Origin of the sequence: Nguyenibacter vanlangensis (assembly GCF_038719015.1) — a bacterium.
Classification (GTDB): Bacteria; Pseudomonadota; Alphaproteobacteria; order Acetobacterales; family Acetobacteraceae; genus Gluconacetobacter; species Gluconacetobacter vanlangensis.
On the sequence record NZ_CP152276.1, the window covers coordinates 1 to 53,772 of the forward strand.

General features: G+C 64.7%; 56 protein-coding genes and 2 pseudogenes (1 of these 58 only partly in view). 14 read left to right on the plus strand and 44 right to left on the minus strand.

All coding sequences use genetic code 11. From position 1 onward, the window contains the following. Positions 1–58: 58 nt before the first annotated feature. Positions 59–1,245 (minus strand): IS3 family transposase gene (locus AAC691_RS00005; RefSeq protein WP_342628462.1). Its coding sequence is split into 2 segments (ribosomal slippage): positions 59–975 and positions 975–1,245, totalling 1,188 coding nucleotides; the frame shifts between segments, so codons are not numbered across the junction. A 112-nt stretch (positions 1,246–1,357) separates the two neighbouring features. Between AAC691_RS00005 and AAC691_RS00010 the strand changes: the two genes are divergently transcribed. Next, on the plus strand, positions 1,358–2,242 hold the full coding sequence (locus tag AAC691_RS00010; RefSeq protein WP_342628524.1) for a LysR substrate-binding domain-containing protein: 885 nt from the start codon (positions 1,358–1,360) through the stop codon (positions 2,240–2,242). Positions 2,243–2,265: 23 nt separating this feature from the next. On the opposite strand, the pseudogene AAC691_RS00015 reads toward AAC691_RS00010, so the two are convergent. Beyond that, positions 2,266–3,051: pseudogene (locus AAC691_RS00015) on the minus strand (IS5 family transposase). A 79-nt stretch (positions 3,052–3,130) separates the two neighbouring features. After that, the gene (locus AAC691_RS00020; protein WP_342628526.1) at positions 3,131–3,760 is read right to left on the minus strand and encodes a TetR/AcrR family transcriptional regulator; all 630 of its coding nucleotides are present in this window, start codon (positions 3,758–3,760) and stop codon (positions 3,131–3,133) included. 33 nt (positions 3,761–3,793) lie between these two features. Between AAC691_RS00020 and AAC691_RS00025 the strand changes: the two genes are divergently transcribed. Together AAC691_RS00025 and AAC691_RS00030 are read left to right on the plus strand one after the other, a co-directional pair. After that, positions 3,794–5,098 (plus strand): alpha/beta hydrolase, encoded by a 1,305-nt coding sequence (locus AAC691_RS00025; protein WP_342628527.1) that lies wholly within the window; start codon positions 3,794–3,796, stop codon positions 5,096–5,098. Positions 5,099–5,269: 171 nt separating this feature from the next. After that, on the plus strand, positions 5,270–6,190 hold the full coding sequence (locus AAC691_RS00030) for a DMT family transporter (RefSeq protein WP_342628528.1): 921 nt from the start codon (positions 5,270–5,272) through the stop codon (positions 6,188–6,190). Between the two features lie 56 nt (positions 6,191–6,246). Here AAC691_RS00030 and AAC691_RS00035 read toward each other — a convergent pair whose 3' ends face one another. Next, positions 6,247–6,921, minus strand: coding sequence for a TetR family transcriptional regulator (locus AAC691_RS00035; RefSeq protein WP_342628529.1), 675 nt, complete (start codon positions 6,919–6,921; stop codon positions 6,247–6,249). Between the two features lie 127 nt (positions 6,922–7,048). On the opposite strand from AAC691_RS00035, the gene AAC691_RS00040 reads away from it, so the two are divergent. From AAC691_RS00040 to AAC691_RS00050, 3 genes are all read left to right on the plus strand, one after another. Beyond that, a complete protein-coding gene (locus AAC691_RS00040) occupies positions 7,049–8,152 on the plus strand; it encodes a Gfo/Idh/MocA family oxidoreductase (RefSeq protein ID WP_342628530.1) in 1,104 nt (367 codons plus the stop codon). Positions 8,153–8,214: 62 nt separating this feature from the next. After that, complete coding sequence (locus AAC691_RS00045; RefSeq protein WP_342628531.1) at positions 8,215–9,417, plus strand: GDSL-type esterase/lipase family protein; 1,203 nt, start codon at positions 8,215–8,217, stop codon at positions 9,415–9,417. Next, positions 9,414–10,550, plus strand: coding sequence for an NAD(P)/FAD-dependent oxidoreductase (locus AAC691_RS00050; protein WP_342628532.1), 1,137 nt, complete (start codon positions 9,414–9,416; stop codon positions 10,548–10,550). Before AAC691_RS00045 ends, AAC691_RS00050 begins: the two co-directional genes overlap by 4 nt. Positions 10,551–10,689: 139 nt before the next feature. Here AAC691_RS00050 and istB read toward each other — a convergent pair whose 3' ends face one another. After that, positions 10,690–11,490: an IS21-like element helper ATPase IstB gene (istB, locus tag AAC691_RS00055; RefSeq protein ID WP_342626975.1), complete on the minus strand. Its 801-nt coding sequence runs from the start codon at positions 11,488–11,490 to the stop codon at positions 10,690–10,692. Next, positions 11,490–12,782, minus strand: a complete 1,293-nt coding sequence (gene istA / locus AAC691_RS00060) for an IS21 family transposase (RefSeq protein ID WP_342628533.1) — start codon at positions 12,780–12,782, stop codon at positions 11,490–11,492. Before istA ends, istB begins: the two co-directional genes overlap by 1 nt. Between istA and AAC691_RS00065 the strand changes: the two genes are divergently transcribed. Further along, positions 12,684–13,811, plus strand: coding sequence for a LysR family transcriptional regulator (locus AAC691_RS00065; RefSeq protein WP_342628534.1), 1,128 nt, complete (start codon positions 12,684–12,686; stop codon positions 13,809–13,811). The two genes, istA and AAC691_RS00065, sit on opposite strands and share 99 nt — an antisense overlap. Here AAC691_RS00065 and AAC691_RS00070 read toward each other — a convergent pair. Genes AAC691_RS00070 through trbB form a run of 11 tightly spaced genes read right to left on the minus strand, consistent with a single transcriptional unit; the run spans position 13,796 to position 23,494 of the window. Next, entirely contained in the window at positions 13,796–14,029 is a 234-nt protein-coding gene (locus AAC691_RS00070; protein ID WP_207879520.1) for a DUF2274 domain-containing protein, read from the minus strand. The genes AAC691_RS00065 and AAC691_RS00070 overlap by 16 nt on opposite strands. Beyond that, a complete protein-coding gene (locus AAC691_RS00075; protein ID WP_342628535.1) occupies positions 14,026–15,228 on the minus strand; it encodes a TrbI/VirB10 family protein in 1,203 nt (400 codons plus the stop codon). The genes AAC691_RS00070 and AAC691_RS00075 overlap by 4 nt, the downstream gene beginning before the upstream one ends. Beyond that, positions 15,225–16,298, minus strand: coding sequence for a P-type conjugative transfer protein TrbG (gene trbG, locus AAC691_RS00080; protein WP_342628536.1), 1,074 nt, complete (start codon positions 16,296–16,298; stop codon positions 15,225–15,227). Before trbG ends, AAC691_RS00075 begins: the two co-directional genes overlap by 4 nt. Continuing rightward, positions 16,295–16,984 (minus strand): conjugal transfer protein TrbF, encoded by a 690-nt coding sequence (trbF, locus tag AAC691_RS00085; RefSeq protein WP_207879527.1) that lies wholly within the window; start codon positions 16,982–16,984, stop codon positions 16,295–16,297. The genes trbG and trbF overlap by 4 nt, the downstream gene beginning before the upstream one ends. A 3-nt stretch (positions 16,985–16,987) precedes the next feature. After that, positions 16,988–18,349: a P-type conjugative transfer protein TrbL gene (trbL, locus tag AAC691_RS00090; RefSeq protein WP_342628537.1), complete on the minus strand. Its 1,362-nt coding sequence runs from the start codon at positions 18,347–18,349 to the stop codon at positions 16,988–16,990. After that, positions 18,346–18,687 (minus strand): putative entry exclusion protein TrbK-alt, encoded by a 342-nt coding sequence (trbK-alt, locus tag AAC691_RS00095; RefSeq protein ID WP_342628538.1) that lies wholly within the window; start codon positions 18,685–18,687, stop codon positions 18,346–18,348. The genes trbL and trbK-alt overlap by 4 nt, the downstream gene beginning before the upstream one ends. A gap of 9 nt (positions 18,688–18,696) precedes the next feature. After that, positions 18,697–19,434 (minus strand): P-type conjugative transfer protein TrbJ, encoded by a 738-nt coding sequence (gene trbJ / locus AAC691_RS00100; RefSeq protein WP_342628539.1) that lies wholly within the window; start codon positions 19,432–19,434, stop codon positions 18,697–18,699. After that, positions 19,431–21,869, minus strand: a complete 2,439-nt coding sequence (trbE, locus tag AAC691_RS00105) for a conjugal transfer protein TrbE (protein WP_342628540.1) — start codon at positions 21,867–21,869, stop codon at positions 19,431–19,433. Before trbE ends, trbJ begins: the two co-directional genes overlap by 4 nt. A gap of 7 nt (positions 21,870–21,876) precedes the next feature. Beyond that, on the minus strand, positions 21,877–22,152 hold the full coding sequence (locus AAC691_RS00110) for a VirB3 family type IV secretion system protein (protein WP_211959352.1): 276 nt from the start codon (positions 22,150–22,152) through the stop codon (positions 21,877–21,879). Beyond that, complete coding sequence (locus tag AAC691_RS00115; RefSeq protein ID WP_342630309.1) at positions 22,152–22,463, minus strand: TrbC/VirB2 family protein; 312 nt, start codon at positions 22,461–22,463, stop codon at positions 22,152–22,154. The genes AAC691_RS00110 and AAC691_RS00115 overlap by 1 nt, the downstream gene beginning before the upstream one ends. Positions 22,464–22,489: 26 nt before the next feature. Then, the gene (trbB, locus tag AAC691_RS00120; RefSeq protein WP_342628541.1) at positions 22,490–23,494 is read right to left on the minus strand and encodes a P-type conjugative transfer ATPase TrbB; all 1,005 of its coding nucleotides are present in this window, start codon (positions 23,492–23,494) and stop codon (positions 22,490–22,492) included. Positions 23,495–23,874: 380 nt separating this feature from the next. Here trbB and AAC691_RS00125 point away from each other — a divergent pair, with 380 nt between their 5' ends. After that, the gene (locus AAC691_RS00125) at positions 23,875–26,904 is read left to right on the plus strand and encodes a TrlF family AAA-like ATPase (RefSeq protein WP_342628542.1); all 3,030 of its coding nucleotides are present in this window, start codon (positions 23,875–23,877) and stop codon (positions 26,902–26,904) included. Between the two features lie 99 nt (positions 26,905–27,003). On the opposite strand, the gene AAC691_RS00130 is transcribed toward AAC691_RS00125, so the two are convergent. The 6 genes from AAC691_RS00130 to AAC691_RS00155 form a co-directional block, all read right to left on the minus strand. Next, entirely contained in the window at positions 27,004–27,438 is a 435-nt protein-coding gene (locus AAC691_RS00130; RefSeq protein ID WP_207879541.1) for a CopG family transcriptional regulator, read from the minus strand. A 7-nt stretch (positions 27,439–27,445) separates the two neighbouring features. Beyond that, a complete protein-coding gene (locus AAC691_RS00135) occupies positions 27,446–29,428 on the minus strand; it encodes a conjugal transfer protein TraG (RefSeq protein ID WP_342628543.1) in 1,983 nt (660 codons plus the stop codon). Between the two features lie 137 nt (positions 29,429–29,565). Further along, positions 29,566–30,480, minus strand: a complete 915-nt coding sequence (locus AAC691_RS00140; protein ID WP_342628544.1) for an alpha/beta hydrolase — start codon at positions 30,478–30,480, stop codon at positions 29,566–29,568. Beyond that, positions 30,477–30,938, minus strand: a complete 462-nt coding sequence (locus AAC691_RS00145) for a DUF1330 domain-containing protein (RefSeq protein WP_342628545.1) — start codon at positions 30,936–30,938, stop codon at positions 30,477–30,479. Before AAC691_RS00145 ends, AAC691_RS00140 begins: the two co-directional genes overlap by 4 nt. A gap of 12 nt (positions 30,939–30,950) precedes the next feature. Further along, on the minus strand, positions 30,951–31,592 hold the full coding sequence (locus AAC691_RS00150) for a DUF2239 family protein (RefSeq protein ID WP_342628546.1): 642 nt from the start codon (positions 31,590–31,592) through the stop codon (positions 30,951–30,953). Positions 31,593–31,850: 258 nt separating this feature from the next. Beyond that, entirely contained in the window at positions 31,851–32,756 is a 906-nt protein-coding gene (locus AAC691_RS00155; protein WP_342628547.1) for an AraC family transcriptional regulator, read from the minus strand. Positions 32,757–32,855: 99 nt separating this feature from the next. Between AAC691_RS00155 and AAC691_RS00160 the strand changes: the two genes are divergently transcribed. The 3 genes and pseudogenes from AAC691_RS00160 (at position 32,856) to AAC691_RS00170 (ending at position 36,384) form a co-directional block, all read left to right on the plus strand. Then, entirely contained in the window at positions 32,856–33,605 is a 750-nt protein-coding gene (locus AAC691_RS00160) for an SDR family oxidoreductase (protein ID WP_342628548.1), read from the plus strand. 161 nt (positions 33,606–33,766) lie between these two features. Further along, positions 33,767–34,516 (plus strand): annotated as a pseudogene (locus tag AAC691_RS00165) (IS5 family transposase); the annotation flags it as partial. Between the two features lie 317 nt (positions 34,517–34,833). Beyond that, complete coding sequence (locus AAC691_RS00170) at positions 34,834–36,384, plus strand: FAD-dependent monooxygenase (protein ID WP_342628549.1); 1,551 nt, start codon at positions 34,834–34,836, stop codon at positions 36,382–36,384. 234 nt (positions 36,385–36,618) lie between these two features. Here AAC691_RS00170 and AAC691_RS00175 read toward each other — a convergent pair whose 3' ends face one another. Next, complete coding sequence (locus AAC691_RS00175; RefSeq protein ID WP_342628550.1) at positions 36,619–37,698, minus strand: zinc-binding alcohol dehydrogenase family protein; 1,080 nt, start codon at positions 37,696–37,698, stop codon at positions 36,619–36,621. A 103-nt stretch (positions 37,699–37,801) separates the two neighbouring features. Between AAC691_RS00175 and AAC691_RS00180 the strand changes: the two genes are divergently transcribed. Beyond that, positions 37,802–38,578, plus strand: coding sequence for a helix-turn-helix transcriptional regulator (locus AAC691_RS00180; RefSeq protein WP_342628551.1), 777 nt, complete (start codon positions 37,802–37,804; stop codon positions 38,576–38,578). Positions 38,579–38,737: 159 nt separating this feature from the next. Here AAC691_RS00180 and AAC691_RS00185 read toward each other — a convergent pair whose 3' ends face one another. From AAC691_RS00185 to AAC691_RS00245, 13 genes are all read right to left on the minus strand, one after another. Next, entirely contained in the window at positions 38,738–40,477 is a 1,740-nt protein-coding gene (locus AAC691_RS00185; protein WP_342628552.1) for a DUF3363 domain-containing protein, read from the minus strand. Then, positions 40,470–40,835, minus strand: a complete 366-nt coding sequence (locus AAC691_RS00190; protein WP_342628553.1) for a hypothetical protein — start codon at positions 40,833–40,835, stop codon at positions 40,470–40,472. The genes AAC691_RS00185 and AAC691_RS00190 overlap by 8 nt, the downstream gene beginning before the upstream one ends. Beyond that, complete coding sequence (locus tag AAC691_RS00195; RefSeq protein ID WP_342628554.1) at positions 40,832–41,548, minus strand: lytic transglycosylase domain-containing protein; 717 nt, start codon at positions 41,546–41,548, stop codon at positions 40,832–40,834. The genes AAC691_RS00190 and AAC691_RS00195 overlap by 4 nt, the downstream gene beginning before the upstream one ends. 4 nt (positions 41,549–41,552) lie before the next feature. Next, entirely contained in the window at positions 41,553–41,888 is a 336-nt protein-coding gene (locus AAC691_RS00200; protein ID WP_342628555.1) for a DUF736 domain-containing protein, read from the minus strand. Between the two features lie 34 nt (positions 41,889–41,922). Then, positions 41,923–42,468 carry a S26 family signal peptidase gene (locus AAC691_RS00205; protein ID WP_342628556.1) on the minus strand — a complete coding sequence of 182 codons (546 nt, stop codon included), beginning with the start codon at positions 42,466–42,468 and terminating at the stop codon, positions 41,923–41,925. Beyond that, on the minus strand, positions 42,465–42,983 hold the full coding sequence (locus AAC691_RS00210; protein WP_408906034.1) for a DUF2840 domain-containing protein: 519 nt from the start codon (positions 42,981–42,983) through the stop codon (positions 42,465–42,467). Before AAC691_RS00210 ends, AAC691_RS00205 begins: the two co-directional genes overlap by 4 nt. Then, positions 42,980–43,234 (minus strand): hypothetical protein, encoded by a 255-nt coding sequence (locus tag AAC691_RS00215; RefSeq protein ID WP_342628557.1) that lies wholly within the window; start codon positions 43,232–43,234, stop codon positions 42,980–42,982. Before AAC691_RS00215 ends, AAC691_RS00210 begins: the two co-directional genes overlap by 4 nt. Next, the gene (parA, locus tag AAC691_RS00220; RefSeq protein ID WP_342628558.1) at positions 43,231–43,869 is read right to left on the minus strand and encodes a ParA family partition ATPase; all 639 of its coding nucleotides are present in this window, start codon (positions 43,867–43,869) and stop codon (positions 43,231–43,233) included. Before parA ends, AAC691_RS00215 begins: the two co-directional genes overlap by 4 nt. Then, on the minus strand, positions 43,866–44,981 hold the full coding sequence (locus AAC691_RS00225; RefSeq protein WP_342628559.1) for a replication initiator protein A: 1,116 nt from the start codon (positions 44,979–44,981) through the stop codon (positions 43,866–43,868). The genes parA and AAC691_RS00225 overlap by 4 nt, the downstream gene beginning before the upstream one ends. An 11-nt stretch (positions 44,982–44,992) precedes the next feature. Next, complete coding sequence (locus AAC691_RS00230; RefSeq protein ID WP_040843644.1) at positions 44,993–45,244, minus strand: AlpA family transcriptional regulator; 252 nt, start codon at positions 45,242–45,244, stop codon at positions 44,993–44,995. Positions 45,245–45,456: 212 nt separating this feature from the next. Continuing rightward, positions 45,457–46,002 (minus strand): DUF2285 domain-containing protein, encoded by a 546-nt coding sequence (locus AAC691_RS00235; RefSeq protein ID WP_342628560.1) that lies wholly within the window; start codon positions 46,000–46,002, stop codon positions 45,457–45,459. A 31-nt stretch (positions 46,003–46,033) separates the two neighbouring features. Further along, on the minus strand, positions 46,034–46,243 hold the full coding sequence (locus tag AAC691_RS00240) for a transcriptional regulator domain-containing protein (protein WP_342628561.1): 210 nt from the start codon (positions 46,241–46,243) through the stop codon (positions 46,034–46,036). A gap of 126 nt (positions 46,244–46,369) precedes the next feature. After that, positions 46,370–46,633, minus strand: a complete 264-nt coding sequence (locus tag AAC691_RS00245) for a DNA -binding domain-containing protein (protein ID WP_338829727.1) — start codon at positions 46,631–46,633, stop codon at positions 46,370–46,372. 245 nt (positions 46,634–46,878) lie between these two features. On the opposite strand from AAC691_RS00245, the gene AAC691_RS00250 reads away from it, so the two are divergent. Beyond that, positions 46,879–47,106 carry a helix-turn-helix transcriptional regulator gene (locus tag AAC691_RS00250; protein ID WP_342628562.1) on the plus strand — a complete coding sequence of 76 codons (228 nt, stop codon included), beginning with the start codon at positions 46,879–46,881 and terminating at the stop codon, positions 47,104–47,106. A 19-nt stretch (positions 47,107–47,125) separates the two neighbouring features. Here the strand turns inward: AAC691_RS00250 and AAC691_RS00255 are convergent, their stop codons facing one another. The 4 genes from AAC691_RS00255 to AAC691_RS00270 form a co-directional block, all read right to left on the minus strand. Beyond that, positions 47,126–47,338, minus strand: coding sequence for a helix-turn-helix domain-containing protein (locus tag AAC691_RS00255; RefSeq protein ID WP_067732649.1), 213 nt, complete (start codon positions 47,336–47,338; stop codon positions 47,126–47,128). Positions 47,339–47,475: 137 nt separating this feature from the next. Beyond that, a complete protein-coding gene (locus tag AAC691_RS00260; RefSeq protein WP_040843650.1) occupies positions 47,476–47,802 on the minus strand; it encodes a DUF736 domain-containing protein in 327 nt (108 codons plus the stop codon). Positions 47,803–48,380: 578 nt separating this feature from the next. Further along, positions 48,381–48,821 (minus strand): hypothetical protein, encoded by a 441-nt coding sequence (locus tag AAC691_RS00265; protein ID WP_342628563.1) that lies wholly within the window; start codon positions 48,819–48,821, stop codon positions 48,381–48,383. Positions 48,822–48,967: 146 nt separating this feature from the next. After that, entirely contained in the window at positions 48,968–49,135 is a 168-nt protein-coding gene (locus AAC691_RS00270) for a hypothetical protein (protein ID WP_183116448.1), read from the minus strand. A 259-nt stretch (positions 49,136–49,394) separates the two neighbouring features. On the opposite strand from AAC691_RS00270, the gene AAC691_RS00275 reads away from it, so the two are divergent. Beyond that, on the plus strand, positions 49,395–49,766 hold the full coding sequence (locus AAC691_RS00275) for a hypothetical protein (RefSeq protein ID WP_342628564.1): 372 nt from the start codon (positions 49,395–49,397) through the stop codon (positions 49,764–49,766). A gap of 140 nt (positions 49,767–49,906) precedes the next feature. Here the strand turns inward: AAC691_RS00275 and AAC691_RS00280 are convergent, their stop codons facing one another. From AAC691_RS00280 to AAC691_RS00290, 3 genes are all read right to left on the minus strand, one after another. Beyond that, a complete protein-coding gene (locus AAC691_RS00280; protein WP_342628565.1) occupies positions 49,907–50,836 on the minus strand; it encodes a DUF2493 domain-containing protein in 930 nt (309 codons plus the stop codon). Positions 50,837–51,164: 328 nt separating this feature from the next. Continuing rightward, positions 51,165–52,217, minus strand: coding sequence for a toprim domain-containing protein (locus AAC691_RS00285; protein WP_342628566.1), 1,053 nt, complete (start codon positions 52,215–52,217; stop codon positions 51,165–51,167). Positions 52,218–52,309: 92 nt separating this feature from the next. Further along, positions 52,310–53,772: the 3' portion of a ParB/RepB/Spo0J family partition protein gene (locus AAC691_RS00290; RefSeq protein WP_342628567.1), read on the minus strand. The gene runs 628 nt beyond the window's last position; 1,463 of the gene's 2,091 nt are visible here — the last part of the coding sequence; its start codon lies beyond the right edge, outside the window; it ends in the stop codon at positions 52,310–52,312.

The window sequence follows — 53,772 nt, forward strand, 5'->3', positions numbered from 1 at the left end:
AGGTGGCCCCATTCGTTCGGACAGATTGTGAGGTAAAATAAGCTATTGCCCGTTGTTGCTATGCTGCCAATTTCTCGCTGTTGCTGACCGACACCATTGCCGGGGTTAACCCCGGCAACGGTGTCGGAGCGGATCCATGATACGCCTCATCGGGCGTGCATCCAGTGAGCGCCGAGTGTGGGCGCTGGGCATTATAATGACCAATCCATTTCGCCAGGCCGGCCCGGAGTTCCGAGCCGGTCTCGAAAGCGTGGAGATACACGCATTCATATTTCAATGACCGCCAGAGCCGTTCGATGAAGACGTTGTCCATCCAGCGGCCGCGCCCGTCCATGCTGATGCGGATCTGCCGCTCCTGCAGCACTTCAGTGAAGCGCGGCGTGGTGAATTGGCTGCCCTGATCCGTGTTGAAAATCTCCGGCTTTCCGTAGCGGGCCAACGCCTCCTTCAGGGCCTCAACGCAGAAGTCCGCATCCATGGTATTGGACAGGCGCCAGGCCAGAACCTTGCGCGTCGTCCAGTCCATGATCGCCGTCAGATACAGAAAACCCCGGCGCATCGGAATGTAGGTGATATCCGAACACCAGACCTGATTGGGTCGGTCGATCGTCAGGTCCCGTAGGAGATAGGGATACGTGCGATGCTCCGGGTGGGGCACCGTCGTGCGCGGTTTCTGGTAGATCGCAACCAGCCCCATCCGGGCCATCAGCCGTCCGATCCGCTTGCGACCCACCTCATGGCCCAAACGACGAACGTGCCGCGCCATCTGCCGGGTGCCATAATACGGCGTTTCCATGAACTGCTCGTCGATCAGCCGCATCAGCATCAGGTTGAACGCGCTTTCTGGCGCAGACTGATAATACACGCCCGATCGATTGAGCCTCAGAAGGGCACATTGCCGGACGACCGACAGGCGAGGAAGCTGCGGGTCGATCATTTCCCGCCTCTGGTCACGCCCAAGCGAACAGAGGCATCCCGCAAAAAATCCCGTTCCACCAAAAGCTGGCCGATCTTCGCATGAAGCTTTTCGACCTCGGCTGCACTCGTCGCAGGCTCCGCAACGGCCTTGCCCGAAAAGGTCGCGGCCATGCCCTCGATCGCCTGGCGCTTCCACTGGGCGATCATCGTCTGATGCACACCGTGCTTCGACGCCAGTTCCCCCAGCGTCTGCTCGCCACGGATCGCCTCAAGAGCCACCCGCGACTTGAACTCGCCCGAATACCGTTTCCTCGTAACCTTGCCCATCAGTCCCTGTCCCTATCCAGGTCCGGGATAGCCTATCATCCTGTCCGATTTTCCGGGGCCACCTCTGATATCAATCAATTTATGCGGCGGACGAGTAATGGAAACGGCTTGGTTGGAGGATTTCATCAAGCTAGCCGAGGAAGGCAATTTCTCGCGGGCCGCCCAGGCGCGTAACCTCAGCCAGCCCGCCTTCAGCCGCAGGATCAAGGCACTGGAGGAATGGGTCGATGCCACGTTGATCGACAGGGATACACATCGTATCGCCCTAACGCCCGCCGGCGCTGCTTTCCGAAGCGTCGCAGAAGAACTGCTGCGCCGGTTGGCGCTTGGCAGGGACGAAGCGCGGGCACTCGGCGCCGCGCAGACGAGCACGTTGCGCTTCGCATCGACCCATGCGTTGTCGGTGACTTTTTTCCCGGATTGGCTGCGCGGTTTCGAGGAAGAAAGCGAGCTAGGGCCCGTCAGTCTCATTGCCGACCACATGGCGGCCTGCGAGCGCATCATGCTCGAGGGCACTGCCGACATGCTGCTTTGTCACCACCACCCTTCAGCGCGGCACAGGCTCGATGAAGGCAACTTTCGGTCTGTCTCGCTGGGCGATGACCAGCTGATCCCGGTCTGCGTGCCGGACAGCTGCGGTACGCCTCTTTTCCCGCTTCCGGGAAAGGACGGCGAATTTCTTCCCTATCTTGAATTCGACGAGCATTCCGGGATGGGGCGAATCCTTGCGGCGTGCCAAGTGATCGAACGTGGCGGTGCTCAGCTTCGCCCGGTGTTCCGCTCGCATCTCGCCAGCGTCCTTCTAAGGATGGCGCGAGATGGCAAGGGCATAGCCTGGGCGCCGATGAGCCTCTGTGCGGGCGACCTGGCATCCGGCCGCCTGATGAAAGCCGCCGAGGGCTGGGACGTGCCGATCGAGATCCGCATCTTCCGCCCCCGACAGCGTCGTAGCACTGCCGTCGAGGCCTTCTGGAGACGTCTTCCAGCAGCAGAGTAACGCGCTCACATGCCGGCCGCATACTAGCGTTCGTGGACAAAGGTGGTCCAGAGGAAGGCTGAGGCGATGGAGACGAAGCCGAGATAAGATTGTGCGGTCTTGTCGTATCGAGTGGCGACACGCCGCCAGTTCTTGAGCTTGTTGAACATGCGCTCGATGCGGTTTCTTAGCTTATAAGCATGCCGATCATGGCTGGCGGGGTTTCGTCTCCCGCGTTTGGCGGGGATCACGGGCCGCGCGCCGGTGTATGAGATGTCGGCCCGGATCTGGTCGGCGTCATAGCCACGATCCGCCAGAAGCCTATCGAGACGACCGCCGATGGCACGGAACAACGGTTCAAAGCCTTGCTGATCGTGCGCCTGTCCAGGCGTCAAGACGAAGGCGAGCGGGAGGCCGCGTGCATCGCAGCGGGCGTGGAGCTTGGTCGAGAAGCCGCCGCGCGATCGGCCGAGCGCCTCGGCCGGGCCAGCGCCTTTTTTATCCCGGCAGCGCAGTGATGGGCGCGCACGACCGTGCTGTCGATCATGTCGGCCGACCGGTCGCGGCCGACCAGTTCAGCCAAGGTTTCCAGCAGGGCCTCGAACACGCCCTGTTCGACCCAGCGGCGATAGCGCCGGAACACGCTGTTCCACTTGCCGTAGCAGGGCGGAAGATGACGCCATTGCGCTCCCGTCCGCGCCATCCACATCATGCCGTCGAAAAAGCGGCGATTATCCCCCGCAGGCCGACAGCCCCCGGCCTGCCTCAGCCGGAAGTAGCGGGCCAATCAACGCCCACTCCGCATCCGTCGCCCCGATCGTCCCGTCCAACGCCGCCTCCAAATGGCAGCGTTGAATCAATCCCACTCAGCCCCGTCAAGCTTTGTCCACGAGCGCTAATGGACCCGGATCACCCGTCCGCGGTAGCCCATTTCCGGGCACTGACATCCGCTAGCGCCTCGAATATGGCCGGCGTGCGTTCCAGACGGGCGATCGTTCGCGCGCCTTCGAGGGCTGCGACCAGTGCGGCGGCGGTAGCGGATGCGCGCGCGGGAGCAAGGCCGCCCCCCCTGAAATGCTCGGCAATGATCTCGGTCGATTCGACGAATCCGCGCGCAACCCGCTTGGTGAGCTCGGCATCGATCGCGGGCAACTCGTTCGCCAGATTTTGCATGAGGCATCCATACTGGAAATCGGCGGCGACCATTTCGGCAGCGAATGCGCTGAAAAGCCGTCGAACAAAACTCACAGCATCTCCCGTCGTATCCGCGGAGATATTCCGCAAAACCGCAATTCTGCCTGCGATGTAATGATCGATTGCCTCTTCGGCGAGCTGGGCCTTGCCGCGTGGAAAGTGGAAGTAGAACGACCCTTTAGGCGAGCCGCTTTCTTCCAGGATCTGGGTCAATCCAGTCGCGGTATAGCCTTGGATGCGGAACAGCCGTTCGGCCGCGGCGATCGCACGAGCGCGCGCGTCAGTCTTACGTGTCATCCCGGCAATATAACACGCCTCGCTTGACGCATCTATGGTGATCACCATACTATGGCGATTGCCATATTTCGGAGCCTGGCGATGCCCCTCTATCAATCCAAGCCATCGCCGTCCCGACGCACCGTCCTGGCCATGGGGGCGGCCAGCCTGGTTGCGGCGTCGCTTCGGCCCGCCCGCGCAAACCCTATGGGAGGAACTGATTTGACGACGCAGCCATATGGCGGGGGAACGCTTCCCAAAGAGATCCGCTCGCGCATGATCCGTGGGGTCAACGGCCTCGACGTCCATATTCTCGAAGCCGGTCACGAACGCCCTGGCCGGCCGCTCGCGCTGCTTCTGCACGGCTTTCCGGATCTGGCTTACGGCTGGCGACACGTGATGCCGATCCTGGCCGATGCCGGGTACCATGTCGTGGCGCCCGACCAGCGGGGCTATGGCCGCACGACCGGATGGGTCGACGGCTATGACGCTCCGTTGGAGCCCTTCAGCTTGTTGAACATGACGCGTGATGTCCTCGGACTGGTTTCGGCCTTGGGGTATCGACGGATAGCGATGCTGGTCGGGCACGATTTCGGCTCGCCCGTCGCGGCCTATTGCGCGCTCGCCCGACCGGATGTCTTTCCCTCGGTGGTGCTGATGAGCGCTCCGTTTCCCGGTCCGCCGACATTTCCGTTCGATACTGCGGAGCAGGAAGAACCCTCAGCTCGACCGAACACCGACAATCAAAAGCTGGCGGCCGCGCTGGCGGCGCTCGATCCGCCGAGAGAGTATTATCAGCAATATCTGAGCGCACGGCAGGCAAACGATGACCTATGGCACCCGCCTCAAGGTCTGCACGGGTTTCTTCGAGCGTTTTTCTACGTCAAAAGCGCCGACTGGCCGGGAAACAAGCCCTATCCGTTGAAGGGCCGAACCGCCGCAGACCTCGCGCAAATGCCAACCTATTACGTCATGGAGCTCGGTAAGACGATGCCCGAGACGGTGGCCCCATTTGAACCGTCCGCCGCCGAGGTCCAGGCCTGCAAATGGCTCACCGAGCCGGAACTGGGCGTCTACACGGACGAGTATGGCCGCACCGGGTTTCAGGGCGCCCTGCAGGCTTATCGCGTCGTCTCCGATCCTGGCCTGAATGCTGAGTTGCGGCTGTTTTCGGGCAAGAAGATCGATGTCCCGTCGCTCTTCATCGGAGGCAGGAGCGACTGGGGCACCTATGCGGCGCCGGCCGCGCTCGATCTAATGAGGACGAAGGCGACGACGAAGATGGGGGAAATTGAGCTGATCGATGGTGCGGGTCACTGGATTCAACAGGAGCAGCCAGCTCGGCTCGGCATGCTCCTGCTCGCCTTCGCCAAGGAGGTTGGCGCGGTGGATCGCGCCAGCCGTTAGGCGTTCGCCACGAGGGTCTCGTGTACAAGGAGGTCCACAATGGAGATGGACCGACGCGACTGAACTCCGCGGCCTACTGGCGCCAAGCGAATGGCAATCCGACGTTAGCGCCCTTCTGGCTGTCCTCCGTCAGCGCTACCCAGACCTCTCGAACAGTAGCTAGGTGGCGAGATGTCCATCGGTATCAGCTTGATCGTCCTGCTAGCCGCGCTCTTGCATGCGAGCTGGAATGCATTGTTGCGCGCCGGTTCTGACCGTCTCTGGTCAATGACGATAATGTGTGTGGCGATCGCGATCGTTTGCGCGGGGTTGGCTCCCTTCGTTCCAGCTCCGGCAAAAGCCAGCTGGGAATATGCGCTCCTCTCGGCGCTGCTCCATGTCGGCTACAATCTATTTTTGGTGCGAACTTACCGGAGCGGAGATCTCGGGCAAACCTACCCGATCTCGCGCGGCTCCTCGCCAGTTCTCGTATCGATCGGAGCGATGCTGTTCGCGGGCGAATTCCCCGATCCAATCGGCGCTTTCGGCGTAATGCTCGTTTCCGGAGGGATCGTATCGCTCGCTTTACAGGGGCGAACAATCGGATGGGGCAGCCTTCCCTACGCGTTTGGAACGGGATGCTTCATCGCTGCCTATAGTGTGACCGACGGCATCGGCGTCCGTCTGTCCGGCTCGCCGATCGGTTATACGGTCTGGATGTGCCTGCTGTGGGGCGTGATGGCGCCGCCCGTCTATGCGGTCTTGCGCGACTGGCGCAGCCTCATGCGCGATCGACGAGAGACGGCGATCGCCGCCGGTGGCGGGATCGTATCGCTCGTTGCCTATGGTATTGTGATCTTTGCCATGTCGTGGGGGCCAATGGCATCGGTATCGGCGCTCCGTGAAACCAGCGTCGTATTCGCCGCGCTGATCGGCCGTATCTTTCTGAGCGAGCGGCTAACGACCTGGCGCATTGTTGCCTGCTGTGTGGTGGCGCTCGGCGCGATTCTGATCAGCCATGACGGTACCGCCGGGTCCGCTGCCCCGGTTGCTCACAGGTCTGATTTGCACTGGATGGGGACCGGCATGCAATCTGACCCCGTAGCGAAATAGATGCTCGCGAACACGGCGGCTGCGCATCGCACTGTCCAGGCGCGCGCTCACGCGGACTAGGTGGACGAGCGAAGGCCACTGAGAAGGAGCTTAATACCCGCAAGAAAGTCTGCGCGGTCATCATGATCTGGTAACTGATCAGCAACATCACACGTAAATGGATAATCTTTCCGATCGAGTTGAGACCATGTGATCGCCAGAGACTCTAGGAGAGTAGACCTGTAGAGACCGCGCGCGCGCGTGAACTGCGCATTGGCAGCATTCTGACGACTGACGCCCACGATGTAGTTGAGCAGGGCACATACCGCCTGCCACTCGTCTCCATCCCTGACGTGAAGAGCGCGAACTTGCTGGCCAATGCGTTCAAGAATGCGAACCACGGGCATTTGCCCCGGAGCGTGTGTGAGCGCCGCTCCAACCCACGGATGGGCGTCGATTGCATCGAACAAGCTCAGCGAGAGCGTGCAGATGGCGTCTTCCGGCGGCATCCCGAGCACTGGCGCATCAACCGCATGGGCGACGATAGCGTCACAGGCAGCGGTTAGCAGTTCGCTCTTGCTGTCGATGTGCCAGTAGATTGCTCCTGGGCCAGTGGCTAGGCGGCCGGACAGGGCGCGGAATGTGAGGCCCTCCTCGCCGTCGCTGTCGAGGATTTCGATAGACGCCTCGATGATACGCTCGCGAGAGAGCGATTCCTGCCGCCGTTTGGCGGTGCGCGTTGTCTTGCCCATCCCCCCTTTATGGCAGACATGGAATGCCGTTCCAAGTTGACAGAAATGGAATTCTGTTCCATCGTGGAATGGCGTTCCACATCTGTCGCCGCCGTTCGAATGCGCCGGTTCATGAAGGATCAAAGCAATGACTGCGAGCCGTTTCCGTATCGGCATTGCAGGCCTCGAGCCGGGCAGGAGTTGGGCCGCGCGCGCTCACGTGCCGGCTCTTAGAGCGTTATCTGACAGCTTCGAGATTGCGGGCGCCGCCAACACCAGCTTGGAAAGCGCCCAGCGTGCCGCTGCTGAGATCGGTCTGCCGAAAGCATATACGAATGTTGCCGAATTGGTGGCGGATGCCGAGGTGGACATCGTCGCCGTCACGGTGAAGGTGTCGCATCACTTCGAAATAGCCAAAGCGGCAATCGAGGCAGGCAAGCACGTCTACTGCGAATGGCCGCTCGGTAACGGCCTTGCCGAGGCGGAGGAGATTGCAGCGCTCGCCAAGGCAAAAGGCGTGCTGGGCGTTGTCGGCACGCAGGCCCGTGTCGCGCCCGAGATCCAGTATCTGAAGCAATTGATCGTTGATGGTTTCGTCGGGGAGGTGCTGTCGACGACGTTGGTAGCTCGCGGTGGCGGCTGGGGGGGTATCGTGCCGGACAAGAAAAATGGCGCCTACCTTCTCGACAATGCCAGTGGCGCAACCATGCTCACAATTCCGGTCGGGCATACACTTGCCGGATTAACAGAAGTGCTGGGCCCAATCGCACAGTTGTCGTCGGTATTGGCGACCCGTCGCACGGCCGCGGTCGTCGCAGGAACCGGCGAGACGCTGCCCGTCACCACCGCTGACCAGGTGCTGGTTAGCGGCGTCCTTGTCAGCGGCGCGCCCATTTCCGTCCACTACGTCGGCGGTATGCCGCGAGACGGCGCGGGCCTGTTGTGGGAGATCAACGGCACGCAGGGAGATATCCGGGTGAAGGGTCCGTTTGGACACGCCCAGCTCGTGCCCCTCACGATTGAGGCGGCACGCGGTGACGAGAAAGCCTTTCAGCGGCTTGAGGTTCCCGCTTCATATCTCGGTGGCCTGCCGTCGGACCCCGCGCATGGAAACGTCGCGCGCAACTATGCGCGTATGGCACGTGATCTGCGCGACGGCACCCGTACAGCGCCGACGTTCGACGATGCTGTTTTGCTCCACCGCGTCATCGCAGCAATCGAGACAGCGGCGACACACTCGATAGAGCCGTGATTACGAGCGAACCAAAACGTCCCTTCGGCCTCGGCGAACGCCTCGGAAGAAAGGATAAATCCATGACTGAAGCGACACCGTGGTACGCAACATGGACGCAAGCCGTCACCGACTTTCGGGGCGAGGCGGACGAGCGAGGCTTCACCAATGTCACGGTTCGCCTGACCGTGCCGGCGAGCCTCGGCGGCAGCCGCGTTCGCGTGGAACTGAGCAATCGTTTCGGCGATGGGCCTGTTCGGATCGGACGAGGTGCGATCGGGATCGGCGACCGTTTCTCCAAAGTCGCGTTTGACGGGCTCTCCTCAACTGAGATCCCGCCCGGCGCGTCCCGGTGGACCGATCCCATCGGCTTGACCGTCCGCCACAGTGACGAGATCGTCGTCGATCTCTACCTCCCCGAGCCGACACCCTATACTACGGTGGCGGGATTCAGGTTTAGCCGATCTTCACCCGGGGACTTCGTGGGCGCGTGCCCGTTCCCGCTTGAAGGCGGGTCGCCGGAAACCATCAATGAATCCCGAGAATTTCCGGCCGCGAATACCGGGGCGGAGGACGAGCCTGATGGAACAGGCTGGTCGCTGCCTCCGGGAGGTCCATTTCTGCGGACGATCGAGGTCGCCGGGGTTGAGGCCAAGGCGGTGATTGTGGCCCTCGGGGGTTCGAGCACAGCCATGGGGTGGCCGCAGTACACGGCGGCCTTCCTTCCGGCCGACGCAAAAATCGCCGTCGTAAATCGGGGTATTGCGGGCAACCGCATTCGTCTGGATGCACCACCGTCGACGCCTTCGTGGGGGCGGTCGGGATTGTCTCGTTTCGATGAGGATGTGCTCGGAACCGCCGGCGCCACGCATCTGGTAATCGCCTATAACAGCAACGATTGGGGCCTTCCGGGTCGAATTACGCCCATGGCTGAAATGCCTTCAGTCGATCAATTGATCGCGGGATATCAGGAACTCATCGGCCGCGCCCAGGCAGCAGGACTGCAGGTCATCCTCGCAACCGTGACGCCACTCGCACCCGAACTGCTGGCTGAACCCGAACGAGAAGACATGCGCCTCGCATTGAACGCGTGGATTCGGGCGTCGGGCCACGTAGTCGTCGACTTTGATGCTGCGGTTCGCTCTGAATCAGATCCCTCTCGCCTCGCGGCCAAATACGCGGCCCCCGACGATACGCATCCCAGCGTGAACGGGTCGAAGCGCCTCGCACAGGCGATGGTTGAAGTTATTCAGCGATTGAAGCTCTGGCCCATGGAGGGCGCATGAATACTCCCATCACGATTATAGGCGCCGGACTCGGCGGCCTCATGCTCGCTCGCGTTCTCCACGTTCACGGTATCGCTTCGACGATCTACGAGGCGGAGGTCTCGCCCGACGTGAGGGCGCAGGGCGGCCAACTCGATATTCACGACTACAACGGTCAGGTCGCGCTCAAGGCCGCGGGCCTTTTCGATGAATTCACCGCGATCATCCACGCTGGTGGCGAGGCGACGCGTGTGCTCGATAAGCACGGGACCGTCTTGCTGGATGAACCCGATGACGGGACAGGTAACCGCCCCGAGGTTCAGCGGGGGGACTTGCGGCGGCTCCTGCTCAACTCGCTTCCAGCCGACACAATCCGATGGGGACATAGGCTCGCGTCGGTGTCCTCGCTTGGGAACGGACGGCATCTGCTGACTTTCAGCGATGGCCGGACGGTAGAAAGCGACATGCTGGTGGGCGCCGATGGCGCCTGGTCGAAAATTCGGCCGCTTCTTTCTGAGGCGAGACCGGCCTACGTCGGAACTTCATTCATCGAAACCTACCTGTTCGACGCCGACATCCGTCACACGGCCAGCGCCGAAGCAGTTGGCGCCGGCGCCTTGTTCGCACTTGCTCCGGAGAAGGGAATCCTCGCTCACCGTGAGGCGAATGGTGTGCTGCACACCTATGTGGCGTTGAACAAACCAGAAGACTGGCTGAACTGTATCGATTTCTCGGATGCGAGCACCGCTTTGGCGCGGGTCGCGGAGGAATTCGAGGGATGGGCTCCTGAACTGACAGCGCTCATTACCGATGGCGAGACTGACCCCATACCGCGCAAGATTTATGCGCTTCCGATCGATCACACCTGGGGCCGAGTCCCTGGCGTTACTCTCCTCGGCGATGCAGCACACCTGATGTCGCCCTTCGCGGGGGAAGGGGCAAACCTCGCGATGTTGGATGGCGCTGAACTCGGCAAAGCCATAGCTGCAAATGCTGGAGATATGAAAGCCGCGCTGCGCGCCTATGAGGCAGAGTTGTTTCGCAGAAGCGCATCCGCTGCCGCGGAGGCGGAGCAGAACCTGAAGCTGTGCTTCGACGAAAGCGCTCCTTACAGCTTGCTGAACCTTTTTTCCCAACCCTCAACGAATCAATAGGCTCTGATGTCTGATAGCGAGCCAGCGCGACGGCGGGCCGCACAGGCAGGGGGTGAGAGCAAGCCGCCCCCGCGGACTAAGGATGTTGTCAAACGAATTGAAGAACTGACCCCTTTGGCGAAGCGAGGAACTGACCCCGTCATGAAGTGGTTGTCTCGGCTTCTCTGATGGACGCTCCGGCCTTCTGCAGAAGGCCGGAGCGTCGTTTCTCCCGCAGACGGTAGCTGTCGCCGCGGATGGTGATCACGGTGGAATGGTGCAGCAGGCGGTCCAGGATGGCGGTGGCCACCACCGGGTCGCCGAAGACCTCGCCCCATTCTCCGACCGAGCGATTGGAGGTCAGCAGGATCGAGCCGCGCTCGTAGCGCCTTGAGACGAGCTGGAAAAACAGATGCGCGGCGTTGGCTTCGAACGGCAGATAGCCCAGTTCGTCGATGATCAGCAGCTTCGGTCGCGATAGGAGCGCCAGTTGCTTGTCCAGCGCGCCGTCCGCATGCGCCTTGGCCAGCATGGCGACCAATGTCGCGGCGGTGACGAACTGCACGCTGTAGTTTCGCCGGATCGCCTCGCGCCCGAGCGCCACGGCCAGATGCGTCTTCCCCGTTCCCGGCGGCCCCAGCAGCAGGATCGTATCGCCGTGCGCGACCCAGCGGCACTCGGCCAGATCGCGGACCTGCCGGGGATCGAGGGACGGCTGGGCGTCGAACTCGAAGCCGTCGAGTTCCCGCACGAACGGGAACTGCGCCATCTTGCTCGCCATGGCGATGCGGCGCTCGTCGCGTCGCGCGATCTCGCGCCCGACCAGGAATGCCAGTGCCTCGCGTAACGTCATGTCCGAGCGCGCCGCCTCGTCGAGCAGCGTGTCCAGCTGGTCGCGGATCGCCGTCAGCTTGAGCCGGTCCAGCATCCCGACCAATGCCGCATGGTCCACGCCCGCCATCACCAGGCCCCTCCCGCGACAGCCTCATATTCGGCCAGCGGCCGGAGCAGGTCGGGCAACAGGGTCGGTAGCCCGGCAAGTGATGGGCCGTTCGCGGCCGGTCCGCCGACCACGCCGGCGAGATGGGAGCGATCGACGATCCGCTGCCGGCGTCCCGCGCAAAGCGGATGATCCGCCACGACCTGCCCGGCATGACGCACGACGACGCGTCCGCCCAGCACCACAATCTGGACGCTCTCGCCGATCAGCCGCCACGGCACGGAGTAGCTGTTGGTGTCCAGGTCGATCGCGCAATCGGCCTGAACCTTGCGCACCAGATCGCGCAACTGGCCGAACGGCGCGCGTCCACCGAGCGGGCGCAGGGCCTCGGCCTCGCCGGCGAAACGCTCCGACGGTGCAACGCCCGTCGTGCCATGCACGCGCCGGTCGGCAATCTCGCGCGTCCATTGGTCAAGATGCGCCTCGAACATCGCCCAGTTCGCGAAACGCCGTCCCGCGACCGCGTTCTTCTTGACGTAGCCGACCCCGCGCTCGTCCTTGCCCTTGGTCCGGGCGCGATACGGCGCGCAGGCACGCGGCGCAAAGCCCCAATACCGCGCAAAGGCGTGCAGCCGCCCATTGAAACGAACCTCCCGCGTCGTCGCGTCGTGATGCTCGACCAGAGCTTTGGCATTATCGAGCAGGATCTCCGCCGGAACCCCGCCGAACCGCAGGAATGCGCCCTCCATGCCCGCGAACCAGTCCGCCTGTCCCTGCCTCAGCGACGCGCGGATATGCAGGCGGCGCGAATAGCCGAGCGTCGCCACGAACAGATACACCCGCAGCCGCTCATCGCCGATCCACACCCGCGTCTCGCCGAAATCGATCTGCAACTGCCGCCCAGGCGGCGTCTCGAAGCGAACCGTCGCCCGCTTCCGGGCCAATAACTCCCGCCGCCACGGCCGGACCTTCAACTCGACCGAGCGAAGCCCAATGACGATCCCATGCTCGCTCGCCAGTTCCTGGCGGATCACGTCGGCATTGCCGTCGTGCCGGAAGAACCGCTCCCGAAGCCAATCGTCCAGACCATCGAACGCCGACCGCCGCTCAGGCTGCCGATACGCGATCGCCCCGCCAGCACGGACATATCGTCGCGCCGTGTTCCGCGAACAGCCAAACTCCCGCGCCAGCCGCTTGGCTCCCCAGCCAAGCCCGTGCAGCCGCATCATCGCGGCAACCTCCTCGGGTTGCAGCATCCCCGTTCCCCGCATCGTTCCAGACAATGCGGAAATCATGCTCTTTTCTTCCGTCATCGGTGCCCCTTTCAAAAACGAAGGGGGGTCAGTTCCTCATTGCGACAGGGGGTCACTTTCTCACTTCGCCTGACAGATGTTGATGCGGAAGTTCCGGCACGAGCCTCGACGGACCTCGTCGAGTTTCGAGATTTGAGATTGGCAGTCATTACGTCTCAGCATCGCAGCCTAAGACAGGCAGCAGAAGCCATCAATATTCGTCAGTCCACTCTTAGCCGTCGCTTGCGAGATCTCGAATATTGCCTCGGGTCAGTGCTCTTCGAGCGCACCAACGGTGGAACGCGACCAACCGTCGAAGGCCAAGAGTTTCTCGAAGCGGCGAAACGCATCATCGAAGAAGTGAATGCGATCACTGTCCGGTTGAAGACCCGATCGCGCGGTGAGAGTGGCCGGTTGACGATCGGGGTTCATACCTCCCTGGCCGCGGGCAATTTACGGGCGACGCTGATCGAATACAGACGGCGTTTCCCGGAAGTGGAAGCTCAACTGGTCGACGGTTCAGGTGAACACCTAATTTCTGACCTCGCCGATGCAACGATTGATGTCGCATTCGTGGCTGAGAGCGAACCGAGCTGGCAAGACAGGTCATTGTCGGTCTGGAGCGAGCGCGTGGTCGTGGCGGTGCCCGACACTCACCCGTTCAATGACCAGGAGGTCGTGCATTGGCACGATCTGAAGCGGGAGCCACTGCTGTTACCGTCACGTGGCCCAGGACCGGAGTTCAACAAGCTTCTACGCAGCAAGGGAGGCGCGTCCGACTCGTTGCGCCTCTTTCGACACGACGTAAGCCTCGACCGCCTGCTAACGTTGGTCAGCCTCGGCTGGGGTCTTCTGCTGGCGCTCGAAGGGGCGATCGGATCCGCCCAAAGCCGCGTGAGCTTTCGCGAGGTGCATGATTTGGACGGACCGATGCGCTTCACTTTCCGGGCCTATTGGCGGCAAGCAAACAGCAATCCGTCCCTGTCTACGTTCTTGGAGATGCTACGCGAACGCTATCCTGATCTTTCCGCCGATCAGCCCCTGATCTGACTCTGGTCGCGCCGAGCCTTGGTGAACGCTCGATCGGTCGCCATGAATCGCGTGATCATCGGGACAATCAATCTCACCGGATCGGGCACAGCTTGACCTGTTGTCCTGCCAAGCGTCTCAGCATAGGCGACGAGATCGCGGTGGACTCCAGCGGGAAGTTCAACACTGACTTTGACGGGCTTGTCCTCTGTGAGGGGTCCGAGTTTCAGCTTGGTCATGGCGCTCCTCCTTGTCCGTAGGGTGCCAACACCAGATCTCGCGTCACGATGACCCGGACGGGGAAGCCGGGACGGATCGTGAGCGTCGGCTGGATGTTGAGTTGGCGCTGGACGATCTGCGAGCCGGTCTGGCTGATGCTGGTGGAGGCGCCGCTGCGAATCGCCTGCACCAAGTTGTTCTCATCCTGGCTCGTGCCCGCCTCGGCGCCGACGCTGAGCAGCGTCGAGAGCACGGCGGCCTTGAACAGCATGCCCCAATGGTTGTCGATCTCATCCTCCAGCCCGGCATAGCCCTGCGTGTCGGCTCCAGGCTGGCGCTCGAGCACGATGGAATTGCCGTCCGGCATGATGATGCGCGTCCAGACCAGGAGGATGCGACTCTGGCCGAAGGCGACCGAGCTGTCGTACTGGCCGATCAGCTTCGCACCCTGCGGGATCAAGAGAAACTGCCCGGTCGGACTGTCGTAGACGGCCTCGGTCACCTGGGCGGTGATCTGGCCGGGAAGGTCGGATCGAATGCCGGTGATGAGCGCCGCCGGGATCACCGTTCCGGCCTGCACGACATAGGGTGAGGCCTTGGCTTCGAGCCGGTCGGAACTGACGGTGCGCTTGTCCGGCGTGGCGTTCAAGAAGGCGGACTTGCGATCCTGCATGTTTTGCGCCGAGCCAGCGTCAACAGGCGGCGTGGGCGTCGGACCGCTCTGTGTCGCAGTCGCGGGCGGAGAGACGAGGCTCACCGGCTGCGGCTGCTGGTTGGTTTGAGCAAAGAGGCGACTGACGCGCGCTGCCTCGGTCTCCTGCGCAAGCCGCTGGGCCGCGGGATCGGGCGTGGGTGCCGGAGCGGTTGTGTTCGATGCGGCGCCGGTATTCAGGATCGGCTTGCCGAGATCGCCGGGCAGCGGCGGCCCGAGCGGTGGGGCTTGGCGCGGCAGTCCGGTGTAGTCCTTCGGCAGTCCGGCCAGGCCCTCGGCCGAGGGCCGGTTCTGAGTGCTGAGCAGCTCCTGCCCCGGCTGTCCCTTGTTGTGGGTCTGGAGCGCGTAGCCGAGCGCGCCGGCCACGGCGAGCGCGGACATCCCGCCGAGCGTGATCAGCACCTTGCGCGAGAGACGGGTGACGCGTGGCCGTTCGCCCCTAAGGCGGAGGTCGGGCGGCACGACGGGCGTGGGCGCCGGCTGTTGTTCTTCCGGCTCGTCCGTCATGACCGCGGCCTTCCGTCGGTGCGGACGATGCGGACCCGCCGCTCGCTGTCTTTATCGCCGAGGCGCAACTCGGCCGCGGCGAACAGGCGATCGACGATGTAGTAGTTCTGCCTGACCCGGTAATTCACCAGCTCGGAGCCGCCGGCTGGACCGATGACGAAGAGCGGCGGCATCTCGCCCTGGCGGATGCCCGACGGGAACTCGATGAAGACCTTCTGGCCATCGTCGAAGGCGCGCAGCGGCCGCCAGGCGGGACTATCGCCCTCGATCGCATAGCGGAAGTTGATCGCGACGAGGTCGACGCCGGTGGCGATCGGCGCGGCCGTCTCGGCTGCGGCATTCTGCTGGCGCAGCGCGATGAGCTGATCTTCCGGGTACTGCCAGGAGACCGAGGCCATGTAGGTCTTCTCGGTCGAGCGCAGCTCCAGCAGGTAGGTCCGACGATCGGTGTTGATGACGAGGTTCGTCACCAGCTCGGGCCGGATGGGCTTCACGAGGATATGGACCTTCTTGGTCGCACCCGCGCCGCTTTCGGTGTCGCCGATGATCCAGCGCACCGTATCGCCGGCCGCGACCGGACCTGTGCCAACGAGCTGCTCGCCCTCCTGCAGGGCGATGTCGGTGATCTCGCCGGGCGCCGTGTAGGCCTGGTAGAGCGCGCCCGCCGAATAGGGATAGACCTGCACGGCGTTGATGAAGCCATTGCGGACTGGCTGGATGCGAGCGGCCGCATTCGCCTGATTGACGCGCACGGCGGGATCGGGCGCTTCTGGGACGGGCTTACCCGTGTTGAGCGGCTTCAACTGGCCGGGCAGCGGCAAGGGCTTCGGCAGCTCGACGATCTTGACCGGCGCGGGCGGATCGACGGTGAGCTTCGCCGGCACGGCGCTGTCGTAGTTGATGTCCGGCGGGATGAACTTATGCGCGCAGCCGCCGAGCGCTGAGACGGAGAGCAGCAAAGCCGCAAGGCCGGCTTTACGGAAAGGCGCAATGCCTCCTTCCCGCTTCTGCTGAGAGACTGAAAGACGTGAAGCCGGACCGCCGGCTTCCATGGAAATCGGCGGGGTCATTGTCCCAGCTCCTTCGACCAGTTGATGGCGGTGACGTAGATGCCGAGCGGGTTCTTGCGGAGCACGTCGGCGGAGGTTGGCGTTTGGATCGCGACGGTGAGGATCGCGGTCCAGCGCGAGTTGTCGGCGAGCGCGCCGTCCTGGTAGCGGTGCTCGACCCACTCGACGCGGAAGCTCGACGGCGAGGCGCGGATGACGCTCGAGACGTCGATGGCGATCTGCTGATGGCCGAGCTTGCCGAACGGGTCGTTCGCGCGGGCATAGTCGTTGAGCGCCTGGGATCCTGAGGTGCTGGTGAAGTCGTAGGCCTGGAGCCAGTTCTGCCGCACGATGATGGGATCGGCCGGCAGCGAGCGGACCATCTCGACGAAGTGGGCGAGATACCAGGCGATCTGGGGATCGCTAGGGGTATAGTCGGGCGTGGCGGCCGTGACCGCTTGCGCTTGGCCCAGCTTGTCGACCTGGACCACCCAGGGGACGATGCTGCCATGGGTCGATTGCCAGACGAGGCCGCCAGCGAGGCCCATCGAGAGCGCCAGCGAGCCGAAGGCCATCAGGCGCCAGTTTTTCGCCTGCACGCGGGCCGAGCCGATGCGATCGTCCCACGCCTGCGCAGCGCGCTGATAGGGCGTTTCGGGTTCCGGCGTGCGGCCGTAACGGACGGTGGATCGGCGGAAGAGCGCCATTGTCTATTCTCCCGAGAGATCGACGGAATGGCCGCCGCCATGGCTATCGCCGGACTTGAGGACCTGGGCGGCGGTCTGGGCGCCGCGCGCCATCGACTGGTTCTGCTTCATGCGGCGGGCCCAGGCGGGCGGGCCTGACGGGTTCGAGCCGGCATCGGTCGCGCCGCTGCCGCTTGCCTTCTGCTCGCCGCCAACCGTGCCTTGGGTGGATGAGCCGCCGGTGACCGCGAAACTGGAGCGGGCGCCGGCGGCGAAGCTTTCACGCATCGAGCCGGCGGCACGGCCCGCCGCGCGCCGAATGGGCGCTGCCGCAGACGATGCGGCGGCCCGGCCGACACCGCCGAGGCCGGCGGCCACGCCCGAAGCGCCGGACCGGCCTGCCGAGGCCAGGCTGTAGGCCGAGGATGCGCCGCCGGCCATCGCAGCGCCGCCACGGGCGGCGGCAGCCGTGCCCGAGGCCGCGGCCATCGCTCCCCTCCCGGCCAGGCCGAGCGCACCCGCGCCGGCCATTGCCGTGCCAGCGACCGCGAGTCCGGTCCCGACCGCAGCGCCGGCGCCGAGCTGGGGCGCGCCGGAGACGAGGCCCGTGGCGATGCCGGGTCCAAAGATGCCAAGGCCGAGCATGGCCAGCGCCGCGAGCACCACGGAGAGCGCCTGCTCGATCGTCGGCTGGCCGCCGGCATAGGTCTGGGTGAACTGCGAGAAGAGACCCGTGCCGATGCCGACGATAACGGCCAGCACCATCACCTTCACGCCGGAGGCGACAATGTTGCCGAGCACCTTCTCGGCCAGGAAGGCGGTCTTGTTGAAGAGCGCGAAGGGAATGAGGATGAAGCCGGCGAGTGTCGTCAGCTTGAACTCGATCAGCGTGACGAAGAGCTGCACCGCCAGGATGAAGAAGGCGATCAGCACGAGCAGCCACGAGACCATCAGCACCGCGATCTGCACGAAGTTCGCGAAGAAGCTGGTGAAGCCCATCATCTGGCTGGCGGCGTCGAGCAGCGGCTGGCCCGCATCGAGGCCGACCTGGGCGAGCTTCCCCGGTCGGAGAAAATCAGCCGTCGAGATCGACGAGCCGCCGGCCTTGAGGCCAAGCCCGGCGAAGCTGTTGAAGACGATGGCCGAGAGGTTGTTGAAGTTGGTGATGATGAAGGCGAAGAAGCCGATGTAGAGCGTCTTCTTGACCAGGCGCTGGAGGATGTCCTCGTCGGCGCCCCAGGCCCAAAAGAGGCCCGCCAGCGTGATGTCGATGACGATCAGCGTCGAGGAGAGATAGGTGACCTCGCCCTTGATCAGGCCGAAGCCGGAATCGATGTAGGTCGTGAAGGTGTTGAGGAAGGTGTCGATGACGCCGACGTTGTTCATCGCGCGTCTCCTGACGATGGGGTGGCCGGCGCGACGGCGCCCATCGTCGTCGTGGGGGGCGGTGATGGCGGCAGCGGCCGCGCCGGCCTGCCGAAGAAGCGCCGGCGGTTCTCCTCCCAGACCGCCACGCAACGCGCATCCTCGGCGTCCTGGGGCCCGAGCGCGCTGCAGCGGCGCAGCTCGGCCGTGAGGTCATCGGAAGCGGGCGGGGCAATGGTTGGAGCGATCTCCGCGGCCGGCGTGGAGGGACGCCGGTTGATCGCGAAGAGGGTCGCGATGAAGGCTGCGATCAGCACGACGATCGCAGCGGCGCGGAAGATCTCCGACCGGCCCAGCATCGCGGTGCCTCAATTGCCGGAGAACATGGTGACGTTGCCGGGCTGGTAGCCGCTGCGCGTCGAGAAATTCTTGTAGTTCTGCTGGCCCTGCGCCTCGGCGGCGGCGACGCGCGCCTGCTCCAGGGCATCGGCGCGGCTCTTCGCGGAAAGCACCGCCACGACGTCGGAGAGCTGCTGCGATTGCAGTGCGAGGAGCTGGTTGCCGGCCTGCGCGGCCTGCAAGGCGCCGGTCGCACTCTGGCTGGCCGTGACCAGCGAGGTCATGGCGCTGGAATTGGTCGTGATGTTGCCGACCACGCCGGCCTGGATCTTGAGCGAGTCCTCGAACGCTGCCACCGAGTTCTGCCAACGCGTTTGGGCGTTGGCGACCATGGTGGCGGTGGAACCCGTGCCTGCCGCCGAGCCGTAGCTGGTCGAATAGGCCGTCTGGATGCGCTGCACGTTGAACGAAATGTTCTGTGCCTGGCTGAGCAGCGACTGCGTCTGGGCGATCGACGACTGAAGCTGGGTCAGCGTCGACATCGGCAGGTTGGCGAGATTGCGGGCCTGATTGATCAGGCTCGTCGCCTGATTGTTCAGCATGGTGATCTGGTTGGTGATCTGCTGCAGCTCGCGGGCCGCGGTCAGCACGTTCTGGCTGAAATTGGTCGGGTCGTAGACGATCCACTGCGCCGACGCCGGCGGCGCGGCGATGCCCAACGACAATGCGACGGCGCTTGCCGCCGCCAGAAGGTGCCGCTTGATCATGATGACGTCTCCAGGTTGGTCAGCTCGGGGATGAGATCGGCCGCCCAAAGAAGCTCGCGATCGGCGAGCCAGGTGGGCGTGAAGGCCTCACGGCCGCTCTCGGCGATGACGCGCTCGATTGCGGCGTGGTCCTGCTTGGAGGATGCGGCGCAGAAGGCGAGCGCGACGGGTCCAAGCCCGAGTTCGAACAGGCGATTGCCGCGGCGGGATTGGCAGTAGTAGTCGCGCTTTGGCGTCGCCCGCGCGAGGATCTCGATCTGGCGGTCGTTAAGACCAAAGCGCCGATAGATCGCCGTGATCTGCGGCTCGATCGCCCGCTCGTTCGGCAGGAAGATGCGGGTCGGGCAGCTCTCGACGATGGCAGGTGCGATGTTGCTGCCGTCGATGTCGGAGAGCGACTGGGTGGCGAAGACGACGGAAGCGTTCTTCTTGCGCAGCGTCTTCAGCCATTCCCGAAGCTGCTGCGCGAAAGCCGGATCGTCGAGGACGAGCCAGCCCTCATCGATGATGAGCAGCGTCGGCCGACCATCGAGGCGGCCCTCGATGCGATGGAACAGGTAGGTCAGGACTGCGGGCGCCGCGCCGGCGCCGATCAACCCCTCGGTCTCGAATGCCTGGACTGACGCCGAGCCAAGCTGCTCGCTCTCGGCGTCGAGCAACCGACCGGACGGCCCTCCAACGCAATAGGGCTGGAGCGCCTGCTTCAGCGCCGTCGATTGCAGCAGCACCGCCAAGCCGGTGATGGTCCGCTCGCCCACCGGGGAAGAAGCCAGCGACGTCAGCGCCGACCAGACATGCTCCTTTGCGGTCGGGTCTATCGTGACGCCTTCCTTGGCGAGGATCGCCGTCACCCATTCCGCTGCCCAGGCCCGCTCGGCCTGATCGTCAATCCGCGCCAGCGGTTGAAGCGAGACCGAATGCTCCGATCCCGCCGACAGACTGCCGCCGAGATCGTGCCAATCGCCGCCCATGGCGAGCGCGGCGGTGCGGATCGAGCCGCCGAAATCGAAGGCGAAGATCTGGTTGTTGCGATAACGGCGGAACTGCATCGCCATCAGCGACAGCAGCACGGACTTGCCGGCGCCGGTCGGCCCGACGATCAGGGTGTGACCGACGTCGCCGACATGCAGGCTGAGGCGGAACGGCGTCGAGCCTTCGGTCTTGCCGAAGAGCAGCGGCGGCGCCTGGAAATGCTCGTCGCGGGCTGGACCGGCCCAGACAGCCGAGAGCGGGATCATGTGCGCCAGGTTAAGCGTCGAGACCGGCGGCTGGCGGACGTTGGCGTAGGCGTGGCCGGGGATGGACCCGAGCCAGGCCTCCAGCGCATTCACGCCTTCCGGCATGCAAGTGAAGTCGCGGCCCTGGATTACCTTCTCGACGAGGCGGAGCTTCTCGGCGGCGAGGCCGGGGTCCTCGTCCCAGACGGTGACCGTGGCGGTGACATAGGCCTGGCCGACATCGTCGGAGCCGAGTTCCTGCAGCGCCAGGTCCGCGTCGGCCGCCTTATTGGCCGCGTCGCTGTCGACCAATGTCGAGGCCTCGTTGGTCATCACCTCCTTGACGATCGCGGCGATGGACTTGCGCTTGGCGAACCACTGCCGACGGATCTTGGTCAGCAGCTTCACCGCCTCGGTCTTGTCGAGGAGGATCGCGCGGGTGGACCAGCGGTAGGGGAAAGCCAGCCGGTTCAATTCGTCGAGGATGCCCGGATGGGTCGCGGTCGGGAATCCGACTACGGTGAGGGTGCGCAGGTGATGCGATCCGAGACGCGGCTCGAGGCCACCGGCGAGCGGTTCGTCGGCGAGCAACGCGTCGAGGTGCATCGGCGTCTCGGGGACGCGGACGCGCTGCTGGCGGGTCGAGATGGTCGAGTGCAGATAGGTGAGTGTGTCGCCGTCATCTAGCCAGGCGACCTCGGGCATAAAGCCTTCGACCAGTTGCAGGACGCGGTTAGTCCGATCGATGAAGCCGCGTAGCAACTCCCACGGATCAACGCCGCTCTGCGAACGGCCTTCGTAGAGAAAGCCCTCGATGCGGGACGCGTCCTCGGCTGGTGGCAGCCAAACGAAGGTCAGGAAATAGCGGCTCTCGAAGTGCGCGCCCGCCTCTTCGAAGGCGTCCTGCCGTTCGAGATCGACCAACGCCGATGCCGGATCGGGGAAGGTCGAGTGCGGATAGGTTTGGGCGGCAATCCGCTGCGCCTCGACGAAGATCGCCCAGCCGGAACCGAGGCGGCGCAGCGCATTGTTCAGCCGCGCGGTGACGCCGACAAGTTCGGCCGGCGTCGCGCTGTCAAGATCCGGCCCGCGGAAACGGGCCGTACGCTGGAACGAGCCGTCCTTGTTGAGGACCACACCCTCCTCAACGAGCGCGGCCCAGGGCAGGAAGTCGGCGAGACCGGCGGGGCGATGGCGATATTCGGCGAGGTTGAGCATGGCCGCCTCAGACCCCCAGATGTGCGGGATAACGAAGGTGGCGGCGCACCACGTCTACAAACTGCGGGTCGCGCTTCGCCGCCCAGACGGCGGCGGCATGCCCGACGGCCCAAATGAGCGCACCGGGGATCCAGAGTCGGAGGCCGAGCGCGATCGCCGCCGCCAGCGTGCCGTTGGCGATCGCGACAGTCCGTGGCGCCCCGCCCATCAGGATCGGGTCGGTAAGTGCGCGATGGACCGGCGCGAAGAAGCCGGGCACTTCGGGATCGACGATCGCGGCCATCAGACCAGCGCCCCGCCGCTGAACGAGAAGAACGAGAGGAAGAAGCTTGACGCCGCGAAGGCGATCGAGAGACCGAAGACGATCTGGATCAGCCGGCGGAAGCCGCCCGAGGTATCGCCGAAGGCGAGCGTCAGGCCGGTCACGGTGATGATGATCACCGAGATGATCTTGGCGACCGGGCCTTGCACCGACTCCAGGATCGAGTTGAGCGGCGTCTCCCACGGCATGGAGGAGCCGGAGGCATAGGCCGCCGGAGCGAAAGTCAGCGAGAGCGCAGCGAAGGTGATGACGTCGAGAGCGCGCCGATGCATCCTGCGGCCGGTGGCGAGAACACTGATCATGAGGGGTCTCCGAGATCGCCGCCCGCCTCGGCGGGTTGGACGCGGTAATCGCCGGTGGCGGGATCGAGACCGGCGATGAGGGCGAGTTCGGAGAGGCGGCGTTCGCTGCCGCGACCGCGCAGCACCGCGACGAGATCGATGGTCTCGGCGATGAGCGCCTTGGGGACGGTGACGACAGCTTCCTGGATGAGCTGTTCGAGGCGCCGGATAGCGCCGAGCGCGGTGCCGGCGTGGATCGTTCCGATCCCGCCGGGGTGGCCGGTTCCCCAAGCTTTGAGCAAATCCAACGCTTCCGCGCCGCGCACCTCACCGATGGGGATGCGGTCTGGTCGTAAGCGCAGCGAGGAGCGAACGAGGTCGGACAGCGAAGCGACCCCGTCCTTGGTCCGCATCGCCACGAGGTTCGGCGCTCGGCACTGCAACTCGCGCGTATCCTCGATCAGCACCACGCGGTCGCTCGTGCCGGCGATCTCGGCCAGCAGCGCGTTGGTGAGCGTCGTCTTGCCGGTGCCGGTGCCGCCGGCGACGAGGATGTTCTTGCGCGTCGCGACGGCGGCCCGCAGGGCGGCCGTCTGGCCAGCGGTCATAGTGCCGGCGGCGACGTAATCGTCGAGGGTGAAAACTGCGACGGCGGGCTTGCGGATCGCGAAGGCCGGCGCTGTGACGACGGGCGGCAACAGCCCCTCGAACCGCTCTCCCGTCTCGGGCAGCTCGGCCGAGACGCGCGGCCTGTCCGCGTGGACCTCGGCGCCGACATGGTGCGCGACCAGGCGCACGATCCGCTCGCCATCGGCGGGCGACAGCGTGCGACCGCTATCTTCGAGGCCACCCGACAGCCGGTCGATCCAGAGCCGGCCGTCGGGATTGAGCATCACCTCGACGATCGACGGGTCTTCGAGGAAGGCGGCGATCGCCGGGCCGAGCGCGGTGCGCAGCATGCGCGCGCCGCGTGAGAAGGCCTCGGAATGGAGCGGAGCTGCCGCCACGATCGTCCCCGTCATTGGCCAATCGCGACGCGCGATTGGCGACGGGGATGATTAGAAAAGGCAGGAAATAGGGCAGTTCAACAAGTATTCAGGCGGCGTAGGAGGCCAGCGTAGCGCAGGGAAAAAAGACTTGCTGGGTGCGAAGTGATTCTCCATCGATGCCGGCATTGGTTCTAAGTTGCTCAAGCCGTCAGCTTTCAATGTATCAGTGCCCCTGGGAGGGTCCGGTTGTTGGAGCCGGTCCGACCTTCGCCGCGGCTCGGTTTCCACAATCCGTAGCCAGAGATCGACTGCTAGGATTGCTGCATGCAGGGGCGCTGCGACCGATCGCGGGATTGAGGCTCCCGCCGGATGTCAACCTGTGCTATTCGACGTGCGGGAGGTGTCCAGAATAAATGAAAGAATACAAGGACGTTGGGCCGCGCGGTTCCGAGTGGCGCAAATGGGATCTTCAGGTCCACACCCCCGCGTCGCACCTCAACAACCAGTTCGGCAGCGACTGGGACGTCTACGTCCAGAACCTTTTCCGGATGGCGCTCACTAAGGGCATCGCCGTCATTGGCCTCACCGACTATTTCACCATAGACGGTTACAAGAAGGTCAAGGAGGACTACCTCGCCAACCCTGCCAAGCTGAAGGCACTGTTCAGCGCGGAGGAGATCGAACAGATCGCGGGGATGCGCGTCCTCCCCAATATCGAGTTCCGCCTGAGAACGCTCGTCGGGCCGAATCGCATCAATTGCCACGTCATCCTGTCGGACGAGGTGGCGATCCGCGACATCAAGGAGAATTTCCTACACGACCTGACCTTCACCAATCAGGCCAAGCCGCAGGCGACCGCCGAGACGCACAAGCTGAAGGTCGAAAATCTGCGGCAGTTCGGCGAGCGGCTCATCAAGGAGCATCCACCGTTTGGTGAACAGGGGGACGCGCTGTTCGTCGGCATGACCAACGCCGTGGTGGACGACAACCATATCCTTCAGGCGCTTCAGGACAGCAGGTTCAAGGATAAATTCCTGTTTTGCGTCGTGGCGGACGAAGATCTACCCAAGCTCAAGTGGGACTCACAGGACCATCATACTCGCAAGCTGCTGATCCAGCGTTCCGATGCGCTGTTCGCGGGCAACCCCGCCACGCGCAACTGGGCGCTGGCCCGCGAGCCGCAATACACCGACGGCGAAGAGCATTTCCTCAGGGAGTTCAAGACGCTCAAGCCCTGCGTCCACGGCTCTGATTGCCACGGCTATCCCGAAATCGGGCACCCCTGCGCGAAGAGGGGCAAAAAGGGCCACGATTGCGCAGCGGTGCCGGCGGAGTGCGAGCTTCGCTATTGCTGGATCAAGGCCGACACCACGTTCGAAGGCTTGCGCCAGATCCTCCACGAGCCCGCGGACCGCGTCTACATCGGTGCCTCGCCGCCGGTGTACTATGACGAGGCGCGCGTCATCTCCCGCGTCACTTTGAGCGACGGCAAGGGATGGTTCTCCGACGTGTCCATTCCACTCAATGCGGGGATGGTTTCGATCATCGGCCAGAAGGGATCGGGGAAATCGGCGCTTGCCGACTTGATCGCGTTCGCTGCTGGAAGCTGGGATCCTGCCGAAAAGGACTGCTTCCTCAAACGTTCCAGCGGCCACCTCGACGGCATGAAAGTCACTCTTCATTGGGCTGACGGTCATACATCGGAAGGCATAGTCGGTCGGGATCGCCGTCCCACGAATGAGGTCCACTACCTCTCACAGAACTATGTCGAGCGCATCTGCGCTAAGGACGGCATCACCAAGGAGCTGGTCCGCGAAATCGAGAAGGTCGTCTTCCACTACCTCGACCCGACCGACACGCTGAACGCGTCCGACTTCGAGGAACTGCGGCTCATCAAGACCGAGGGTGTCCGCGAAGAGGGCAACCGTCTGCGGGACGAGATGTATGCGGTCATTCGCGACGAATGCGCGTTGCGGGACCTGATTGCCAAGACCCCAGAGAAGCAGGCACGCGTCAAAACCTTAACCGAGGAGCGGGAGGGTCTACTGAAGCAATTGCCCGCGCCTGCCTCGGAGGCCGAAGCCAAGGTTCAGGAGGAATTGCAGCAGAAGCGGCAGGAGCTGACTAAGGCCCAGCAAGGCGTAGCTGCGCACAAGCAGAACCTTCAGCGTATCGCAGACATCCGGACCCGCACCGGCGCGTTCCGAGTGCAGATGGAGCGGTTCTTCGAACAGTTACAGCCGACGCTCCGTGAGGTCGGTGTGCCCGAAGGCGAATGGAAGAAGTTCCGGCCAGATTTCCCCGCCGAGATCGAGCCGCCGCTAGCCGCGCGAGAGAAGGCCGTCAACGAAGCCATCGCTGTGGTCGAGGGCGGCGAACCTCCAGCTGCTGGCACGATCCGCAAGCTTCTGGCAGAGATAGACGAGCTGATGAAACGGGAGACCGCGGACAAGGCGCGCCAGGAGCGAACGAAGCAGATTCAGAACCGCGTCGCCGTTATCAACACCGAGGTCGAACGGCTCAATGCCGAGATCAAGAACGTCGAAGAAAACGGCTCGGCGCAGATCGCGACTTTCGGGACCAAGCGTCTCGACGCCTATGTGGCGTACTTCGCAAACCTTAAGCTGGAACAGCAAGCGCTTCAGGGGCTTTACGATCCGATCAGGGAGCGTCTGACCAAACAGGCCCTTCTAAAGGGCAGGGAACTTGAGTTCGCCATCCGCTGGGCGGCTGACGTTTCCACATGGATCGAGCGCGGCGCGGCTCTGTTCGACCAACGGCGCGCCGTGCCTTACGGCAGCGTCGAGCAATTAGGCAAGGCGGCGAACCGCATCCTTCTCCCGGCATGGGCGAGCGGCGATCCGGAGCGGATCCGGACTGCCTTTGAAATCTTCATGGGTGAATTCAGGAAGAAGGAGCTGCCGTGGAAGAGCTACGTCCGGAACGGCGTCACGCTTCAGGATGTGCTGAACTGGCTTTATGAGGTCAGCCATATTCGCCTCGAATACGGCCTCAAGTTTAACGGCGCCGAACTAGAAAGCCTGTCCCCCGGCACCAAGGGCATCGTGCTCCTGATCCTCTATCTCGGCATGGATATCGAGGACAGCAGGCCGCTGGTTGTCGACCAGCCCGACGAGAACCTCGACAACGAGTCAATCTATAACCTTCTGACTCCATACTTTCGGCTGGCAAAGGTGAGGCGACAGATCATCGTCATCACACACAACCCGAATCTCGTCGTGAACTCTGATTCTGAGCAGGTGATCGTCGCCACCGGCGAGAAGCAGGAGAACGGCCTTCCCATCATCAGCTACAATTCCGGTTCTCTTGAAGAGAACCACCCCCCCGAGACCGGCATGCGTCAACAGGTCTGCAATATACTGGAAGGCGGCGACGTCGCCTTCCTCAAGCGCGAAAGGCGTTACGCGATCAGAGAGAAGTAGCGCTATGCGGTCGCGCGCAGCACCTCTATGGCCCACACGGCATCGCATGATCTCGGTGGCGTCCGCAACGAATCTATCGTCCGACCCTGATCGCCGATCTTAGTCGCACACAGTCCGCTCGACCGTGTCTTCTGCGATCTCCTGCCTTAGCTTCGGACCTTCGTTCAGACGCCGGCCAAGCGTGGCGACAAAATTGTCATAGCGCGCCCCGGCCTGCGCACGAGCGGCCTTGGCCGCCGGCTCCGGCAGCGGCGGCGTCGTGTTGAGCCAGAAGCGGATGAACAGCGCCAGCGTCTCGACACCGATACCGACATCGCGTTCAAGCCGCGCCAGGCGCCGATCCTGCTGGTCGAGCCGCTTCGCGATAGCAGCCTCCCTCCGCTCGTCCGCATCCGGCGACAGGAATGACGCGATCGCGGCTTCGGCGATCAGCGACATCGAATGGTCCCGGCGCGCGGCATAGGCCGACAAGGCCTGCATGACATCCGGGTCGAGGTAGACGGAAAGCTGGGCCTTCTTCTTTGCCGTGACCATCAGCGCCTCACATCCCCAGATCGTCGCCGGGATCGAGCGAGGCTTGCTGGGCGAGGCCCTGCATGAGGTCGTTCATGCGGCCGATGCGAGGCGCGTCCTCCTCCATCTCGTCGACCTGATCGAGCGCGAACTCATTCTCGATCGGAGCTTGCTTCTCGACGGAGCCTTGGCTGAGTTCCGGCTGCTTGCGCCGGTCAGTGTTCTTCGGATCCTCGTCGTCGGTGTCCTCGCCATCGACTCCAGCCGGCGCCGGTGGTCGGGGCGGCAGCGGGCGCGAACTCCAATCATCTGGCCGCCCCTCCTTCGGTCGCGTGAGCACGGGCGGCGCCATGATGCGCTCCTGAAACCGTTCATCCTCGTAGTAGCGCGCCTTCTTCGCGCGGATCGGGTGGACGCCCGACACCATGACGATCTCGTCAGTGGGCGGGAGCTGCATCACCTCGCCTGGCGTCAGCAGCGGGCGCGCGGTCTCCGAGCGGGAGACCATGAGGTGGCCGAGCCAGGGCGACAGTCGGCTGCCGGCATAGTTCTTCATCGCCTTCATCTCGGTCGCGGTGCCGAGCGCGTCGCTGACCCGCTTTGCCGTCCGCTCGTCGTTGGTCGCGAAGCTGACCCGCACATGACAGTTGTCGAGGATCGAGTTGTTGGGGCCGTAGGCCTTCTCGATCTGGTTCAGCGACTGCGCGATCAGGAAACTCTTGATGCCGTAGCCGGCCATGAAGGCGAGCGCGGATTCGAAGAAGTCGAGGCGGCCGAGCGCCGGGAACTCGTCGAGCATCAAGAGGAGACGGCGTCGCCCGGCCTTGGCCTGCAGGTCCTCCGTCAGCCGCCGGCCGACCTGGTTGAGGATCAGGCGGATGAGCGGTTTGGTCCGGTTGATGTCGGACGGCGGCACGACGAGGTAGAGCGTCGTCGGCCGATCACTGGCCACGATGTCGCCGATCCGCCAGTCGCAACGACGCGTCACCTCGGCCACAACTGGATCGCGATAGAGGCCGAGGAACGACATGGCCGTGCTCAGCACGCCGGACCGTTCGTTGCCGGATTTGTTCAGCAGCTCGCGCGCGGCAGAAGCGACGACGGGATGGACGCCAGCCTCGCCGAGGTGCGGCGTTCGCATCATCGCCGAGAGCGTCGACTCGATCGGCCGCTTGGGATCGGAGAGGAAGGACGCAACACCGGCGAGCGTTTTGTCCTCCTCGGCGTAGAGGACGTGCAGGATGGCGCCGACCAGCAACGCGTGACTGGTCTTTTCCCAGTGATTCCGTTTCTCAAGGCTGCCTTCCGGGTCGACCAGGATGTCGGCGATGTTCTGGACGTCGCGAACCTCCCACTCGCCGCGGCGGACCTCGAGCAGTGGATTATAGGCTGACGACTTCGCATTGGTCGGGTCGAACAGCAGCACGCGGCCGTGCTGCGCCCGGAAGCCCGCAGTGAGCTGCCAGTTCTCTCCTTTGATGTCATGAACGATGGCCGAACCCGGCCAGGTCAGGAGCGAGGGGATGACCAGGCCGACGCCCTTGCCTGATCGGGTCGGCGCGAAGCATAGCACATGCTCCGGCCCATCATGGCGGAGGTAGCTGCGGTCATGGCGGCCCAGCACCAAGCCATCGGGGCCGAGCAGGCCAGCTTCGGCGATCTCCTTCGGTTGCGCCCAACGTGCGGAGCCGTAGGTCTCGACGTTCTTCGCCTCGCGCGCGCGCCAGACTGACATGCCGATGGCGGCGGTCGCGGCGATGAGCCCGCCGGATGATGCGATGTAGGCGCCCTCGATGAAGATCGACGGCGCATAGGCGTCGTAGGCGTACCACCACCAGAAGAAGGCCGGAGGGAGGTAGAACGGGAAGTGTAGGATCTCGAACCAGGGCCGCCCCAGCTCGGGCTGAAAGCCGAGCCGCCAGGCCGTCCATTCGGTAGCGGTCCAGATCGCCAGCAAGACGATGGCGAAGACGGTGATGATTTGACCCCAGAGAATCTTGGTCGCAGGCATCGTAATTCCCTTCGGCTCCATGAATTCGTCGAGCCGGTTTGGGAATTGCAAGTCCGATACTTGTGAAGGGGAAGCCCAGCGCGATACGGCGCAAAAAGACTTAAAGGCGCGTAGGTAGTTGGTCGGAGGTCAGGATACTATGACGAGATTGGCGTCCGGTCTTGGGCGGCTTGGGCCGTCCGTTGGATTCCCTCAGCCACCAATCCGTATAACTGTGGTGGCAGTTCGTGTCCCATGCCCTCTACCATCATAAGTTCGGAACGTGGCACCGAGGCGGCGGTATCTTCGCCGCAGGCCGGAGGGATGAGAGGATCATCCTTGCCATGGATGACGAGCGTCGGCGCCAAGATCGTCGCCAGGCGCGAACGCCGATCGCCGGCGACCGCCATAGCAGCGATCTGTCGTCCCGCGCCTGTCGGATCGTAGTCGCGCTGTAATTCCTCCCGCACGAGCGTTCTGTGTTGGCCCTCGTCAAAAGCGCGGCCGGTTCCGGCAATCAGACGCGCGAAGGCCGAGCTATGCACGAGAAAACCTTCCTCGTCCGCAAAGGGGTCGGGCCCGGGGCCCATCATCGCCGCCATCACCGCGGGTGCGGCCTGCGGGAGGGACGGATTGCCAGTGCTCGACATGATCGAGGTCAGGGACAAGACCCGATCAGGATATTCGCTCGCCATGACCTGCGCGATCATCCCGCCCATCGATCGCCCAACAACGTGAGCGCGAGCGATCGACAAAACATCCAGCAATCCTACGGCGTCCGCGGCCATGTCATAGAGGGTGTAGGGCACATCGGGGCGCTTGCCAGCCGCCAGCGCCGCGCCCAGCATGCTGAAATCCGGAGGCGCGGATTGGGTGAAATGAGTCGAGCGCCCAGAGTCCCGGTTGTCGAAGCGGATGACGCGATAGCCGCGGTCGACGAGCGCCGCGCAAAATGACGCCGTCCATCGGATCATCTGGGTGCCGAGTCCGCTGATCAACAGGATAGCTGGGCGACTCTCGTCGCCGAAACTGTCGTAGGCCAACTCGATGCCGTTGGCGCTCACGATGGTCATGGTTCGCTCCTTCGAGATTGCGCCGGCAAAGGCAGCTCGGTCAGGGGAAGAAGACGCGAGTCCTCGATCGCGGCCGCGCGATGGCCGAGCCCCGCTCGGTATGCCTCGTTCGTGGCGAAGCTCAGAAATGAAGCGACGCTGCTTTGGCGGACGAGCATCGCCAAATCCCACCGTTCATCATCCGGACCGATCAGGAAGGGTCCGCCGGCCCCCAGGAAGACGACATCGCCGCCGCTCTCGCGAAGAAAGGGAAGCGTGTACCGAATGTAGCTGTCGAAAGCGTTCGCGCCGCTGATGGGAGCCGCCGGCGCCAGGTCGGGATGATCGGTGTAATCCGCTGTCGCCCGAAAGCGCAGCAGGTTGAGCATGAGCACCGGGCCGCCGATGTCGCGCTGGATAAAGCGCAGGCCCGATTCTTGTGTCGGCTCGAGATGCGGGCCGCTGGCGTGCGCGGTCATAGTGTCCTCCGTTCAATCGCGGGAAGCGGCCCGGCCCCCGAAGGCCAGGTCCAGAATGTGAGCGCGAATTGCGTCCGGCCACGCCGCGATTGACTGTTCCAGCTTCGATCGGTCGTCGGCGAAGAGCGCGCGCGTCGCCTCCTCGTAGCCCGGCCGATTGCCTGCCATCGCCAGCATGAAGTGATAAGCCGCCTCTTGGACGGCGCGACGGCTCGCACCGGGACCAGCCGTTCGCCTCGCGTCCTCGACGAGCCGCCGTAAGGTCGCCGAGGCGCCTCCCGGTTGCGTGACCAACCAGTCCCAATGCCTCGGCAGCAGCGTCACCTCGCGCGAAACCACGCCCAACTTGGGCCGGCCCCGCGCTCTCGATTCCGGATCCGCAGGCGAAGATCCGGCTGGTTCCGTCGGCGCTGATCGATACCGGCCCACATAGGTTTCTAGCGCTCGCGAGAGCCGATCGATGATGTCCGCCTTCGTGCCACGAAGATCCAGGTCGATGACTTGGCCCGTCTTGTCGTCGAAGACGAGGACCAGTGTCGAAGCACCCGAGTCGCTGGCCGCTTTGACTGCCAACGCCACTTCGAGCAGCGGCCCCCTCAGGAGCAGGTGCTCGCCCTCGAACGCGGTACAGGGTTTTGAAGCTTCGCCGGACATTGGCCATCCAAGGCGAGGATTATTACCCGGAATAAAATGGCACGGTCAATTATACCCTGGTAAATATATTTGATCGCCAACGCATGGCCAGGGCACTCGACCGAACCAGCGATGAGCGGCGGCATCGCGCTGGCAGGCACACCGATCGGCGCCCCAATCGTCGGATAGGCGGCCGGCCTCTACGGGCCGCGCTGTTGCTCGGCATCGGCGCCGCCTCGGCTTCGCCGCCGCCGCCGCCGTCGCGGCGCTAGTCGCCGTCTAGGCTGGGAGCATCGCCCGGGCATATCTGATCGGCGGCATCCCGACATGGCGGGTGAAGGCGGTGCTGAACGTGCTCGCCGAGGCGTAGCCGACCTGCGCGGCGACATGCTCGATCGCCAGCTCCCGCGTGCGTAGCAGCCGCTTGGCGAGTGCCATGCGCCAGGTCAGCAGATACTCGATCGGGGGTAACCCGACGACGCGGCTGAAGCGCGCAAAGAAGGCGGACCGCGACATCGCCGCCTCGGCGGCGAGATCGGCCACGGTCCAGCCATGCGCGGGCCGCGCATGCATGGCGCGCAAGGCGGACACCAGGCGATCGTCCGACAGCCCCCGCGCGAGGCTCGGCACCGACAGGATGTCGGCCCCACAGCGTAGCGCCTCGATGAGCAGCACCTCGAGCAGGCGCTCCAGCACCAGCTCCCGCGCCGGGCGGGCGTGGCGCGTCTCGTCGCCCACAAGCTGAAGCAGCAGGGCAAGCCGCGGCTCGTCGCGGGCGACGATCATCGCCGGCAGCAGCGAGACGAGCAGGGCGGCATCGGGCGAGGCGAAGCTGCAGACCCCGACCTGCATCCTGAGATTGACCGGCTCGCTGGGCGGCCCGACCCGGAATCGTCCCTCACCAATCTCCGTCGGCGTCATCGCGATCCCGTGCGGCGGCGCCTCGATGCTCTCGACGACATGATCCTTGGTCACGGGCGACAGCACGAAATCGCCCTTCCGGACGATGATCGGCGGCCGGCCGGACGATACGACCCGACACGCGCCCTCCAGCACCGCGAAGAATACAGGCTTGCCCGCGATGTCGCGGCGGAGGCGCCACCGGCCGGCATATTCGACGAGCTTGGAATAGCTGGCCGAGGGCTGGAGCAAGGTCACGATCTCGGCAAGTGGGTCGACGGTCATGGCAGGACGATCGCAAATGTATCACGGACTTCCGACCATAGGCGGTCTCATCACCCTTCGCCATATCCAGGTGACCACCAACCAACTCGGAGTGCTTCCATGTCCACCGTCCTGATCACCGGTTGTTCCTCGGGCTTCGGCCTCGAAACCGTGAAACTGTTCCTCGAGAAGGGCTGGAAGGTCGTCGCCACGATGCGCCAGCCCAAGGCCGACATCCTGCCCACCTCCGCCAATCTCGTCGTCCTGCCGCTGGACGTCACCGACCCGGGCAGCATCGCGCGCGCGCTCGACCAGGCGGGTGAGATCGACGTGCTGGTCAACAATGCCGGGTTCGGCGCCGCCGTGCCGATCGAGTTGATCGAGCCGGACACGGCGCGGCAACTGTTCGAGACCAATACGCTCGGCACGCTGGCGATGCTGCAGGCGATCCTGCCCGGCTTTCGCGAGCGCCGTAGCGGCGTGGTCATCAACGTCACGTCGACGGTGACGCTCAAGCCGCTGCCGCTGGTCAGCGTCTATCGCGCGAGCAAGGCGGCGGTGAACGCGCTCACCGAGAGCCTCGCGGTCGAGATGGAGCCGTTCGGCGTACGGGTGCATATTGTGCTCCCCGGCCGCTCGCCGGAAACGAACTTCGGCAACAACGCGATGCCGCATCTGCGCGGGCTCGATAACCCCGACTACAAGCCGCTGATCGAAGGCATGATCGCCCGTTTCCGCGACGACACCGGTCCGGTGACGCATGCCGCCGATGTGGCTGTGGCGGTCTGGCGGGCGGCCACTGACCCGCACGCGCCGCTCAGGATCCCGGCCGGCGAGGATGCGGTGCAGTGGATGGCCGAGGCGGAATAAACCTGGCTCGGTAGAACGACTGCTCTCGATGAAGAGTAGTCATCGCCATGAGTCTCGCCGTTAGCGCTCGTGGACAAAGCTTGACGGGGCTGAGTGGGATTGATTCAACGCTGCCATTTGGAGGCGGCGTTGGACGGGACGATCGGGGCGACGGATGCGGAGTGGGCGTTGATTGGCCCGCTACTTCCGGCTGAGGCAGGCCGGGGCTGTCGGCCTGCGGGGGATAATCGCCGCTTTTTCGACGGCATGATGTGGATGGCGCGGACGGGAGCGCAATGGCGTCATCTTCCGCCCTGCTACGGCAAGTGGAACAGCGTGTTCCGGCGCTATCGCCGCTGGGTCGAACAGGGCGTGTTCGAGGCCCTGCTGGAAACCTTGGCTGAACTGGTCGGCCGCGACCGGTCGGCCGACATGATCGACAGCACGGTCGTGCGCGCCCATCACTGCGCTGCCGGGATAAAAAAGGCGCTGGCCCGGCCGAGGCGCTCGGCCGATCGCGCGGCGGCTTCTCGACCAAGCTCCACGCCCGCTGCGATGCACGCGGCCTCCCGCTCGCCTTCGTCTTGACGCCTGGACAGGCGCACGATCAGCAAGGCTTTGAACCGTTGTTCCGTGCCATCGGCGGTCGTCTCGATAGGCTTCTGGCGGATCGTGGCTATGACGCCGACCAGATCCGGGCCGACATCTCATACACCGGCGCGCGGCCCGTGATCCCCGCCAAACGCGGGAGACGAAACCCCGCCAGCCATGATCGGCATGCTTATAAGCTAAGAAACCGCATCGAGCGCATGTTCAACAAGCTCAAGAACTGGCGGCGTGTCGCCACTCGATACGACAAGACCGCACAATCTTATCTCGGCTTCGTCTCCATCGCCTCAGCCTTCCTCTGGACCACCTTTGTCCACGAACGCTAGTTGGGACGCGAAACAGACCGACGTCGGGAAGCGATCATGGGACCAGGTGGCAAAGCAAAGCCGCCTGGGTCTCCACGCTGCCCCCCGATGACCGTTGCGGGCCCCGGGAAGCTCCTTTACAGTTTACACGTCGGAAAAGGCAGGCTTGGTCTGGTCAGCCCAAGTCCTTTCGGTAACGAAAGCTCTGGTCTTTGGCCTCGTGCCGAGATCCCCACGACGAACATCGGACGCTCTGAGGGCGCCCGGCCGTTCGTCCGTGCGGTCTCCAACGCGAGGAACGCTCCGGTCGAACACCATCGACACAGGAGCGTGACATGCCGATCTCCCACACCCACGACGTTATCATCGCCGGCGCCGGCCCGGTCGGGCTGTTGCTCGCCTGTGAGCTGAGGCTCGCGGGTGTTTCCGTACTTGTCCTGGAACAGGCCGACGATCCGCATTCGCCACTGAAAGTCCTGCCCTTCGGCATGCGCGGTCTGTCGACGCCGACGCTCGAGGCCCTCGACCGGCGTGACCTGCTCGACGATATCAAAGCTGCGAGCCAGGCGAACGCCGCGTCTGGCGCGACCAAGGCATCCGCCCATTGGATACAGCAGCGGCAGTCACGCCGGGCCGCGGGCCATTTCGCCGGGATCCAGTTCTTCCACGAGGACGTCGATGCCTCGCAGTGGCCTTACCGGCTGCCGAGCCCGACCGGATTCAATCTCGCGGTGGACATGCAGTCCCTCGAAAACCTTCTGACCGTCCGAGCGATCGCGACGGGGGCGGAGATCAGGCGCGGCGTTGCGGTCGAGGGTTTCGAGCAGACCGACGAAAGCGTGATCGTCCGCGCCACCGGCCAGAATTTCCATACGGGTTGGCTGATCGGTTGCGATGGCGGCCGCAGCACGGTGCGCAGGGCCGCCGGCTTTGAGTTCGTCGGTACCGATCCTGAATTCACCGGCTACTCGGTCGAGGTGGAACTGGCCGACCCGGACGCACTCTGCACCGGACGCACCTACACGCCGACGGGCATGTACACCTACGCGAAGCCCGGCACGATCGCGATGGTCGACTTCGACGGCGGTGCCTTCCACCGGACCCAGCCGATCACGCTCGATCACGTGCAGGCGGTGCTACGCCGCGTTTCCGGCACGGGCGTCACCGTGACCGCGCTCCGGCTCGCGACCACCTGGACCGACCGCGCCCGCCAGGCGGCAGCCTATCGTAACGGCCGGGTGCTGCTCGCTGGCGACGCCGCCCATACCCATTCTCCGCTCGGCGGCCAGGGGCTCAATCTCGGCCTCGGCGACGCGATGAACCTGGGTTGGAAGCTGGCGGCCACGATCCGCGGCGATGCGCCGGCCGACCTCCTCGACAGCTATTTTACGGAACGACATCCCGAGGGCGCACGCATCCTCGACTGGTCGCGCGCGCAGGTCGCGCTCATGCGTCCCACCCAGGACACGCGGGCTCTGGCGGAGATCATCCGCGATCTCATCGGGACGCGCGACGGCGCGACCTACTTCGCCGAAAAGCTATGGCGCGTATCGCTGCGCTATGACCTCGGCGGTCGACATCCGCTCGTGGGCCGGAGCGTTCCCGACTTCGCGCTGACGGACGGGCTCAGGCTCGGCCGCCTTCTGCGGGACGGAAAGGGGCTGCTGCTGGATTTCGACGCCGGCGCGCCATTGCGGGCGGTCGCGGAGCGCTGGCAGGGCAGGATCAACACCGTTTCGAGCAGCGCCGAGAACCGGCTTGGATTGAGCGCGGTGCTCGTCCGCCCCGACGGCTTTGTCGCCTGGGCGGCGGACAGCGCCGAAGATGATGAAGGCTTTCGCCAGGCAGCGACACGCTGGTTCGCTGAACCTAAGCCGCCAGTCTGAGAGACTGGTTAGAGCCGTGATCCCATGCTGCAGGCGTCGGGCGCTGCAGCGGCTGCGATCGCGCTCCGCGCAACCTTGACTGAGGCCGACGTCAGCGTACTCACCATCTGTTAGATGAATGGCTGAACCGCATCGCAAGCAATCATAACTCTGACTGCAGACAGCCGTGCTTCCATCGGTCTGTCCCCCTAGGGATGTTCAGGCGTTGCGAGATCGTTGGGTCTCTCGATGCAATCACAGACGCACCACGGTCAGGTTGAAGGCGCCGGCATGCGCCGAGGCATGATCGATCGCCTGCTGGATGTTCTCGATCGTGAATTCGGCTACCCTGAAGTGATCGAGTTGCAGGAGTCCGCTGCGGACGAGGGCAATGCAATCGGGGATGATCTCGCGCGGATACATCCACTGACCCGACACAGTGATCAAGTTTCGCATGATCCAGGGATAGGGCAATGCGAGTTCCTCACCGCCCAGCATACCAACGCCGCCCATCAGAACGACCCGGCCGTAAGGACGCACAGTCATGAGCGCGGTGCGTACTGCCGAGGCTGGAGCGGACGGCGGTAGGAAGTCGAGCACGGCGTCGATTTGCTGCGGACTCGCCTTATGTATGGCAGCAGCGTCCATCTCGGCGTCTCCGGTCAGATGAACGGAGCATAGACGCTTTCCGAAGCGGCGCTCGAGTTCGGCCAGAACTGCGCCATTGCGACCCACTGCTACGACGCATCCGGCGCCCATGGCGAGGGCCAGGGCGATCGTGGCGCTGCCGAAGTTCCCGGTCGAACCGCTGACGAGTAGGGTCTCGCCGGCTTGCAACTGCATCCGGCGAAGGCCGCCATAGGCGATCAGCAGCGTTACCAGTGCGCACCACCGGCCCGCTTCCTCCTTCTGGATTGTCCCGATCGGAACAGCGTTCTCTGTCGGCAGCCGCATCCGGCTCGCGTATGGGCCGTCACCAAAATAGTCCTGTAGCTTCAGACCGCTTTCGCCTCGCGCGCTCCAGCCCTGCAGCGTGATGTCGGGCATCCGTGCGTCGTCGCGGGATCGGACCGTCGGATCGCAGAAGACCCAGTCGCCCACCGAGAGCTTGGTCGCATCTGGGCCGAGCGCAGCGACGCGGCCGATGGCACCGCAGCCGGGGATCGTCGGCAGCTTGAGCGCATAATGTCGCTCGCCACTGAAAACCTCATCGGCATACGACAGGACGGGCGCGGCTACCACGTCGACGATGACCTCGCCCGTCCCGATCTCTGGATCGTCGACGTCGCACACCTCCAACGCCGTCCCGAACGCCTTCAATATCGCTGCCCTCAACGCCGCCTCCATCGTGGTGTAGAGGCAGAATGGAGGCTCTCGACAACCCGTGCCAGAGCCGGCAGGATACTAGGATGATACTATATCATGTTCATGGGGTGCCATGACGGCCGCCAACGTCGAGCTTGGCGATTTCCTGCGGGCGCGTCGCGAGAGGCTTGTCCCGGACAACGCTGGAGCGGTGCGAGGCCGTCGGCGCACGCCGGGACTACGCCGCGAGGAGGTCGCCGAGGCGGCGGGGATCAGCACCGAGTGGTACGTCAAGCTGGAGCAAGGCCGAGCGGTCGCCCCTTCGCTCACCACCATTGACGCTCTCGCGAGAGCACTCAAACTCAACGCGGTGGAGCGTGCCCATCTGCGCCGTCTGGCAGATGCGAAGAGCCAACCCGCCTTCTCTCCCGAAACGGTGCCGCCCATCATCAGCAGGTTCGTCGTCAGCCTGCCGCATCCCGCCTATGTGACCGGGCGACGCTGGGACATTCTCGCTTGGAATGATGCGGCAGCCGAGCTCTTTGATTTCGGCGCGATGCCGCTCGAAGACCGAAACTTGCTTCTCTACATCCTCGCGGACCCGCGGGCCCGCCGGGTCTTTGGCGACAGCTGGTCGACCGAGGCACGGAGGATCCTCGCGCTATTCCGGCCGACCTACGACGTTTGGGCAAATGACCCTGCCTTCGTCCAGCTGCTGCATCGTGTGCAGGCGGGGTGCGGGGAATTCGAAGGTTGGTGGAAAGACCACGCGATTCGATGGCCTTCATCGGGGACCAAACGACTTCACCACCCGACACACGGTCAAACCGCTTTTGAATATACGACATTCCAAGCCAATGACGACGTCGGGCTGAAGGTGGCGGTGTATTTACCGATCGCTCACAGCTAGGGCGGCCCCGCTGCGGGCCTGGACATTACAGCCGCTCCGCTTGTGGAATTGGAACGGCCGCCTCTCTCCAAGAGGTTTCGCGGTCGGTGACGTTGCTCGCAGAGGGGTTCGATCTACGCGCTGATTCGGTAAACCTGGGTCGTCAGTCGGCGGGAATGGCTAAAGGCCAATTCCTCTGTTGCGGCCGAAGCCCCAGTCGATCCCGCCATCGTCGCGCGCGACGCCTGAGACATGCCGGCCGAGCTGCTTCTCGAGGGACGGGGTCCAGGGCACCAATTGGAAGCCGAGACCGTCGTCGATCATGGCGAAGCGCCCGGAGGCGAGCGCGAAGCGCTGGCGGTACGACCCGGCGACGTACTCGCCGGAGGAGGCCTGGTTGAAGGCCTGGCCGGTGTCGGCGGCAAGCCGCTCGCCCAGGGCTTCAACCTCCCGGCGCCGCAGCGTGCCGATCAGGCCGTGGGAGAAGGTGATGCCGCGCGCTTGGCGCTCGGCGAGACCCTGCTCGATGAGTTGCTCGGCCCGCCGGTCCAGCGCGTCGCGGACCTCGGCGCCGAAGCCCGACTGGCCCAGCGCCACGGGATCGCGCGCGACCGCCTGCCGGTCGAGCCAGGTCGCGCCGCTGGCCGTCACTTGATCCTCGATGGCGAGGTCCGACCGCACGGCCAGCGCCACGCGCCGGCGCCCTTGCGCGTCGTCGAACTTGCGCAGCTCGACGACAGAGCCTGGCGCGCTATCGCCGGTCGCGTCGAGGTCGGGGAATTTGATGTGGTGGGTGCGGCCGTCGACGCCGTCGACGACGGCGTAGGCCGTGCCCTTCAGCTCGTCGTCGAGACCGCGATCCACGAGCCGGCCGATGACGGGCACATCGAGGCTCTCGCTGGCGAGCACATAACTTGCGGCCGCGCGTTCGATCCCGTTCTCTCGCAAGCCACGATGAATGCGCTTGATGATGTCGCCGCGCTCGCCGAGTTCGCGGAGCGTCGTCTCGGCGGCTTCGTCCATCGTCCACTGGCCGGGCCCGATCTGATGCGCGAGGCCGAGATTCTCCAGATGCCGCAGGCGTCCGACCTTCAGCGACTGGAACGGGTCCGGCTCCTGGCCCGGAGACGGCGCGACGTCGATGACACCCTGCCGGCCAGCGTCGCGCACAAGCTGGCGGTCGAGCTGCGTCCAGCGCTCGGCGTCCACCTGACGCTCGAGCGCGCGGCGGATGTCGAGATCGCTGCGCAGCCCCAGCTCCTGAGTGACCAGGTCCTGCGCGCGGGCGCGCATCCCCTCCTTAATGTAGTCGCGGGAGATGACGAGGTCCTGGCCGTCGTCGGCGACACCCCGCACGATGATGTGGACGTGCGGGTGCTGGGTGTTCCAGTGATCGACGGCGACCCAATCGAGCTTGGTGCCGAGGTCCTTCTCCATCTGGCCGACCAGCTCGCGGGCGTAGCCCTTGAGGTCGGCCATCTCTGGCGCATCCTCGGGCGAGACGATGAAGCGGAAGTGGTGGCGGTCGCCCTCACTCCGCTCGGCGAAGGCCTTGGGATCGGCGTCCTCGGTCTCCGGACCGAACAGCCGGGCCTTCTCCCCATCCCGGGTAACGCCCTCGCGCTTTAGGTAGCCGAGATGGGCGCCGAGCGGGGCCGAACGCGCGGTGTGCCGGACGACGCGGGCCTTGACCGTCACCAGGCGCGAGCGGCCTGTCAGGAAATGGTTCGCCCGGATGGCGGCGACACGGCCGCGGCCGAAGGTCGAGCGGCTTCCGCTCCGGAGCAGACCCTGCCGCGAGACGCCGCCGCCGGCGCGCTGGGCGGCGGCGAGCGCCTGGGCGATGAAGGGCTTCGCCCGCTGGCTGCGCGACGAGCGGATGCGGCCCGGCCGGGGCTGGAAATCATTCTCCTCAGCCATCGCGGGCTCCGGCAATGTGCGGAAAACCCAGGATCGGCAAGGCGGCGAGGTCGCAGCGCACATTGCGCACCGAGGCCACACATTGCCGGATCAGCCAAAAACACCAACAAAAACAACCGACCGACAGAGCCGCACCTTGCGGCCTTTTATCTGGCCCTCTGTCGGTCGATTCCTGCGCTTCTCCCCTGTCCGCCCATCCTTCTTCCCGGCAGCACCCCACGCCACGCCTGCCTACGAAATCGCACCCGGGCGCTTCGATGCAACCGATGGACGGGGCAGAGAACACCGCGTCGCCAAGGAAAGCGCACGCTGACGGTGAGTCCGCTGCAAACGAAAGGCTGCCGAACAGCGCGATCATTGCTGCGACCCCGATGCGGAGACGGCCACGAACAGCCCGCCTGATTGCGGTGCGATGGCCGACAAGTCGTGCACAGCTACGGCGGTCGGCTTGTCGTTCTTCTGCTGCTTGGAGGTCGCGTCACGGGCCGGTTCAGCGCTTGCCGACCGCGTGATGAAGAGCGGCGCTTGTGTCCAGGACGACGGATCGGAGGCCGCCACCAGGACAGGCCCATCGGTCACGCCGTCCCCGACAAAAGGGACGAGCGCCGCGACGTAAGCTACCGTTTCGGCCGGCAACGGACGGTGGCGGTCGCGGTAGTCCTCGTATCGTCCAGGCCCCGCATTGTAGGCCGCGAGGAAGCCCGGCGATCCGTAGCGGTCGTGCATCTCGCGCAGGAAGGCCGCGCCCGCCAGGATGTTGTCGTGCGGATCGAACGCGTTGCGCCCGAGGCCATAGCGAGCGCGAAGCGCTGCCCAGGTCTCCGGCATGAGCTGCATCAGGCCCATCGCGCCCTTGAGTGAGACTGCATGCCGATCGCCGCGGCTTTCGATGCGCATGATGGCCCTTATCCAACCCGCCGGAATGTCGAAGCGTTGGGCCGCCTCCGCAATGAACGACGCATAGGGATCGCTCGGGGCGTGCAGATCGAGGGGCGCCATCTGGGCGTGGACCGCGACCGCGGGTACGCCGAACGCTGTCAGCCCAGCGAGCAGGAGGAGCGCGCGCCGCATGCGATCAGTCCCGCTCGCCGCGCTTGGGCGGGCGGTTCCAGTTCAGCACCCAGGCGGACTTGTCGTCGCCCGACTGGAAGAGATTGGCGCGGATCGGATGGGCCAGCGTCGGATCGTCGATGACGAGGGAGACGTATTCGCCCGCCTTCTCGCCTGTGCGCTTCCACCCCGCGCCGATCTCCGGGCCATCGGCGTCGCCCATGTGGACGCGATAGTCGGGCGCGTTCTCGGCATCGGAGGATTCAGCCGGAACGAGGGAAAGGTCTCGGTAGAAGAACAGCGTTTGAATGCGTCCCGTGAAGCCGGACTTATCGCGGATGAATTGACCGATCTGTGCCATGGAAACCTCCGTGGTTGGCGGGTTGGGAAGCGGGTCAATCGGTGGCTGCGCGCCACACGAAGCGGCCGTCACCGGCCTCGTCGGTCCACAGCGGGACCGCGCGGGCGACGATCGCGGTGGTGGGAAGCGGGCCGAAATAGCGCCCGTCCAGGCTGTCCTGGACGGTCGGGTTCATGAGGAAGACTTCGCCGGCGGTGAGCGTATGGCAGCCGCTCCAGCGCGGCAGCGGACGGCCGAGATGATCGCGGTCACGGGCCACGCCGGCTTCGACGTGATCGACGGTGACGGCGTTCCCCTCCCGGCACACGGTCTGCCCTGCGACCGCCATGACATGCTTCAGCAGCGGCACGCCCTTGGGCAGGAAGCCGCCGTCGGCGAGGTAGCTCGCGACGGGTTCCGGAGGCCGCACCGCGACCAGCTCGAGCGCGCGGAGCTTGCCGGTGGGCCGCAAGGCGTAAAGCCCGGTCGGCGTGCTCGCCGTAGCGTTCCAGATCAGGCGCGGCGCCGGATGAAAGAACGCCAAGCCGATGAAGACGAGCATGGCGAAGTACGACGTCATGACGTAGCCGAAGCGGGTCATAGCGTGACGCTCCTGCGCTTGAGCCACGCGGTATGCTGATCGCGCGCGTAGGGGCGCGGCTCGTCGCCGGCGGCGAGGCGGTTGTGGAGGTGGCGCCAGTATTCCGGCGCGGCGTCTGCCGGATCGATGTCGAGGGCTTCGACGGCATCGATCGCCAGCAGCACGCGCTCGACCTTCGGCCAGCTATCGACGCGCAGCAGGATCTCGCCGCCGGGGCTCACGAAGGGCAGCGTCTGGTATGGCGCGCCGGCTTCGACCGCGCGCACGATATCCATGCGCGAAACAATGGTGCCGAAGTCGTTCGACGCCCAGCGCACGAAGGCGAAAATGCTGCCCGGCTTGAAGCTGGAGATGCTGCGGCGACGATCGAGGATCTTCTCCTCGACGCGGCGGCCGAACCGCAGCCAGCGCTCGATCTTCTTCTCGATCCAGGTCAGCTCGACATGCGTGAGCGCGATGGCGGCGCGACTGGACGGCGGCGCGGCTTGCCGCGGCGACAGCATGTTATCGCTCATGACGGTTCTCCGGGATCGTCCGGGAATTCGCGCGCGAAGAGGTCGCGCAGCATGTCGGCGACGGTGATCCCGCGCCGGAAGGCTGCGACCTTGATGCGGCCGCGCAGCGCAGGCGTGACGTCGATCGTCAGCCGGGCGGTGAACGCCGCGGCGTCATCGGCGCGGCGAGCTGGGACGTCGGGCGCCTTGATCCAGCTCTCGGCGTCTCCTGGTCGTGCAGCAAAGCCACGCCTGGTCGACCGCTCGCTCATTGTGGGACCCTCGCAACCTCGGCGGCGAGTGCGGCGATCTCGCGGGCGGCGGCGCTCTGCTCGGCCAGCTCGAAGACTAGGCGGCCGGACCGCGCGGCGTCGGCGAATGCGACGCGCTGGCCGACCGTGCTGGCCAGCACCGGCGGATCATGATCGGCCAGGGTCTCAGCGGTCTCGCGTGCGATCACGGTGCGGGCGCCGCAGCGGTTCAGCACGAAGCGCGCGGCGAGCCCAGGGCGGTAGATGCGCGCCTCGTGCAACAAGGCCAGCATCTCGGCCGACGCCCAGCCGTCGAGTGGTGATGGCTGCACGGGGATCAGCACCAGGTCGGCGGCGAGCAATGCCGAGCGCATGAGGCCGGCGACCCGTGGGGGCCCGTCGATGACGACGTGGTCGGCGGCGCGGGCGATCTCGGGCGCTTCGCGATGCAGCGTGTCGCGCGCCAGGCCGATGACGCCGAACAACCGCGAGACGTTTTCCCGCGCCCGCTGCTGCGACCAATCGAGCGCCGAGCCCTGCGGGTCCGCATCGATCAGCGTGACGCGCTTGCCGTGCAGCGCCAGCTCGCCGGCGAGGTGCAGCGCGAGCGTGGTCTTGCCTACGCCGCCTTTCTGGTTGAGCAGAGCGATGATCATCGCTTCCCTCCCGGCGTGCGGCCGAAGGGCAGAGACGGCTGTCGTCCTGGCTGTTGTGAGGTCGGCGTGGCAGGGGTGGTGCGCTTATCCGCAGATCGCGCCGGCCAACTACAAGAGTTAGATTCTGAGTTAGACTCTAAGTTAAGGCCTGGAATCGCTGTTTCAGGCCAAAGGGTTAGTTGCGGTTCGTGCGTGCGAAGTCCCGATAGGGCTGCGTCCGAAATCCCGATACCGTTTGCGTGCGAAGTCCCGACCCCGTCCACAGCGCCATCCACAGGGACTGTGGATAAGTGAGCCGGCAGAATGCGCAGCAGCTCGCGCCGGCCCTGCCACTCGATGCGCAGGTGATAGCCGGGCAGCGGTTGGCGCGCGCCGATGCGCCGGATCTGGAGCGCGAAATCCGAGACGCGCACCAGGCTTCCGGACTTCTCGTGCAGATGGGCGATGTCGAACAGCCAACCCTTCGGCTGACGGCCGGCGTGCTTGCGGGCGACGCGGTAGAGCCAGCGCTCGATGCCGCCGGTTAGGCGGAAATAGGCAGGATCAATCGCGAGAACGAGCGAGCGATCGATGACGCCGCGGTAAAACCAGTCGGGGAGGACGAACTCCATGCCCTCGACGCGGCCGTCGCGCGTCGTGCATTCCTCCCATTCGTTGATCCAGGAAAATTGGTGTCGCCGCCAATGCTCGCCATTGCGGATCGTCGTGCGGATGACGGTCGATTGCAGGCGGGCCAGTGCGCCCTTCAGAAGCTTGTAATCGCGCGCACCGGTCTGCCGGCCGATGGACGTGAGGAGCTGGTACGGCGTGAAGCGCAGGAAGCGCGAGGTCTTGAAGCCGAGGTTCTCGGCCTCGACGATCTGGCTCGCCGCCCAGATCAGCACGTCGGCATCCCAGATGGTCGCTATGCCGTGTTCGGGCACGGCATAGACTTCCACCCGCACGTCGCCGGCCTCGTAGAGGATCGGCGCGGTGCGCCTGGTCTTAGCGAGCGAGAAGAACGGTCGCTCCATCAGGTCGCGCTGGTCGCGCGGGCTGGCGTCGCCCGTGGCGACCACGAACGGGTCGAGCTTGCTCCGTTCGCTAGCGGTAATGAGACGGCGCGAGGACATCAGAAATCGCCTCAGCGCTGCGCGTGGCCGGCGGCGCGGGCCTCGACGTAACGGGGATCCGAGGTCGAGCTGCAGGCGGCCTGATCGGCCCAGGCCTCGAGATCGCCAATGGCGTAGACGACCCGGCCGCCGAGTTTGCGGAACGTCGGGCCGCTGCCGTGGCAGCGATATTTCTCCAGAGTACGCGGCGAGATGCCGAGGAGGCGCGCCGCCTCGTGGGTTCGGACGTAGCGCGTGGAAAGCTGCGCGGACCTGTCGAGCATGGGGAGCCTCCGTCTTGCCTCGAAGCGCCGCGGCCAAGTCGCGGCATGTCGAGGTCACGGTGGCGGAGAGTTCAGGCGTTGGGGGTGGACGAAAATTTCCGATGGGAAGTGTCCCCCCATTTGCGACGGGACGAACGGAAACCTCGCCAACAAGCCGGTGGCCCATTGCCGGAGTGGTGATAGCGATGCGTAGGGAGGGACGAAGGCGCGCTTCAGAGACCGCGCAGGAGCTTCAGATAGCCGCGTTCGACCAAGGCGATCGAATCGTGGATCAGGCGGTTAGCTTTCCGGCGCGCGTGCGAATCCTTCCACTCGACAGAGGGAAGCTGGGCGTGGTCGGAGCTGAGTACTTCCGCTGCAATCTCGCGGGGGCCACCGCCGGCATCGTGAACGTCGAAGGCGTGGAGGAGTTGGATCAGTCGCCGTTTCTGGAAGGACGTGAGCCGCAGGGCGGTCGGCAGATAGTTGAGGTGCTGGCCGCTAAGTCGCCGCGCGAAGCGTAACGCGACGTCGAGTCGAAGCTCGAACATGCCGTCGAACGGCAGAAGCACGGCCGGGCGTCGCGTTGCTTGGTCATCTTGCAGGCGGACATGGAGTTCGCCCGAGCCGTCGACGATCACCAGTTCGCGGCCATCGGCGTCGGTGCGCTCGACGGGTGCAGGACTGAAGGCGCTCGTATCGAAGGATGTCGTGGTATCGAACCCGGATGGCGCCGGTTCAAGAATCAGCGTGACCGGTGAGACTTCCGGCAGCCACAAGACGGGTTCGAGTCCGACTGGAGACGCGGGATCATGGGCGAAAGCGCAACCCCCATCGCCGAGCGAGACTGACGCGGGCAGTCTCGGCGTCGACGGAAGCGCGCGCGATCCGGCGCTGGGTCCGGACGAAGTCGCGGCGGTAATCTGGGTTGCGGCGCAAAAATTCGGCAGCAAAACCGGGACGTTCGAGGCGGTTCAGGCGATCAATCGTCTCCGGCGAGCGCCAGTACTCCGTGGGCATGGCGTTTTCCTCTCGTTTTGTCCTCTCTCAAGGAGGGTCGCCACGATCCGGAAAATTCGCCCGCCAAAGTAGTCCTTAAGGTTGCATCGCGCGTGGCTGCGAGCCGCGGGAGTCCGAGACGAGAACTCACTGCATCCGGGGTTCAAGCAAGTGCCGATAGCCCGTCTCGGTCATCCACCGGGCTCGCGCCAGGTGGCTGTCATGGACCGTTTTGGCACGAGCGGGCTCCTGCGCGGGGTTGAGGCCGAAGATGACCTGCACGACTTCGCGCCAGTCGGCGCCCTCTTCGTCTGCCATCAGCAATCGGAGATAGATCGCCAGATGTTGTTCGTCATAGGCGTTTAAGCGGTCGGTGTGCGGCGGCCGGTCCTGGAAGGGCACCTGAGTCATTGCGATCTACCCCCTAGAGATCAAAGCAATGTTTTAGCCATTCATTTACCGCGAATTTTTGCAAGATTTGCGCCGCGAATACTTATGCCGCGATGCCTGGGGCGCATCACGTTGCTCGCGGAAGTGGAAAACCGACGCCCTCGCATGGTCGATGAATAACAACGGCATGTACGAATCGGAACGATCATTCCTGGAACGATAGTTCCTATGTCGGCTCCATCATCGTCATGGATCTTAAGGAGGTCATGGCGATCAATCTGCGTCGGTTGCGTCATGCGAAAGGGATGACGCAAGAGGAATTGGCCGAAACGGCCGGGCTGAGTGCCCGGTACGTCGGAGGGATCGAACGCGCTGACGTCTCGGCGAGCGTGACGGTGCTGGGTCGGATCGCGGAGGCGCTTGAGTTGGAAGCGACCGAGCTGGTGCGCGCCGTCCCTGTGAAGGCTCGGAAGAAGACTCCAATCGAGCCTTAAATTCCGTGACGAGCGCGGTTCACGTCTCGCGACGAAAGAATTCGACGGGGTCCGCCTCAAGGACCTCGGCAAGCTTCTCGAGCATGTCGACGGTCGCGGAGTGCTGTTCGCGCTCCAGCATCCCCACATAGTTGCGATTGATGCCCGCACGGTCGGCAAGCTCCTCCTGGGACATGCTCTTGGCATGTCTCAGTCTTCGCAGATTCGTGGCGACGATTTCCCGCAAGCTCATGCGGTGAGATCGCCGTGCCACCTAATATACTGCCACCTAGTAAACTAGGTATTCCGCGCCTTCAAGGTTGCCGGCACCCCTTCCGCCTACGAGGCGATGCCCCGCCCGGACGGCCGGACGGGGCATTGAAGGCGGGATCAGTCGCTCCGGCGGCCGTTGGGGCGGGACCAGATCAGGCTGTAGCCCTCGCCCTCCTCGTCGTCGAAGAGGTTGGCGAAGATCGGGGCGGTGAAGCTCGGATCGTCGAGCTTGAGGCCCAGATAGTCGCGGCCCTCGTTGGAGCGCTTGGACCAGGCGGCGCCGATTTCCACCCGACCGACATAGACGCGGTGGCTGGGGCTGTTGTCGCCGGTGCGGGCGGCTTCGGGAACGATCCGGACGTTCTTGGCCTGGACCGAGAGGGTGACGATTTCGCCGGTGAATTCGTTCGTGCCGGTCTTCTTGAAGGTGCCGATGGTGGCCATGGTAGTTCTCCTTGGTCTCTGTTTCGAGCCCGCACCATTGCGGCCTCGATGGCGATCGGTTGGCCGGAGGCGATCGACGGCGCACCCCCGAAGGGGCTCGACAGCAGAGGAGGGACTTTCTTGTTTCGCGAGGAATGACGGCGCAGCCGGCAGGGGAAGAAAGTTTTGACGGCGCTGTTGCGCCATAGGCGATCGAGGCTTCAGCCGTCCTGCGGCTAGATCAGCCCATTGAAGAGGCCGTTTGGTGCTCTCGATCTACAGAGGTGATTCAAGGAACTGTGGCGACCATCGCGTTGGAAATAGGCTGGCGCGCACGACTCCGGCAGATCGAGGCGATCTCCTTCAGGCGACCCGGCGCTTCCAGACCAGTGCACCGCGATAACAGACTGAGGTCTGTCAACGTCTTGTATGTCGGTGGAAATCGAGAGCTGCGACGCTCGGTCCAATTTCCCTATGAGGATGCGACCGGGCGATCGGGCTATGATGGTCTCGGGCTCCCGCCAGTCTCAGCCACCACCGATGACGAAAGAGGCGCTGCGCAAGCCTGTCCGCATCTGCCTCTCGCCGCTGGACCGAGGTCAGGTCCGCGCCATGCCCTGTCCGGCTGGTCCGGGTGTGGCCATTCCTGTGAACCGGAAGAACGCGGTGACCCCGACGGCGATCGCGCCAATGACCGCGAAGATCGTCTGCCAAGTCGCGGACGGCATGGCCATGTGCGCGATCCCATAGGTGGCGCTGTATCCTGCGACCACGGCGGGTGCGACGAAGACCAGGATGATCAGGAGCCGCAGCCAGGTCCAGGGCACGAAGCCCAGCGCGAACTGCCCGATGCCGAACGTCGCCCCGCCGGCGACCAAGCCGACAAGGATGCCGCCGAGCACGCCGGCGCCGGTATGAAAAGCCCAGACGCCAAGCGTCAGGCCCCCGAAGAACGGCAAGGCGAATACAGCAAGGGTGAAGAGCAGCCAGCAGATAAAGCCAATGCCGGCGATGACAAGCAGTGGTCCAAAGACGATCATGGCGGCGGTCTCCGTGAGATAAAGGTCTGACGGTCGCGCCTTCCACCACCACCACGGCGCGGTCCCGAGTATACCCGGAAATGGACAGGAACGGGAGCGGAATCCCCATGGGAGTTCCGCCGCCCGGCTGCCCGCAAATCGGCCCTTCATCGCTGGAAGGGGTCGAATTCGTGGACAATGGCGGCCGGATCGCCGTCATATTCACTGGCGGGCATGGCGCCGTATCCATCCATGCCGGTGCGGAAGATGACGATGCAGACCATCAAGGTGGTGGCGAGGTTCCAGCCGTTGGCGAATGCGAGGGACTGAGACATTGATCTGGCTCCTGTGCTGAGGCGGGGGCCATCCCCGCGCGACAGGCGCCCGATGTGTTCGGCCGAGGGCTGCAATCACCGCGCAGGCGAAGACGCAGCGGCGGCACGCTTCGCGTAAGCCGACCCTTTACGGGTTGATGGCGTCAGGCCCTCGGCCGGACCAAGGATCAGCGCTGAAAGACGTGGGGTGGTGCTCTTCGCAGGGCCGGGAAGGTCGGATGTCTGGCCGGAGCAGGCCAGATCCGGCTAGAATTCCGTAATGAGCGATCTGCAAGAACTAACGGTGCGGTTACGGGTCGACCTTAAAGCGGCCATGCGTGGCCGGTGTTTGGCGGAGGTCAAGGTGCTGCGTGGCCTGATCGCCGCGATCGACGATGCGCAAGCCGTGCCGGTGGGCAGTTTGCACGAGACTTATGTCGTCCGAGCCTTCGGCGATCCTTCGGTCGAGGTGCCACGGCGGGACCTGGGCGCCGAAGACCTGCGTCGATTGCTAGAAAGCGAGAGCACTGCTTACTTGGCGGCTGCCGAGGAATATCGCGCGGCGGGCCACCATGACCGGGCGGTGGAATTGACTGCGGCCGCAAAGATTGTGGGCGGCTACCTCGATGGATTGGTTGCTGCCGGCGAGTGAGAAGCCAGCTTTTGCGGCAGCGAACTCCAGATGGTTGGGAGATTCGATCTCGCCGGATGCACCGATCGTCGTCGCATGCTTGTCAGGCGGCCGATCTGATCTTTGGGAAATGTACTGGCCTGAAAGATTGAGGGCGGCGCTTACGCGCCGCCGAACTTCCAGACCGGGATGCCGAGCTTCTTGGCTTTGTCGGCGAGGTTGTCTTGGATGCCGGTGCCGGGGAAGTGCATCACCCCAATCGGCAGCGTCTCCACCATCGTATCGTTGCGCTTGAACGGCGCGGCCTTGGCGTGCTTGGTCCAGTCGGGTTTGAAGGCGATCTGCGGCACTTTGCGGTTGTCGGCCCATTTAGCGGCGATCAGCTCGGCACCCTTCGGCGATCCTCCGTGCAGCAGAACCATGTCCGGGTGCTTGGCGTGGACCTGGTCGAGCTTTGCCCAGATCAGCCGGTGATCGTTGAAGTCGAGGCCGCCGGTCAATGCCACCTTTGGGCCTGCGGGCAGGAGTACCTGGTTGTCGGCGCGCTTCTTCGCCGCCAGGAAGTCGCGGCTGTCGATCATCGCCGCCGTCAGATTGCGGTGATTGACCTTCGACCCGTTGCGTGGCCGCCAGGCGGAGTGGGTGTGCTGCTCGAATTGATCGGCCGACTGGTCGCGCATCAGCTCGAAGGCGTTGCGCCGTTCGATCAGCGTCTGGCCCTCCGCCGTCAGCCGTTCCAGTTCGACGGACTTTACCTCGCTGCCGTCCTGCTCCCGTTGCGAGCGCTGCTGCGCAAGCTCGTTGTCGTCGAGTTCGCGTTCGATCCGGTCGATGGCGCGATGGAAGACGTTCACCGTCGACCAGAGCAGGTCCTCGAGGTCGGGTTCGAGGCGGGTATCGGCCAGCGCCACTACCAGGGCGTCGAAGATGTCGGAGATGCTGCCCGCGAGGATATTCGCTTCGGGAAGCGGCCGGGGGTCGGGCTCGTCGTGGAAGGGACGGTAGCCATAGAGCTGGAGTTCGTGGAGAACCTGGTCGGTCGGGGATGAGTTGTGGTGCGGCTCGAAATCGTCGTCGCGGTCGGTGGTCATCGCAGGCTTCCTTCGTCGGATCGACCGCGCCCATCGCGGCCTTCATGGCGACGAAGGCGGCAGGCGGACCGGACCTGCACCCGGAGCGCAGCAGAGGGCCGAAGCGGCAGCGAAGGATGGCGAAGGCCGACGATTTTGTTTCGCGATGGAAAGCGGCCCTCTGGGCCGCGCCGGAAAATCGTTGGCCGCAGCCATTGCCGGTCCGAGCCGTTTGCCGCCCGATCGCCCTCTCAGAAGGCCGTGGGGGGCGGTCCTCTCCGACTTTGATGGAAGCATGACCGCCAGCCTCGCCGTGACGGCGCGGACGCGTCTCCTCATCCCGTTACGGCTATGCCGCCAGCTCCATGAAGCGGGCAACGTCCTGTGCGGCAATCTGCACCCGGCTTGCCGCCCGAAGTGCATCGACACCGAGCAGCCGGAGATCCTCGTTGAAGTCGCCGAGCCGCGGAGAGATTACGATCGCCTCGACCCCGGCCTCCTGCGCCCGGTTGATCAACGTCGCCATCGCGCCGTCGCCGGCGGGATCATCGTCGCGGGCGATGTAGAGTCGGCGAAGCGTGTCTGGGAACAAGATGGCCGAGAGATGCGCGGCCGAGAGCGCCGCGACCATCGGCATGGTCGGCAAGACGCATCGGAGCGACAGCATCGTCTCGATGCCTTCGCCAGCCGCCATGACTTCGCCTGCCACGCCAAATCGCACAGCGTGACCGAGAAGATCACCCATCGCCCGCCGCGGCGTGTCGATCGGTGCCTTGCCGAGCGTCGCCTCGGTGAAGCCGTCCGGATCGAGCCAGGTGCGGTGCGCGCCGGTCAGATGCCCTCCGAGGTCGGTCACGCTGGCGATCATGGCCGGCCAGGTCTCGGTCGGGCTGTCCTCGTCGGGCCGGTAGTAGCAGCGGGGATGGAAGCGCAGGCTTCCGGTTCCGTGCAAAGCCGTAATGCTGCGGCTACGGAGATACGCTTCTACGAGTGTCCTGGAAATCGGCTGCGACATGCCGAACAGTCGCCGTGACGCTTCCGGCGATCCGGCCGGGGCACTGGGTCCGCGTGACCTGGGACGATCGTGCTCTGGTTCGGGATGCGGGAGGCTGAGGAACGAACGCGCCTCATCGGCGACATCCTTGAAATCGATCAGGCCACAGCTCTCCCGGATGATGTCGAGCAGGTCGCCATGCTCGCCGGTGGCGGCGTCGGTCCATTTGCCCGCCGGCCCTTTCGCCGTTTCCTTGAGGCGCACGAACATCGAGCGTCCGGGCGTATTGCGAACGTCGCCCACCAGCCAATAGCTGCCTTCGCGCCGTCCGGCGGAAAGATAATGGCGGCAGACCGTCTCGGCCTGCCGACCTAATCGCTGTGCGAGATCATGTGCGGTGTTGCTCATGACGGTCCTCGAAAAGAAAAGGCCCGTCGCCCAGGTCCCCGAAGCCTGCTTCGTGGGTTGGTCCGGGCGACGGGCCTCGTTGCAGTCGGCAGCTATTCGGCGGCAATCATCGGCTCGCCGGCGTCGTCATTCTGCGCAACCGGCTCGTCGTCGTCCTCCGGCAGTTTTTCGCTGGACTGCTCTGCGGTTTCCTCGGCCGCAGACTCCGGCGCTGGTTCGGCTTCGACGGCGCGGCCCGGCGTGCGGAGTGGCTCGGGCAGCCAGGCGGCGTCGGCCAGGAGCGTCTCCGCCTCGGCCGCCATGTCGCCCTTCTTCAGATGCTCGATCCGATCGGCCGCGCGCTGGCCTTTCGCCTGAGAAACCGCCTGAAGGATGCGCGCCTTCGTCACCCGGCCGAGAAAGTTGTCCACGGTCGGCTTCCACCCGGCCGCTGCCATGTCGAGATCGACCGCCTGCGCTAGCCGGTCGGCATGGGCGGCCGCACGGGGCCGCCGGTTCCAAGGCTCGTACACGGCGTTCACCGAAAGGCTGACGATGTGGGCGAACAGGCCCGCCTGGCTGTCGCCGTCCCATTCCTGTAGCGCGTCCCAGAGGTCGGCAGACTCCTTGGGAAGCGCCTTCGACCAGCTTTCGTGCCGCACGCGGATAGCCTCGGCCGAGGCGCTGTCGTTCAGCCCCGGCGCCTGCGTCCCGAAGCTGACGCTCTTCAGGTCCAGCTCAAGGCAGCTATCCGAGCCGTAGTGGTAGAAGGTCTTCAGCGTCAGAACGTGCAGGGCCGCGACGAAGGCGATCTCCGGCCGCTCGCCGAGCGCGTTGCGCAGGCCGAGCGTCCGGTGCGAGGTCAGCTCCGTCATCAGGCGATCGGAGATGGGCGAGAGACCCTCGTCCTCCTCCGGTTCGGCGTCGGGCTCTGCCGTCACGACGGCCTCGTCGCTCTCGTAGCTGGCGGCGATAGCGCGTTCATTGTCGTCGTCTGCGTTCGGCTCGGTCGCAGGTTCGACCGGCAATTCGTCTTCCGGCCGGACATAGCCCCGTTCGACGCGAAGCTGGCCCTCGGCGCCGATGCTGACGAAGGCGCCGGCGCAGGCGATCTCGGCGGGATCGAACACCACGAGCCGGGTCTCGAAGCCCTCCAGCGCCGTTTCCAGCTCCGACAGGCGCTCGTCCACCTCATCCGGCAGTTCGTCGGCGTCCTGGTATTCCTCGGACAGCCGGTCGAACTCGGCCTGGAGCGCATCTCGGCTCGCCTCTTCCTCAGCGGTCAGCGGCACGGTCTCACCGCGAAGCTGGCGCAGACCGAAGGCGTGGCCGTAAGCGCAGTCGGGCGCGACCTCGATCCACTTCCAGCCTTCGGCGGCGATCGCCTCGGCGTCCGCCTTCAGCTTATCGGCTACCATCTGGTCGATCAGTGGAACATCCTGCAGCCAGCCGCCATCATCGCCCTGGAACAGGTCGCGCAGCACCGTGCCGCCTGCCGCCACATAGGCGTCAAGGCCGATGAACTGCGCCCGCTTGTCCGAGGCCCGGACCGCGCCCTCGGTCAGCATGCGACGGA

Excerpts from the sequence above, each read along its gene's own strand:
- AAC691_RS00210 (WP_408906034.1), bottom strand. The coding sequence starts at position 42,983 with ATGAGCGATAACATGCTGTCGCCGCGGCAAGCCGCGCCGCCGTCCAGT.
- AAC691_RS00110 (WP_211959352.1), bottom strand. The coding sequence starts at position 22,152 with ATGGCCGCGATCGTCGATCCCGAAGTGCCCGGCTTCTTCGCGCCGGTC.
- AAC691_RS00185 (WP_342628552.1), bottom strand. The coding sequence starts at position 40,477 with ATGGCTGAGGAGAATGATTTCCAGCCCCGGCCGGGCCGCATCCGCTCG.
- AAC691_RS00150 (WP_342628546.1), bottom strand. The coding sequence starts at position 31,592 with ATGTCCGGCGAAGCTTCAAAACCCTGTACCGCGTTCGAGGGCGAGCAC.
- AAC691_RS00245 (WP_338829727.1), bottom strand. The coding sequence starts at position 46,633 with ATGACTCAGGTGCCCTTCCAGGACCGGCCGCCGCACACCGACCGCTTA.
- trbE (WP_342628540.1), bottom strand. The coding sequence starts at position 21,869 with ATGCTCAACCTCGCCGAATATCGCCATCGCCCCGCCGGTCTCGCCGAC.
- AAC691_RS00160 (WP_342628548.1), top strand. The coding sequence starts at position 32,856 with ATGTCCACCGTCCTGATCACCGGTTGTTCCTCGGGCTTCGGCCTCGAA.
- AAC691_RS00135 (WP_342628543.1), bottom strand. The coding sequence starts at position 29,428 with ATGCCTGCGACCAAGATTCTCTGGGGTCAAATCATCACCGTCTTCGCC.
- trbF (WP_207879527.1), bottom strand. The coding sequence starts at position 16,984 with ATGGCGCTCTTCCGCCGATCCACCGTCCGTTACGGCCGCACGCCGGAA.
- AAC691_RS00240 (WP_342628561.1), bottom strand. The coding sequence starts at position 46,243 with ATGCCCACGGAGTACTGGCGCTCGCCGGAGACGATTGATCGCCTGAAC.
- trbG (WP_342628536.1), bottom strand. The coding sequence starts at position 16,298 with ATGACCCCGCCGATTTCCATGGAAGCCGGCGGTCCGGCTTCACGTCTT.
- AAC691_RS00205 (WP_342628556.1), bottom strand. The coding sequence starts at position 42,468 with ATGACCCGCTTCGGCTACGTCATGACGTCGTACTTCGCCATGCTCGTC.
- AAC691_RS00035 (WP_342628529.1), bottom strand. The coding sequence starts at position 6,921 with ATGGGCAAGACAACGCGCACCGCCAAACGGCGGCAGGAATCGCTCTCT.
- trbK-alt (WP_342628538.1), bottom strand. The coding sequence starts at position 18,687 with ATGCTGGGCCGGTCGGAGATCTTCCGCGCCGCTGCGATCGTCGTGCTG.
- AAC691_RS00130 (WP_207879541.1), bottom strand. The coding sequence starts at position 27,438 with ATGGTCACGGCAAAGAAGAAGGCCCAGCTTTCCGTCTACCTCGACCCG.
- AAC691_RS00125 (WP_342628542.1), top strand. The coding sequence starts at position 23,875 with ATGAAAGAATACAAGGACGTTGGGCCGCGCGGTTCCGAGTGGCGCAAA.
- parA (WP_342628558.1), bottom strand. The coding sequence starts at position 43,869 with ATGATCATCGCTCTGCTCAACCAGAAAGGCGGCGTAGGCAAGACCACG.
- trbJ (WP_342628539.1), bottom strand. The coding sequence starts at position 19,434 with ATGATCAAGCGGCACCTTCTGGCGGCGGCAAGCGCCGTCGCATTGTCG.
- AAC691_RS00170 (WP_342628549.1), top strand. The coding sequence starts at position 34,834 with ATGCCGATCTCCCACACCCACGACGTTATCATCGCCGGCGCCGGCCCG.
- AAC691_RS00270 (WP_183116448.1), bottom strand. The coding sequence starts at position 49,135 with ATGTCTCAGTCCCTCGCATTCGCCAACGGCTGGAACCTCGCCACCACC.
- AAC691_RS00190 (WP_342628553.1), bottom strand. The coding sequence starts at position 40,835 with ATGATCGCGCTGTTCGGCAGCCTTTCGTTTGCAGCGGACTCACCGTCA.
- AAC691_RS00025 (WP_342628527.1), top strand. The coding sequence starts at position 3,794 with ATGCCCCTCTATCAATCCAAGCCATCGCCGTCCCGACGCACCGTCCTG.
- AAC691_RS00260 (WP_040843650.1), bottom strand. The coding sequence starts at position 47,802 with ATGGCCACCATCGGCACCTTCAAGAAGACCGGCACGAACGAATTCACC.
- istB (WP_342626975.1), bottom strand. The coding sequence starts at position 11,490 with ATGGCGGGCGTGGACCATGCGGCATTGGTCGGGATGCTGGACCGGCTC.
- AAC691_RS00075 (WP_342628535.1), bottom strand. The coding sequence starts at position 15,228 with ATGACGGACGAGCCGGAAGAACAACAGCCGGCGCCCACGCCCGTCGTG.
- trbB (WP_342628541.1), bottom strand. The coding sequence starts at position 23,494 with ATGACGGGGACGATCGTGGCGGCAGCTCCGCTCCATTCCGAGGCCTTC.
- AAC691_RS00265 (WP_342628563.1), bottom strand. The coding sequence starts at position 48,821 with ATGATCGTCTTTGGACCACTGCTTGTCATCGCCGGCATTGGCTTTATC.
- AAC691_RS00045 (WP_342628531.1), top strand. The coding sequence starts at position 8,215 with ATGACTGAAGCGACACCGTGGTACGCAACATGGACGCAAGCCGTCACC.
- AAC691_RS00145 (WP_342628545.1), bottom strand. The coding sequence starts at position 30,938 with ATGACCGCGCACGCCAGCGGCCCGCATCTCGAGCCGACACAAGAATCG.
- istA (WP_342628533.1), bottom strand. The coding sequence starts at position 12,782 with ATGACGGAAGAAAAGAGCATGATTTCCGCATTGTCTGGAACGATGCGG.
- AAC691_RS00250 (WP_342628562.1), top strand. The coding sequence starts at position 46,879 with ATGGCGATCAATCTGCGTCGGTTGCGTCATGCGAAAGGGATGACGCAA.
- AAC691_RS00115 (WP_342630309.1), bottom strand. The coding sequence starts at position 22,463 with ATGCATCGGCGCGCTCTCGACGTCATCACCTTCGCTGCGCTCTCGCTG.
- AAC691_RS00215 (WP_342628557.1), bottom strand. The coding sequence starts at position 43,234 with ATGAGCGAGCGGTCGACCAGGCGTGGCTTTGCTGCACGACCAGGAGAC.
- AAC691_RS00275 (WP_342628564.1), top strand. The coding sequence starts at position 49,395 with ATGAGCGATCTGCAAGAACTAACGGTGCGGTTACGGGTCGACCTTAAA.
- AAC691_RS00140 (WP_342628544.1), bottom strand. The coding sequence starts at position 30,480 with ATGACCATCGTGAGCGCCAACGGCATCGAGTTGGCCTACGACAGTTTC.
- AAC691_RS00050 (WP_342628532.1), top strand. The coding sequence starts at position 9,414 with ATGAATACTCCCATCACGATTATAGGCGCCGGACTCGGCGGCCTCATG.
- AAC691_RS00030 (WP_342628528.1), top strand. The coding sequence starts at position 5,270 with ATGTCCATCGGTATCAGCTTGATCGTCCTGCTAGCCGCGCTCTTGCAT.
- trbL (WP_342628537.1), bottom strand. The coding sequence starts at position 18,349 with ATGAACAACGTCGGCGTCATCGACACCTTCCTCAACACCTTCACGACC.
- AAC691_RS00070 (WP_207879520.1), bottom strand. The coding sequence starts at position 14,029 with ATGACCAAGCTGAAACTCGGACCCCTCACAGAGGACAAGCCCGTCAAA.
- AAC691_RS00255 (WP_067732649.1), bottom strand. The coding sequence starts at position 47,338 with ATGAGCTTGCGGGAAATCGTCGCCACGAATCTGCGAAGACTGAGACAT.
- AAC691_RS00195 (WP_342628554.1), bottom strand. The coding sequence starts at position 41,548 with ATGCGGCGCGCGCTCCTCCTGCTCGCTGGGCTGACAGCGTTCGGCGTA.
- AAC691_RS00225 (WP_342628559.1), bottom strand. The coding sequence starts at position 44,981 with ATGTCCTCGCGCCGTCTCATTACCGCTAGCGAACGGAGCAAGCTCGAC.
- AAC691_RS00180 (WP_342628551.1), top strand. The coding sequence starts at position 37,802 with ATGACGGCCGCCAACGTCGAGCTTGGCGATTTCCTGCGGGCGCGTCGC.
- AAC691_RS00285 (WP_342628566.1), bottom strand. The coding sequence starts at position 52,217 with ATGAGCAACACCGCACATGATCTCGCACAGCGATTAGGTCGGCAGGCC.
- AAC691_RS00040 (WP_342628530.1), top strand. The coding sequence starts at position 7,049 with ATGACTGCGAGCCGTTTCCGTATCGGCATTGCAGGCCTCGAGCCGGGC.
- AAC691_RS00230 (WP_040843644.1), bottom strand. The coding sequence starts at position 45,244 with ATGCTCGACAGGTCCGCGCAGCTTTCCACGCGCTACGTCCGAACCCAC.
- AAC691_RS00200 (WP_342628555.1), bottom strand. The coding sequence starts at position 41,888 with ATGGCACAGATCGGTCAATTCATCCGCGATAAGTCCGGCTTCACGGGA.
- AAC691_RS00280 (WP_342628565.1), bottom strand. The coding sequence starts at position 50,836 with ATGACCACCGACCGCGACGACGATTTCGAGCCGCACCACAACTCATCC.
- AAC691_RS00020 (WP_342628526.1), bottom strand. The coding sequence starts at position 3,760 with ATGGTGATCACCATAGATGCGTCAAGCGAGGCGTGTTATATTGCCGGG.
- AAC691_RS00155 (WP_342628547.1), bottom strand. The coding sequence starts at position 32,756 with ATGACCGTCGACCCACTTGCCGAGATCGTGACCTTGCTCCAGCCCTCG.